At 68.8% G+C, this 56400-nt stretch carries 53 protein-coding genes and 1 pseudogene (2 of these 54 running past the window's edge); 21 read left to right on the top strand and 33 right to left on the bottom strand.

The window, feature by feature from the left end; all coding sequences use genetic code 11:
* Nucleotides 1-244 carry the 5' end (the start) of an ExeM/NucH family extracellular endonuclease gene (locus OSC27_RS12060; RefSeq protein ID WP_267181690.1) on the bottom strand. It extends 3752 nt beyond the left edge of the window, so only the first 244 of its 3996 coding nucleotides appear in the window; it begins with the start codon at nt 242-244; its stop codon lies off the left edge, out of view.
* A gap of 238 nt (nt 245-482) precedes the next feature.
* Here OSC27_RS12060 and OSC27_RS12055 point away from each other — a divergent pair, with 238 nt between their 5' ends.
* On the top strand, nt 483-1415 hold the full coding sequence (locus OSC27_RS12055) for a siderophore-interacting protein (protein WP_267181689.1): 933 nt from the start codon (nt 483-485) through the stop codon (nt 1413-1415).
* A gap of 73 nt (nt 1416-1488) precedes the next feature.
* A complete protein-coding gene (locus OSC27_RS12050) occupies nt 1489-1932 on the top strand; it encodes a MarR family winged helix-turn-helix transcriptional regulator (RefSeq protein ID WP_267181688.1) in 444 nt (147 codons plus the stop codon).
* Between the two features lie 43 nt (nt 1933-1975).
* Here the strand turns inward: OSC27_RS12050 and OSC27_RS12045 are convergent, their stop codons facing one another.
* From OSC27_RS12045 to OSC27_RS12010, 8 genes are all read right to left on the bottom strand, one after another.
* Nucleotides 1976-2305, bottom strand: coding sequence for a cupin domain-containing protein (locus tag OSC27_RS12045; RefSeq protein ID WP_267181687.1), 330 nt, complete (start codon nt 2303-2305; stop codon nt 1976-1978).
* Nucleotides 2302-2760: a carboxymuconolactone decarboxylase family protein gene (locus OSC27_RS12040; protein ID WP_267181686.1), complete on the bottom strand. Its 459-nt coding sequence runs from the start codon at nt 2758-2760 to the stop codon at nt 2302-2304. Before OSC27_RS12040 ends, OSC27_RS12045 begins: the two co-directional genes overlap by 4 nt.
* 146 nt (nt 2761-2906) lie before the next feature.
* On the bottom strand, nt 2907-3992 hold the full coding sequence (locus OSC27_RS12035; protein WP_267181685.1) for an ABC transporter ATP-binding protein: 1086 nt from the start codon (nt 3990-3992) through the stop codon (nt 2907-2909).
* Entirely contained in the window at nt 3989-5062 is a 1074-nt protein-coding gene (locus tag OSC27_RS12030) for an ABC transporter permease (RefSeq protein WP_267181684.1), read from the bottom strand. The genes OSC27_RS12035 and OSC27_RS12030 overlap by 4 nt, the downstream gene beginning before the upstream one ends.
* A gap of 3 nt (nt 5063-5065) precedes the next feature.
* A complete protein-coding gene (locus OSC27_RS12025; RefSeq protein WP_267181683.1) occupies nt 5066-6046 on the bottom strand; it encodes an ABC transporter permease in 981 nt (326 codons plus the stop codon).
* Complete coding sequence (locus tag OSC27_RS12020; RefSeq protein WP_267181682.1) at nt 6043-7095, bottom strand: ABC transporter ATP-binding protein; 1053 nt, start codon at nt 7093-7095, stop codon at nt 6043-6045. Before OSC27_RS12020 ends, OSC27_RS12025 begins: the two co-directional genes overlap by 4 nt.
* A gap of 88 nt (nt 7096-7183) precedes the next feature.
* Entirely contained in the window at nt 7184-8842 is a 1659-nt protein-coding gene (locus tag OSC27_RS12015) for an ABC transporter substrate-binding protein (protein WP_267181681.1), read from the bottom strand.
* 39 nt (nt 8843-8881) lie between these two features.
* Nucleotides 8882-11443 carry a beta-glucosidase family protein gene (locus OSC27_RS12010; RefSeq protein ID WP_267181680.1) on the bottom strand — a complete coding sequence of 854 codons (2562 nt, stop codon included), beginning with the start codon at nt 11441-11443 and terminating at the stop codon, nt 8882-8884.
* 178 nt (nt 11444-11621) lie between these two features.
* Here OSC27_RS12010 and OSC27_RS12005 point away from each other — a divergent pair, with 178 nt between their 5' ends.
* Nucleotides 11622-12329 carry a TetR/AcrR family transcriptional regulator gene (locus tag OSC27_RS12005; RefSeq protein WP_267181679.1) on the top strand — a complete coding sequence of 236 codons (708 nt, stop codon included), beginning with the start codon at nt 11622-11624 and terminating at the stop codon, nt 12327-12329.
* On the opposite strand, the gene OSC27_RS12000 is transcribed toward OSC27_RS12005, so the two are convergent.
* Both OSC27_RS12000 and OSC27_RS11995 read right to left on the bottom strand, forming a co-directional pair.
* The gene (locus OSC27_RS12000; protein ID WP_267181748.1) at nt 12326-12745 is read right to left on the bottom strand and encodes an arsenate reductase ArsC; all 420 of its coding nucleotides are present in this window, start codon (nt 12743-12745) and stop codon (nt 12326-12328) included. The genes OSC27_RS12005 and OSC27_RS12000 overlap by 4 nt on opposite strands.
* 17 nt (nt 12746-12762) lie before the next feature.
* The gene (locus OSC27_RS11995; RefSeq protein ID WP_267181678.1) at nt 12763-14070 is read right to left on the bottom strand and encodes an NAD(P)-binding domain-containing protein; all 1308 of its coding nucleotides are present in this window, start codon (nt 14068-14070) and stop codon (nt 12763-12765) included.
* Between the two features lie 86 nt (nt 14071-14156).
* Here OSC27_RS11995 and OSC27_RS11990 point away from each other — a divergent pair, with 86 nt between their 5' ends.
* Entirely contained in the window at nt 14157-14507 is a 351-nt protein-coding gene (locus OSC27_RS11990; RefSeq protein WP_267181677.1) for an ArsR/SmtB family transcription factor, read from the top strand.
* 144 nt (nt 14508-14651) lie between these two features.
* On the opposite strand, the gene OSC27_RS11985 is transcribed toward OSC27_RS11990, so the two are convergent.
* Both OSC27_RS11985 and OSC27_RS11980 read right to left on the bottom strand, forming a co-directional pair.
* Nucleotides 14652-16811 carry a DEAD/DEAH box helicase gene (locus OSC27_RS11985; protein ID WP_267181676.1) on the bottom strand — a complete coding sequence of 720 codons (2160 nt, stop codon included), beginning with the start codon at nt 16809-16811 and terminating at the stop codon, nt 14652-14654.
* A gap of 275 nt (nt 16812-17086) precedes the next feature.
* A complete protein-coding gene (locus tag OSC27_RS11980; protein WP_267181675.1) occupies nt 17087-17578 on the bottom strand; it encodes an NUDIX hydrolase in 492 nt (163 codons plus the stop codon).
* A 152-nt stretch (nt 17579-17730) separates the two neighbouring features.
* Between OSC27_RS11980 and OSC27_RS11975 the strand changes: the two genes are divergently transcribed.
* Nucleotides 17731-18813, top strand: a complete 1083-nt coding sequence (locus OSC27_RS11975) for an alpha/beta hydrolase (RefSeq protein ID WP_267181674.1) — start codon at nt 17731-17733, stop codon at nt 18811-18813.
* Nucleotides 18814-18822: 9 nt separating this feature from the next.
* On the opposite strand, the gene OSC27_RS11970 is transcribed toward OSC27_RS11975, so the two are convergent.
* Together OSC27_RS11970 and OSC27_RS11965 are read right to left on the bottom strand one after the other, a co-directional pair.
* A complete protein-coding gene (locus tag OSC27_RS11970; RefSeq protein WP_267181673.1) occupies nt 18823-21912 on the bottom strand; it encodes an efflux RND transporter permease subunit in 3090 nt (1029 codons plus the stop codon).
* Between the two features lie 50 nt (nt 21913-21962).
* A complete protein-coding gene (locus OSC27_RS11965; protein ID WP_267181672.1) occupies nt 21963-23402 on the bottom strand; it encodes a PLP-dependent aminotransferase family protein in 1440 nt (479 codons plus the stop codon).
* Nucleotides 23403-23464: 62 nt separating this feature from the next.
* On the opposite strand from OSC27_RS11965, the gene OSC27_RS11960 reads away from it, so the two are divergent.
* Entirely contained in the window at nt 23465-24133 is a 669-nt protein-coding gene (locus OSC27_RS11960; protein WP_267181671.1) for a YczE/YyaS/YitT family protein, read from the top strand.
* A gap of 49 nt (nt 24134-24182) precedes the next feature.
* Here the strand turns inward: OSC27_RS11960 and OSC27_RS11955 are convergent.
* Nucleotides 24183-24941 (bottom strand): annotated as a pseudogene (locus OSC27_RS11955) (helix-turn-helix domain-containing protein); the annotation flags it as partial.
* Between the two features lie 104 nt (nt 24942-25045).
* Here OSC27_RS11955 and OSC27_RS11950 point away from each other — a divergent pair.
* The 4 genes from OSC27_RS11950 (at nt 25046) to OSC27_RS11935 (ending at nt 29910) form a co-directional block, all read left to right on the top strand.
* Entirely contained in the window at nt 25046-25927 is an 882-nt protein-coding gene (locus OSC27_RS11950; RefSeq protein WP_267181670.1) for an aldo/keto reductase family oxidoreductase, read from the top strand.
* Nucleotides 25928-26209: 282 nt separating this feature from the next.
* Complete coding sequence (locus OSC27_RS11945) at nt 26210-27052, top strand: DUF4097 family beta strand repeat-containing protein (RefSeq protein ID WP_267181669.1); 843 nt, start codon at nt 26210-26212, stop codon at nt 27050-27052.
* Nucleotides 27049-27717: a PadR family transcriptional regulator gene (locus tag OSC27_RS11940; protein ID WP_267181668.1), complete on the top strand. Its 669-nt coding sequence runs from the start codon at nt 27049-27051 to the stop codon at nt 27715-27717. The genes OSC27_RS11945 and OSC27_RS11940 overlap by 4 nt, the downstream gene beginning before the upstream one ends.
* 96 nt (nt 27718-27813) lie before the next feature.
* On the top strand, nt 27814-29910 hold the full coding sequence (locus OSC27_RS11935) for an APC family permease (RefSeq protein ID WP_267181667.1): 2097 nt from the start codon (nt 27814-27816) through the stop codon (nt 29908-29910).
* 97 nt (nt 29911-30007) lie between these two features.
* Here OSC27_RS11935 and OSC27_RS11930 read toward each other — a convergent pair whose 3' ends face one another.
* Nucleotides 30008-30715: an MgtC/SapB family protein gene (locus tag OSC27_RS11930; protein ID WP_267181666.1), complete on the bottom strand. Its 708-nt coding sequence runs from the start codon at nt 30713-30715 to the stop codon at nt 30008-30010.
* 65 nt (nt 30716-30780) lie between these two features.
* Here OSC27_RS11930 and OSC27_RS11925 point away from each other — a divergent pair, with 65 nt between their 5' ends.
* Nucleotides 30781-31506 carry a GntR family transcriptional regulator gene (locus OSC27_RS11925; protein ID WP_267181665.1) on the top strand — a complete coding sequence of 242 codons (726 nt, stop codon included), beginning with the start codon at nt 30781-30783 and terminating at the stop codon, nt 31504-31506.
* 28 nt (nt 31507-31534) lie between these two features.
* On the opposite strand, the gene OSC27_RS11920 is transcribed toward OSC27_RS11925, so the two are convergent.
* Both OSC27_RS11920 and OSC27_RS11915 read right to left on the bottom strand, forming a co-directional pair.
* Nucleotides 31535-32548 carry an N-acetylglucosamine kinase gene (locus tag OSC27_RS11920; protein ID WP_267181664.1) on the bottom strand — a complete coding sequence of 338 codons (1014 nt, stop codon included), beginning with the start codon at nt 32546-32548 and terminating at the stop codon, nt 31535-31537.
* The gene (locus OSC27_RS11915) at nt 32541-33368 is read right to left on the bottom strand and encodes a 6-phosphogluconolactonase (protein ID WP_267181663.1); all 828 of its coding nucleotides are present in this window, start codon (nt 33366-33368) and stop codon (nt 32541-32543) included. Before OSC27_RS11915 ends, OSC27_RS11920 begins: the two co-directional genes overlap by 8 nt.
* Before the next feature lie 236 nt (nt 33369-33604).
* Here OSC27_RS11915 and OSC27_RS11910 point away from each other — a divergent pair, with 236 nt between their 5' ends.
* From OSC27_RS11910 to OSC27_RS11895, 4 genes are read left to right on the top strand one after another with little or no spacing between them, the layout of a single operon-like run.
* Nucleotides 33605-34972: an extracellular solute-binding protein gene (locus OSC27_RS11910; protein WP_267181662.1), complete on the top strand. Its 1368-nt coding sequence runs from the start codon at nt 33605-33607 to the stop codon at nt 34970-34972.
* 6 nt (nt 34973-34978) lie between these two features.
* Complete coding sequence (locus tag OSC27_RS11905; protein WP_267181661.1) at nt 34979-35935, top strand: carbohydrate ABC transporter permease; 957 nt, start codon at nt 34979-34981, stop codon at nt 35933-35935.
* Nucleotides 35932-36753: a carbohydrate ABC transporter permease gene (locus OSC27_RS11900; RefSeq protein ID WP_267181660.1), complete on the top strand. Its 822-nt coding sequence runs from the start codon at nt 35932-35934 to the stop codon at nt 36751-36753. The genes OSC27_RS11905 and OSC27_RS11900 overlap by 4 nt, the downstream gene beginning before the upstream one ends.
* Complete coding sequence (locus OSC27_RS11895; protein WP_267181659.1) at nt 36750-37745, top strand: glycerophosphodiester phosphodiesterase family protein; 996 nt, start codon at nt 36750-36752, stop codon at nt 37743-37745. Before OSC27_RS11900 ends, OSC27_RS11895 begins: the two co-directional genes overlap by 4 nt.
* 108 nt (nt 37746-37853) lie before the next feature.
* Here the strand turns inward: OSC27_RS11895 and OSC27_RS11890 are convergent, their stop codons facing one another.
* Nucleotides 37854-38927: an NAD(P)-binding domain-containing protein gene (locus OSC27_RS11890; protein ID WP_267181658.1), complete on the bottom strand. Its 1074-nt coding sequence runs from the start codon at nt 38925-38927 to the stop codon at nt 37854-37856.
* A 147-nt stretch (nt 38928-39074) separates the two neighbouring features.
* Between OSC27_RS11890 and OSC27_RS11885 the strand changes: the two genes are divergently transcribed.
* Nucleotides 39075-39269, top strand: coding sequence for a DUF3073 domain-containing protein (locus OSC27_RS11885; RefSeq protein WP_267181657.1), 195 nt, complete (start codon nt 39075-39077; stop codon nt 39267-39269).
* Here the strand turns inward: OSC27_RS11885 and OSC27_RS11880 are convergent, their stop codons facing one another.
* From OSC27_RS11880 to OSC27_RS11845, 8 genes are all read right to left on the bottom strand, one after another.
* Nucleotides 39270-39917 (bottom strand): response regulator transcription factor, encoded by a 648-nt coding sequence (locus tag OSC27_RS11880; protein ID WP_267181656.1) that lies wholly within the window; start codon nt 39915-39917, stop codon nt 39270-39272.
* A gap of 2 nt (nt 39918-39919) precedes the next feature.
* Complete coding sequence (locus tag OSC27_RS11875; protein ID WP_267181655.1) at nt 39920-41125, bottom strand: sensor histidine kinase; 1206 nt, start codon at nt 41123-41125, stop codon at nt 39920-39922.
* Nucleotides 41126-41156: 31 nt separating this feature from the next.
* Entirely contained in the window at nt 41157-41900 is a 744-nt protein-coding gene (locus tag OSC27_RS11870) for an ABC transporter permease (protein ID WP_267181654.1), read from the bottom strand.
* Nucleotides 41897-42871, bottom strand: coding sequence for an ABC transporter ATP-binding protein (locus OSC27_RS11865; protein ID WP_267181653.1), 975 nt, complete (start codon nt 42869-42871; stop codon nt 41897-41899). The genes OSC27_RS11870 and OSC27_RS11865 overlap by 4 nt, the downstream gene beginning before the upstream one ends.
* A 181-nt stretch (nt 42872-43052) precedes the next feature.
* Entirely contained in the window at nt 43053-44162 is a 1110-nt protein-coding gene (purM, locus tag OSC27_RS11860) for a phosphoribosylformylglycinamidine cyclo-ligase (RefSeq protein ID WP_267181652.1), read from the bottom strand.
* Nucleotides 44163-44192: 30 nt separating this feature from the next.
* On the bottom strand, nt 44193-45752 hold the full coding sequence (gene purF / locus OSC27_RS11855; RefSeq protein WP_267181651.1) for an amidophosphoribosyltransferase: 1560 nt from the start codon (nt 45750-45752) through the stop codon (nt 44193-44195).
* A gap of 12 nt (nt 45753-45764) precedes the next feature.
* Nucleotides 45765-46157, bottom strand: a complete 393-nt coding sequence (locus OSC27_RS11850) for a hypothetical protein (RefSeq protein WP_267181650.1) — start codon at nt 46155-46157, stop codon at nt 45765-45767.
* 419 nt (nt 46158-46576) lie between these two features.
* Nucleotides 46577-46948: a sterol carrier family protein gene (locus tag OSC27_RS11845; RefSeq protein WP_267181649.1), complete on the bottom strand. Its 372-nt coding sequence runs from the start codon at nt 46946-46948 to the stop codon at nt 46577-46579.
* Nucleotides 46949-47000: 52 nt separating this feature from the next.
* Here OSC27_RS11845 and purD point away from each other — a divergent pair, with 52 nt between their 5' ends.
* On the top strand, nt 47001-48251 hold the full coding sequence (gene purD / locus OSC27_RS11840; RefSeq protein WP_267181648.1) for a phosphoribosylamine--glycine ligase: 1251 nt from the start codon (nt 47001-47003) through the stop codon (nt 48249-48251).
* Nucleotides 48252-48442: 191 nt separating this feature from the next.
* Here the strand turns inward: purD and OSC27_RS11835 are convergent, their stop codons facing one another.
* Complete coding sequence (locus OSC27_RS11835; RefSeq protein ID WP_267181647.1) at nt 48443-49708, bottom strand: D-arabinono-1,4-lactone oxidase; 1266 nt, start codon at nt 49706-49708, stop codon at nt 48443-48445.
* 104 nt (nt 49709-49812) lie between these two features.
* Here OSC27_RS11835 and OSC27_RS11830 point away from each other — a divergent pair, with 104 nt between their 5' ends.
* Nucleotides 49813-50724, top strand: coding sequence for a phosphoribosylaminoimidazolesuccinocarboxamide synthase (locus tag OSC27_RS11830; RefSeq protein ID WP_267181646.1), 912 nt, complete (start codon nt 49813-49815; stop codon nt 50722-50724).
* 7 nt (nt 50725-50731) lie between these two features.
* Here the strand turns inward: OSC27_RS11830 and OSC27_RS11825 are convergent, their stop codons facing one another.
* The 3 genes from OSC27_RS11825 to OSC27_RS11815 all read right to left on the bottom strand — a co-directional run bounded on the left by OSC27_RS11825 (nt 50732) and on the right by OSC27_RS11815 (nt 53867).
* Nucleotides 50732-52267, bottom strand: coding sequence for a DHA2 family efflux MFS transporter permease subunit (locus tag OSC27_RS11825; RefSeq protein WP_267181645.1), 1536 nt, complete (start codon nt 52265-52267; stop codon nt 50732-50734).
* A 109-nt stretch (nt 52268-52376) separates the two neighbouring features.
* Nucleotides 52377-52940, bottom strand: a complete 564-nt coding sequence (locus OSC27_RS11820) for a PadR family transcriptional regulator (RefSeq protein ID WP_267181644.1) — start codon at nt 52938-52940, stop codon at nt 52377-52379.
* Between the two features lie 66 nt (nt 52941-53006).
* A complete protein-coding gene (locus OSC27_RS11815) occupies nt 53007-53867 on the bottom strand; it encodes an alpha/beta fold hydrolase (protein WP_267181643.1) in 861 nt (286 codons plus the stop codon).
* A gap of 85 nt (nt 53868-53952) precedes the next feature.
* On the opposite strand from OSC27_RS11815, the gene OSC27_RS11810 reads away from it, so the two are divergent.
* Nucleotides 53953-54207 (top strand): phosphoribosylformylglycinamidine synthase subunit PurS, encoded by a 255-nt coding sequence (locus OSC27_RS11810; RefSeq protein ID WP_267181642.1) that lies wholly within the window; start codon nt 53953-53955, stop codon nt 54205-54207.
* Entirely contained in the window at nt 54207-54902 is a 696-nt protein-coding gene (gene purQ, locus OSC27_RS11805; protein WP_267181641.1) for a phosphoribosylformylglycinamidine synthase subunit PurQ, read from the top strand. The genes OSC27_RS11810 and purQ overlap by 1 nt, the downstream gene beginning before the upstream one ends.
* Before the next feature lie 310 nt (nt 54903-55212).
* Here purQ and OSC27_RS11800 read toward each other — a convergent pair whose 3' ends face one another.
* On the bottom strand, nt 55213-55854 hold the full coding sequence (locus OSC27_RS11800; RefSeq protein ID WP_267181640.1) for a TetR/AcrR family transcriptional regulator: 642 nt from the start codon (nt 55852-55854) through the stop codon (nt 55213-55215).
* A gap of 187 nt (nt 55855-56041) precedes the next feature.
* On the opposite strand from OSC27_RS11800, the gene pdhA reads away from it, so the two are divergent.
* Nucleotides 56042-56400, top strand: partial view of a pyruvate dehydrogenase (acetyl-transferring) E1 component subunit alpha gene (pdhA, locus tag OSC27_RS11795; RefSeq protein ID WP_267181639.1) — the start only. The gene runs 781 nt beyond the window's last position; the window shows 359 of its 1140 coding nt (coding positions 1-359); its start codon is at nt 56042-56044; the stop codon falls past the right edge of the window.

Genomic DNA, 56400 nt, shown 5'->3' with positions numbered 1-56400 from the left:
CGCCGCCGGAGCCCTGCGTCTGAATGTAGATGCCGGCGTAGCCGCCGACGCGATGGTCGGCCGTGACCACGCCCTCGACGGTGACGGTGGTGCCGGCGAGCGGGCTGGCCTCGCCCGTGCCCTGCACCTCGGCGATGGTGTTGGTCGGCTCGGCCGCGTACGCGGGAGCGGCGACGAGAGAGGAAAGGCCCAGCGCCGCAGCCGCGATGGCCGAGAGGGCGCTGAGCCGGTACTTCTGATGCATAACGGAGATCTCCTTGTCAGGCAGACGCACTCGCGTGTATGTCGGCGCTGGGGGACGCTCCGTCGCGGCCCCCACCACGAGGCCCCCGTTTGGGGGTACCCGAGGCGAGCATATGGGGTTGCTGTGAGCTTTGCCAAGGGGTGGCGACAGAGTGACGCCCGCTCTTAAGTTGGTGTTTGCGCCGTCTACAACGCTCGAGGCTGGATAGGTAAGCCTTACCTCAGCTAGCATGGGAACGATGCCCCGATACCGCCGCGATCCGATCAAACCCGAGAATCCGCAGATTCTTCGGGTGCGCGTCGTCCGATCCATGCGCATCAGCCCGTCGTTCGTGCGGGTCACCCTCGGTGGCGACGACCTCGCGCGCTTCACCCCCATGGGTCACGACCAGTGGTTCCGGCTGTTCCTGCCGCAGGCACATCAGAGCGAGCCGCTGCTGCCCACCTCCGCGGGACCGGGCTGGTGGCCGCAACTGCTCATGACCTCGGCATCCCACCGACCGCACGTGCGCAACTACACGGTGCGTGCGTTCCGCGAAGCGCCGTTCGAGCTCGACGTCGACTTCGCCATACATTCGGATGCCGGCCCCGCCTCGTCGTGGGCCCTCACCGCCCGCCCTGGCGACCCGGCCGGCATTCTCGACGAGGGCGTCATGTGGAACCCGCGCCCCACGACCGAGCGGGTGCTCATCGTGGCCGACGACAGCGGGGTGGCCGCCGCCGCCGGCATCGCCGCCGGCCTCGACGCCGGCGCGACGGGCGACATCGTGCTCGAGGTCGAGCACGCCGACGACGCCCAGCTGCTGTCGGTGCCGAGCGGGGTGCGCGTGCACTGGGTCGTGCGCGACGAGCAGCAGGCGGCGGGCGAGGCGCGTTCCCGTCAGCGTGCCGAGCAGCTCGCCGCCGATGGCGCCCTCGCTGAGCCCGAGCACGCTCGTGGCGCAGCGGTCACGCTCGAGCGTCCGCACGTCGGGCAGGCAGCGCTGGAGCGCGCCGTGCAGGTCTTCGATGAGAGGTCGCGCGAGCTGGGCGACCTCGAGGTGGCGGCCTTCGCCGTCGGCGAGCAGCAGCTCGCGACCGGCCTGCGCCGCGCGCTCGTCTCGCGCGGCGTGCCGAAGACGCACATCACGTTCTGTGGCTACTGGCGCCGAGGGCGCGACAACTCGTTCTGACGTCCGCGTACCGCGCGGGCTGCTGTGTCAGACTCGATCGTGACCGTGACGTCATGAGCAGGAGCCGAGACACGTGGAATCCGAGAGCGAGAAAGCCGACCCGGTGCGCGTGGAGGTCGCGAGCCGGCTCGCGGTCGCCGTGGGGCGCCTGAACCGCCGCATCCGCCCGCGAGGCGACGGGCTCAGCCACGGCATGCTCTCGGCGCTCTCGAGCATCGTGCGCCTGGGGCCGCTACGCCCGGGCGACCTCGCGCGGCTCGAGGTCATCGCCGCGCCGACCGCCACGCGCGTCATCGCCGATCTCGAGGGCCGCGGGCTCATCGCCAGAAGCCCCGACCCGGATGACGGCCGCTCCTTCTTCATCCGCGCGACCGACGCCGGCATCGACGCGGTCGTGCGAGCGCGCAGCGAGCGTGCCGAGGGGATCTCCCGGCTGCTCGGTCACCTCGACGACGCGGCGGTCGGCACGATCGCGGAAGCCCTCGACGCGCTGGAGGCCGCCGCGACCGCGCCGTGAGGCGCGGCATCCGCTGTTCTGCGCCTTGGCGTTGGCGGAAGCGTTACCCGAGCAGCGTCAGCAGCACGTGGCTGGGTTCGAGCGCGCGCACGGCATGCCGCACGCCGGCGGCCACGTTGACGATGCCGCCCGCGGCCAGCTCGGTCTCGGCGCCGTCGACCTCGAATGCCACGCGCCCGGCAAGCGTCTGCACCAGGATCGGCACGGGGGCGGAGTGCTCACGCAGCTCCTGCCCAGCGGCGAAGGCGAGCAGCACCACGCGAGCGCCGAACCCGTCGAGCACGCGTTTGGGCTTCAGCCGCTCGTCGTCGATAGGCGCCTGAGCGAGCAGCTCGTCGAGCCCGCTCGAGAGGTAGATGGCGTTCTCGCTCACTCCCCCACCTCGGGCAGCGACTGGTGCGTGGCGACCGCGAGCCGGTTCCACACGTTGATCTGGGCGATCGCGAAGATCAGCTGGGCGGTCTCGTGCTCGTCGAATTGGGCGCGAACGCGCTGCCACACATCCTCGGGCACGCCATCCTCACCGATGAGCGTCACGCGCTCGGTGAGCTCCATCGCGGCCCGCTCGCGCTCGGTGAACAGGTCGGGCGCCTCGCGCCACGCCGACAGCACATAGATGCGGCGGGGCGTCTCGCCGCCGGCCACCGCATCACGGGAGTGCATGTCGAGGCAGAACGCGCATCCGTTCAGTTGCGACGCGCGAATCTTCACCAGCTCCCGCAGGCTCGGCTCGAGCGAACTCGACCGAACGAACTTCTCCATCCCGAGCACCGCCTGGTACCCCTCAGGCTCCAGGGCATTCATGTCCAACCGCTGTTGCTGCGTCATTACGCATCCTTCCGATGGGCCGATGGTGCCTCGGCGACGCCCTACGCGACGCCCGGCACGGCTTTCGCGGCCCCTCAATATAAATGATAGAGAGGATGCCGGGCGCGTGCGCGCCCGGGTTTCGAGACGCCGGCTGCGCCGGCTCCTCAACCAGCGGGGCGGGCGGCCAGCTCGTCGGGCAGGCGGCCGGGGCCGACAGCCGGGTCGTGCAGCAGACAGGCCACCGACCGGTGCGGTTCGGCGTCGCCGTACAGGGTCGGCCCGAGCGCCGGGTCGATCTTCGGGCACGCGTCGAACGCGAACGGGCACCGGGGGTGGAAGTTGCACCCGCTCGGCAGCGCCATGAGGTCGGGCGGCGACCCCGGGATGCCGCCGAGCTCGCGGCGCGGCCCGTGCAGCGGCGGGAACGAGTGCAGCAGCCCGGCCGTGTACGGGTGCCGCGGCTGGTGGTAGACCTCGCTGCTCGCGGCGTCCTCGACGATGTTGCCCGCGTACATGATGGCGATGCGGTCGGCCAGCTCGAGCAGCAGCGACACGTCGTGCGTGATGAAGATGACGGAGAACCCGAGGTCGCGCTTGAGGTCCATGATCTGCTCGACGATCTGCCGCTGCATGACCACGTCGAGCGCGGTCGTCGGCTCGTCCATGATCACGACCTCGGGCTCGAGCGCGAGGGCCATGGCGATCATCACCCGCTGGCGCATGCCGCCAGAGAGCTGGTGCGGGTAGCTGTCGAGCCGGTCCTTCGAGATGCCCACCATCGAGAGCAGGTCGGCCGCACGGGCCCGCATGGCGTGCGCCGGCATCTTCTCGTGCGCCCGGATGCCATCCATCAGCTGCTTGCCGATCTTGTACACCGGGTTCAGCGAGTTCATCGAGCCCTGGAACACGATGGCCGTGTCGCGCCACCGCTGCGCCCGCAGCTCGCGGTCGCTCATGCGCAGCAGATCGCCGCCGTGCCCGTCTCGCGAGCTCGTGAACAGCACCTCGCCGCCGGTGATCACCCCGGGGGGCGGCAGCAGACGGGTCGCGGCGTACGCGAGGGTCGACTTGCCGCATCCGCTCTCTCCGGCCAGGCCCAGGATCTCGCCCGCGCCCAGCGTGAGGTTCACGTTCTTCAGCGCGTGCACCGCGTCGTCGTCGTACCCGTAGTCCACCGACAGGTCGCGGATCTCGAGCACCGGCTTCTTCGTCGTCGCCGTCCGGGTGATGGTGGGCTCCGTGATGGTCATGCGCCGACCTCCTGGTCTGTGGGTGTGAGCGCGTCTGCCGTTGTCAGCGCGTCTCGTGTTTCGGCAGCGGATGGCGCCCCGCGGTACACGGGCGTGAACCCGATGCGCGCCCGGATCCTCTTCTTGCGCAGGATGCCCGCCGAGGCCGCCGTGTTGCGCAGGCGCGGGTTGACGAACTCATCGATGCCGAAGTTGATGAGCGTGAGCGCTGTGCCTACCGCGGCGATGCACAGCCCCGCGGGCACGAACCACCACCACGCACCGAGCACGAGCGCCTGGCTCGACTGCGCCCAGAACAGAACGGTGCCCCAGTTCCACGCCGAGATGCTTGTGACGCCGATGAACGCCAGCGTCACCTCGGAGAGGATGGCGAAGATGGCGGTTCCGATGAACCCCGAGGCGATGATTGCCGTGAGGTTGGGCATGATCTCGAAGAAGATGATGCGCCACATCGGCTCACCGTTGGCGCGCGCCGCCTCCACGAAGTCGCGCTTTCGCAGCGACAGGGTCTGCGCGCGCAGCACGCGCGATCCCCACGCCCAGCCGGTTGCCGCGATGATGAGCGCGATCGTGAGTCCGCCGGCCGAGGGCACGAGCGCCGCCACGATGATGATGAGCGGCAGCGCCGGGATGATGAGGAACACGTTCGACAGCAGCGAAAGCAGCTCGTCTCCGAGGCCCCCGACGAAGCCCGCCGTGACGCCGACGACCACCGAAATGAAGGTGGCAAGGATACCGGCGAGCAGCCCCACGACCATGACGCCGCGGGTGCCGACGAGCAGCTGCGACAGGATGTCCTGCCCCGTGTTCGTCGTGCCAAGCCAGTGCGCGGCCGACGGCGGCTCGAGCGACAGCCTGGTCACCGCGTTCGGGTCGTACGGCGCGATCCACGGCCCGATCACGGCGAGCACGAGGAAGACGGCGAGGATGATGAGGCCGATGAGGGCCTTGCGATTGCGCAGCAGGCCGAGGCTGCGCCGCTTGCGGCGCACCCCGGTCGAGCCGCCGCCGGGCTGAACGGTCGCGGATGCGGCATCCGTCAATGCAATGGGATCTGCCTGAACAGACATGGCTCAGCCCTCCACTCTCGTGCGGGGATCGAGGAACGCGTACACGAAGTCGGCGATCATGCTGGCCACGAGCACCGAGATGGTGACCACGAGGAACGCGCCCTGCATGAGCGGGTAGTCCTTCGAGCCGATGGCCTGGAACAGCATGTAGCCGATGCCGGGGTAGGAGAAGACCATCTCGGCGACCAGCGTGCCGCCCACGATGAAGCCGAGCGAGAGAGCGAAGCCCGAGATGCTGGGCAGCACGGCATTGCGCGCGGCATAGCCGAACATGACCTTGCGCTCGGGCAGGCCCTTAGCCTGGGCGACGGTCACGTAGTCCTCGCTCGAGACGGTGACCATCATGTTGCGCATGCCGAGGATCCAGCCCGAGATGGAGCTGATGATGATGGTGAGCGCAGGCAGGGTGCCGTGGTAGATGGCGCCGCTGATGAACTCCCACGACCAGCCCGGCACGGTGGCGGGGTCGTAGCCGCCGGATGCCGGGAACACCTGCACCGTCACGGCCAGCGCCGAGATGGCGATGAGCCCGAGCCAGAAGTATGGGATGGCCGAGAAGAAGTTGGCGATCGGCAGCAGGTTGTCGGCCCACGTGCCGCGCCGCCAGCCCAGCCCGATGCCGGCGAGCGTGCCGAGCACGAAGCCGATGATCGTCGAGAAGCCGACGAGGGCGAGGGTCCAGGGCAGAGCCTGCGCGAGAATCTCGGAGACCGGTGTCGGGAAATAGGTGAATGAGATGCCGAGGTCGCCGTGCAGCAGGTTCTGCCAATACGTGATGTAGTCCTGCCAGATGGTTGTGTGCTTGTCGAGGCCGAAGAGAACGTAGAGCGACTTGATGGCGTCGGTCGACAGGCGGCCCTGGAACTTGTTGATGAGCGAGTGCACGGGGTCGCCCGGCAGCATGCGCGGAATGAAGAAGTTGAGCGTGATCGCGGCCCAGGCCGTGAAGAGGTAGAACGCGACGCGGCGAAGGAAGTACTTCATGCGCTCACCCCGAATGCGGCGCGGCGCTCCTCGGTCGCGTCCTCGGCGTAGAGCCAGCACGCGGCCTCTTGCCCCTCGCCGACCTGGAAGATCGGCGGGGCCGTCGTGACGCAGCGCTCCATGGCGAACGGGCAGCGCGGGTGGAAGCGACATCCGCTCGGCGGGCTGATGAGGCTCGGCGGCTCGCCCCGGGCCTCGCCCTCGGCGCGCTCGCCCAGCAGGTCGGCGTCGGGTGCCGAGGCGATCAGGAGCTGCGTGTACGGATGCGCGGGGCGCTGCGTCACGTCCTCGCTCGGCCCGCGCTCCACCACCTGCCCCGCGTACATCACGACCGTGCGGTCGGCGAAGTAGCGGGCCGAGGCGATGTCGTGCGTGATGTAGAGGATCGCGAGGTTCAGGCGGTCCTTCAGGTCGCGCAGCAGGTTGAGCACGCCGATGCGAATGGAGACGTCGAGCATCGAGACGGGCTCGTCGGCGAGCAGCACCCTGGGGTTGGCGCCGAGCGCGCGGGCGATGGCGACGCGCTGCCGCTGGCCGCCGGAGAGCTCGTGCGGGAACTTCTCGAGGTACCGCTCGGGCGGCGTCAGGTCGACCCGGGTGAGCAGTTCGCCAAGCAGTTGCTCGCGCTCGTCGCGGCGAATTCCGGGGTGATGGATCTTGATGGAGCGCGTGAGCACGTAGCGCACCCGGTGAATGGGGTTGAGCGAGGCGAAGGGATCCTGCAGGATCATCTGCACGTTGCGGCAGTACCGGCGGAACTTGCGCCCGAAGTGCGCGTCGACTCTCGTGCCATCGAGCGTGATCTCGCCCTTCGTGAGGGTGAGCAGCTGCGCGAGCAACCGGGCGACGGTCGACTTGCCCGAGCCGGATTCCCCGACGAGCGCGACCACGCGGCCCTGCTGCAGCTCGAGGTCGACGCCCTCGACGGCGTGAACGACCCTGTTACCCGGCCCGCGAACGGGGAAGTGCTTGGTAAGCCCGACGGCCTTCAGAACGGCGGGCGAGGTGGTGCCACGAGAGACATCATCGGCCTCGTGAAGCGTGCTCATGGTGCTCCTGTGCATCGAGTGTGGACATGCTGTTCACGCTGAGCGGATGGGCCCGGCCAATTCGCCGCCGGGCCCATCCGCCGCCGTGCTACTTGACGGGCTTCAGATTCATCAGGATCATCGGCGCACTCGCCTGCGTGGGCTGGGAGGCCGCGTAGGGGTTGTCCTTCGTGGGCCAGCCCGTCCAGTACTTGGTGCTGAACTCAGCGCCAAGGGGGCCGGCCGCCATCGGAATGGCCGGCACCTGCTCCACGAAGATCTTCTCGATCTTGTTCAGGTCGTCCTGACGAGCTGACGCATCCGGGTTCACGGCGTAGTCGGCGAGCAGCGTGGTCGCCTGGGGGCTGTCGAACCGGCCGAAGTTCCACGATGCGGCCTCGCCGAGTGGCTTGAGCTGCGTGCCGTCCATGATGTTGGAGTAGATGTCCCACGGGGTGGCCCCGGTGTTGGTCCAGTGCAGCGTCGCCTGGAAGTCACCGGCGCCGACCGCGGTGGTCCACGAATCCACGGTCGGCGTCTCGACCGAGGATTCGACGCCGATCTTCGCCAGGTTGTCAGACATGATCTGCAGCGATGCCAGGTAGTCGGACCAGCCGGCCGGGTCGATGAACGTGACCTTCACGGGGTTGCCGCTCGGGTCGATCAGCTTGTCGCTCTTCCAGGTGTAGCCGGCCTCGGTCAGCACCTTCTTGGCGCCCGCGACATCAACCGTTGCCTTCTTTCCCTTGTACTCGGGCGCCGTGAAGGCGTCGCCCGCGGGGGAAGGCAGCCCGGTCACGGTGTCGACCAGGCCCTTGAAGCCGGAGTAGCCCTGCGTGTGCACGGCCTCGCGATCGATCACCATGTTGGCGGCCTGACGCATGGCAACGTTGTTGAACGGTGCCTTCTGCGTGTTCAGGAAGAGCGCGTCGATGCCGAGCCCGGTGGGCTGGTACGAGTTGTTGGTCTTGCTCTTACTGACGTACGTCTTCTCGATGTCGGGAATGAACACGTAGCTCCACTGCGACGCGCCGCTGAGCAGCGCGGTCAGCTGGGCGTTGTTGTCGGTGTACGACGTGTAGCGAAGCTCGGGCACCGGCGGCTTACCGCCCCAGTACGAATTGTTGCGCTCGAGTGTCACGACCTGCTGGCTCCACGTTTTCAGCGTGTACGGGCCGGTGCCGACGGGCTTCTGGTTCGTGTTCTTCGTCGGGTCTGAGATCTTCGACCAGATGTGCTCCGGCACGATCCACGTTCCCAGCACCTTGGTCTGGTTGAGCAGCTGCGACGAGTCGAAGGTCGCCGTCACGGTGTCGCCGCTGACCGAGATGTCCTTGTACGGAATCGCATTGCCGTTGAGAGCGGGCGTGTCCTTGATCAGCTTGAGCGTGTACGCAATGTCCTTGGCCGTGAACGGCTTGCCGTCTGACCACTTGACGCCGTCTCGTGCCGTGATGGCGACCGACGTGAAGTCGTCGTTCCACTTCCACGACTTGGCCAGCCACGGCTTGGGATCCTTGGCGGGCTGCGTGGGGTTCCACTGGGTCAGCGGTTCGTAGATCACCCAGGCGTACCCGAGTGAGGACGCCGCCGACGTCGCCATGAACGGGTTGCTGTTGTTGGTCTGGGGTCCGTTCGGCATGCCGATGGTGAGCGGATGCTCAGAACCACCTCCGCTCGATCCCGAGCTGGAGCAGCCTGTGAAGGTGGCCGCGAGCGCAACCGCCGCGACGCTGACGGCGATCTTCGCCATCACTCTGTTCTTCATGTGTGCCTCCTTGCACGTCAAGCCCACGCGGGCGCTTACCTATTTCAGTGATGCACCGGGACCTGCCGCTTCGGCCATGTCCACGATGGCCTCGAGCGGCAGGTCACGACTCGAACGCCCCGCATGCACCCGGTAGGTGCCCGAGACGAACTTCCAGGAGTGAGACGCGACGTCCCACGTTTCAAACGAGCGGCGAGGGATGCGCACGCGCACGCGCGTGGCCTGGCCGGGTGCAGCGTCGGCCTGCCCGAAACCGGCGAGCCAGCGCACGGGGCGGTGTGCGGCATCCGCTGGGTCTGCGAGGTAGACCTGCACGGTGGCGCGTCCGGTGCGCTCGCCCGTGTTGGCGATCTCGACCTCGACGACGAATTCGTCGCCTCGCCGCGCGTCGCGCTGCCAGCCGACGGGGGTCAGCTCGCGAAAATCCCAGGTGGTGTAGCCGAGGCCGAAGCCGAACTCGCGGGCGGGCGTGCGGCCCAGGCGGTCCCAGCCGCGGTGGCCGACATGCACGCCCTCGGCGTAGTCGACGATGCCGTTCACGGGCACGGCGTCGGGCACGGGGCAGTCGGCGAGGTGCGCGGGCAGGGTCCAGGGCAGACGGCCGCTCGGCTCGGTGCGGCCGAGCAGGGCATCGGCCAGGCCGTTGCCGGCCTCCTGGCCGGGCAGCCACCACCAGAGCACGGCCGCGACGTCGTCGAGCCACGGCAGCTCAACCGGGCCGCCGGCGTTGACGACGACGACCGTGCGGGGGTTGGCCTCGGCGACTCGGCGCACGAGCTCGTTCTGCCGCGCGGGCAGGTCGAGATCGGTGCGGTCCCAGCCCTCTGACTCGGTCTCCTCATTGGTGCCAACGATGACGATGGCCACGTCGGCGGCCCTCGCCGCCTCGACCGCCTCGGCGATCTCGCCATCCGTGTCGAGGGCGGTCGCCTCGTGCCGCAGGGCGAAACGCACGAAGGTGCCGTAGCCCTCGGCGTCGACGACCTGCACGTCGGCGTCGATCTCGACGACGACGGGTTCGCGCACCTCGTAGTCGCGGCCGGGCCCCTCGGGATGGTTGGCCGAGGAGTCGAGGATCACGTCGGATGAGGCGATGCGGCTGGATTCGGAGACGACCTCGCCGTCGAAGCGCACGGTGTGCGCGCCCGAGAGCCCGACCTCGAGGCGGTTGTGGCCGGTCTCGGTCAGGCGAACGCGGGCGCGGATGCGGGCGCGGCGGGCCTCGAGCGGCACGTGGCGGTTCCAGTCCTCACCGCCGTCGACCACGGCGGGGGCTCCGATCGGGGCGCCGTTCACGTCGAACAGCGCCAGCTCGTAGCCGGCGGCGCCGTCTGGCGTGGTGACCATGCCGGAGTCGATGCGCGGGACGTGGCGCCGGCCGGAGCCCCCGCGCACGAGGGTGAGCGCGGCATCCGGCAACGCGTCGCGCAACGCCTCGGCGGGCAGCGAGGCGTACGGCGCGTGCACGAACGCGCTGCCGCCGCCCTGGATGAAGGGCTCGACCGCATTCGGGCCGATGAGGGCGATGCTGTGCACGGCGGCCGGCTTCAGCGGCAGCGTGCCGTCGTTGCGCAGCACGACCGTGGAGCGGGCGACCGCCTCGCGCAGCAGGGCGCGGGTCTCGGCGCTCTCGTAGAGGCCGGCGGGCACGTCGCCGCGCGGGTCGCCCACACCCGGCACCGGCAGGCTCGGCCGGCCGATGGCGCCGACGCGACGGGCGAGGGTGAGGATGCGCTCCACCTTCTCATCGATCACGTCTTCGCTGACCTCGCCGGCCTCGACAGCGTCGAGCAGGTGCTGCTCCCAGGGGCCGCCGGGGCCGGGCATCACCAGGTCGAGGCCGCCGTTGGCCGACTCGACCGTGCTGCCCGTGGCGAGCCAGTCGCTGATCACGACGCCGTCGAAGCCCCATTCGCGCTTCAGCACGTCGACGACGAGGTGGCGGTGCTCGGTTGCGGGGGCGCTCTCGACGCCGTCGTCGACGCGGTTGTACGCCGCCATGACGCTCCACGCCCCGCCCTCGTGCACGACCGTCTCGAACGGAGCGAGGTACGCCTCGCGCAGTGTGCGCTCGTCGATGCGGGCCACGTAGTTCGTGCGGTCGGTCTCGGATTCGTTGCCCACGAAGTGCTTTACGCACATGCCGACGCCCTCGGCCTGAGCGGCGGCGACGTAGTCGGTCGCGATGCGCGCGGTCAGCAGCGGGTCCTCAGAGAAGCACTCGAAGTGGCGGCCGCCCACGGGCGTTCGCTGCAGGTTGACGACGGGCGCGAGCACCACGTCGATGTTCTTGCGGCGGGCCTCGCGGGCCACGAGGGTGCCGAGCCGGGCCGCGAGTGCCGGGTTCCAGGTGGCGGCGACGGCAGACGGGCTGGGCAGCTGTGCCGAGGGCGTGAGCTCCTCGTCAACGCCGCGCACCCCGATCGGTCCGTCTGAGACGACGACGGGCGCGAGGTCGAGAGAATCGAGGCCGTGCAGCGCCCACGGCGTGGCACCGGTCAGCAATCGCACGCGGTCAACGAGGGGCAACGAGCGGATGCCGGTGAGCCGCTGACTGCGGTCTGCGTCATCGATCGCGACCGGATCGGTGGCTGCGTGCATTCTGTTGCTCCAATGTGCGGCATCCTCGTTGAACCGCATGTCAGACTATAGACATACTTACAAACGAGTCAGTAAGTTTTGATGATCACGTTTTGGTAACAGCGTTGTAAGCATTTGATGATGCCGCTCAGCGGTACGATCAATCCGGCGGCGCCACCCAGCACCCAGGAGGCAGCACATGGCATCGAGGAATCGCAGCGTGCCCGCCGCTGATCGGGTAGCGAAACCGCAGGCACGCACGGCAGCCAAGCGCGTGAAGATCCTCGAGGCGGCCATGACCGTCTTCGGCACCCGCGGCTACAACAACGCCGCCCTCGCGGAGATCGCCGAGCAGGCGGGCATGACGCATGCCGGCGTGCTGCACCACTTCGGCAGCAAAGAGGGGCTCCTGGTCGCCGTACTCAAGTATCGCGACGGCGAGGCGATGGCCGGCGTGGCCGGGCGCGAGCAGGTGGAGGGACCGGCGTTCCTGCCGCACCTCACCGACACCGTGCGCGACAACATCAAGAGGCCCGGCGTCGTGCAGACCTATGCGGTGCTGTCTGCCGAGTCGGTGACCGACGGCCACCCGGCGCAGGAGTACTTCCGCGGCCGCATGGCGGGCCTGCGCATCAAGCTGCAGCGTGTCATCGGCATGACGACGGGCCGCGAGGTCGAAGACGACGACGTGCGTGACGCCGCGAGCGCCCTCATCGCCGTCATGGACGGCCTGCAGGTGCAGTGGCTGCTCGACCCGCAGGCGGTGGACATGCCGCGCACGCTCGCGCTCGTTCTCGACGAGCTCATCGAGCGGCTGGCGACGAACGAGCCTGCCCCGCCTGTCTCGGCTCGCGTCGACGGCGTGCTCAGCGTCGGCGCCGCGCAGGATGAGCCGCAAGCCTCCTAATCGGGTGTCGGAGACGCCATCAGGATTTCGGCGAGGAGCCTCTCCACCCGCTGCTTGATCTCGTCGCGGATCGGCCGCACCTCCTCGGCGGACAGGCCCGCCGGGTCATCGAGCTCCCAATCCTCGTAGCGCTTGCCCGGGAAGATCGGGCACGTGTCGCCGCAGCCCATCGTGATGACCACGTCAGACTCCTTGACGGCGCCCGTGGTCAGAACCTTCGGCACCTCTCGTCGGATGTCGACGCCCACTTCCGCCATCACCTGGATCGCGATCGGGTTGATCTGGTCCTTTGGCTCGGAACCGGCCGAGAGCACGTCGACCATTCCTCCGGAGAGCGCCTTCATGAACCCGGCGGCCATCTGTGAACGACCGGCGTTGTGCACGCACACGAAGAGCACGCTGGGCTTCTGCGTCAGCTGGTCCTCGCCTTCCTTCAGGAGCAGCACGAGCCAGCGCCCTCGCTCGAGCACACGCCGGCCTCGGGAAGCACGAGCGCCACGTTCGTCGCTGCGGCCATGTCGCCGGCCAGATACGCCGTGATCGATCGAACCTGCTCGTAGCCGGTGGCGAGCAGGAAGGTCGAGGCGCGCCCGTATGACTTCATCCCGGCCAGAAAGAAGTTCGGTTCGGGCTGCTGCAGCTCGCCGAATCCATGGGGCGCCACTGTGCCGCAGCTGTGCAGATTCGGGTCGATCAACGGGGCGAGACGCCTCGGCGCCTCGACGATCTCGTCGAGTTCGAGGCGGATCTCGCGCAGCATGTCGACGTTCGGGCGAAAGCCGGTGGCATTCACGACAACATCGGTGTCACGTTCCTCGAGCTCTCCGGCGCGGCGGCCGATCACGCGAACGCCCTCGGCGGTGCGCGCGAGTCGCTCGACTTCGAATCGATCGACCTGCTCGATCAGCCCCGCGGAGACCAGCCGCTCAACTCGAGAGCCGATAGCGGCCCTGGCCGGCAGCTCATCGTTCGACGATGACGACACCCGCACCGCACTGCTGTTGCGAATGAGCCACGTGATCGTCGTGTTGGGCGCCTCACGCTGCAAGGCTGCGAGGTTCAGCAGCGTATTGGCGGCGGAGTGCCCAGCACCGACGACAGTAGTGTGCCTGCCTGCGAAACGAGCGCGCTCACGGCCGAGGACGTCGGGGAGGGCGTGCGTGACGCGGTCGAGGACGTCGGGCAGGCCGAGCGGTTCGAGGCCGCTGGAGGCAAGGCTGTTCGGGTTGCGGTAGGTTCCAGATGCGTCGATCACCGCGCGCGCAACGACCTCGTTGACCTCGCCGGCGGCATCCGTCACGCGCAACAGGAACGGAGTGTCGGCGCGCTTCGCCGTACGAGTTCGATCCATCCCCTGCCGGCTCACGGCGTTGACGGTCGTGCCGGTGCGGATGCGCGAGGCGATCGCCGGAAGCTCCGAGAGAGGTCGCAGGTAGCTCTCGATCAGCTCAGCGCCGGTGGGCAGCACCTTGGGGTCCGGGGCGCGCCATTCCGTCTCCTCCAACAGCCGCCGCGATGCCGGATCGGTCGAGTGCCGCCACGGTGAGAAGAAGCGGATGTGCGCCCACTTCTCGACGCTGTCTGCGACGCCGCCCGCTTCGTAGATGACGAAGTCGATGCCTCGCTCCACCAGGTTGGCGGCGGCGGCCAGGCCGATTGGCCCCGCGCCGATGATCGCGACCGGCAGTCCGTCGAGACGGTTGCTTCGCACGACCGGGGCGGTCAGGTCGATGAGAGTCACGCTTCCTCCAAAACATCGAAGCTTGTCGATGCTCTGAGTGTGGCCGGTACATCGACGTTTGTCAATATAAGACTAGAGTGGCATCCATGAGGAACACCGAGTTGCTGCCCGCGACCGTTGCCGGCTCGTGCTGCGCACCGCCAATGCGGAAGACGCTGGGCGCGAAGGATGCCGAGTCGATGGCGGCTGCGCTCAAGGCGCTCTCTGATCCAACTCGCCTGCGACTGCTCTCGATCGTCGCGGCCGCCGCTGGCCAGGAAGCCTGCGTATGCGACCTCACCGGGCCTGTCGGGCTCAGCCAGCCCACTGTCTCGCACCACCTTAAGATCCTCATGGATGCCGGGTACCTCACTCGTACGAAGCGAGGCACCTGGGCGTACTACGCACTCGTGCCGGGGGCGCTCGATCGGGTCTCGCAGCTTCTCGCCACCGTATGAACTAGGCGTTTACGGCGCAGAATCGCTCACCCCGAGCGCGAAAACGGGCGCTCACCGTGAAGGTGAGCGCCCGCATCCGTGGTTTTCGTTCCTGCGGTGCAACCCGAGCGCGAATGCTCGGGCGCCTCCGCTTGAGCCAGCCTGTTACGCCTGCTCGGGCGCCTCGTCGGCGGCACCCAGGTCGCTGAGAATCTGGTCGCCCGGGTACGCGTTCGCGTAGACGGCCTCGATCTCGGCGCGACCGAGCATGTCGTCCATGCGGCGGCGGCGCTGCTTCGGGATCAGGGTGACGACGGTGCCCGGCTTGCCTGCGCGGCCCGTGCGGCCGGCGCGGTGCAGGTACGTCTTGTACTCGTCGGGGGCGTCGGCCTGGATCACGAGATCGATGTCATCGACATGGATGCCGCGCGCGGCGACATCCGTCGCGACCAGAACGCGCACCCGTCCGCTCGTCAGCAGCGCCAGGTTGCGCGTGCGGCGAGACTGGTTGAGGTCGCCGTGCAGGCTCGTTGAACGCACGCCGGCGTCTTCCAGCTGGTCGGCGAGCTGCTCGGCGTAGGCGCGTGTGCGGGAGAAGATCAGCGTCTTGCCCTCACGGTCGGCCAGCTGCTCGATGATCGCGGCCTTGTCGCGGTGCTCGACCACGAGAACGTGGTGGTCGATGGTCGAAGACGCCTGGTCTTCGCCCGCGACCTCGTGCACCGCCGGGCTCGGCAGGAACTCGTCGACCAGCTGCGCCACACCCTTGTCCAGGGTGGCCGAGAAGAGCAGCTTCTGCCCGCCGTCGGCCGTGTGGCGAAGGATGCGCTGCACCGGCTCGAGGAACCCGAGATCGCACATGTGGTCGGCCTCGTCGAGAACCGTGATGACGACCTCGCTGAGGTCGAGGCGGCCCTGTTCGATGAGGTCCTCGATGCGGCCGGGGGTGCCGATCACGATGTCGACGCCGCGCTGCAGGGCGCCCACCTGGCGGTGCTGCGGAACGCCGCCGTAGATCTGCGTCGTGAACAGGCCGACGCTACGCGCGATCGGCTGCACGGTGCGGTCGATCTGCAGAGCGAGCTCGCGCGTCGGGGCCAGGATGAGGGCGCGCGGTTTGCGGCCCAGCTGGCGCTTTCCGCCGGATTTGCCCTGTGCAGCCCACAGCGCCATGAGACGCTCGACCAGGGGGGCGCCGAACGCGATGGTCTTGCCGCTGCCGGTGCGGCCGCGGCCGAGCACGTCCTTGCCGGCGAGAACATCGGGGATCGTCGCCGCCTGAATCGGGAACGGGCTGGCGGCGCCGAGGTCGGCGAGCGCGCGCACGATGTTGCCACCGAGACCGAGGTCGCCGAAGCTCACACCCTCGACATCGGATGCCTCGATCGCCTCGGCCTCGAGGCGCTCGAGCACCACGTCGTCCTGCGCCGTGAAGCGCGGCTTGTCTTCGCGCGACGGGTAGAACGCGGAGTCGCTGCCGCCGGTGCGGGGGCGGTCGTCGTGGTTGCGACGCGGGCGATCGTTGTCGAAGTCGCGACGCGGGCGGTCGTTGCTGAAGTCGCGACGCGGCCGGTCGTTGTCGAAGTCGCGACGCGGGGCGCGGTCAAAGCTGCGCTGCGGGCGGTCGCCGCCGAAGTCGCGACGCGGAGCACGGTCGTCGAATGAACGACGGGGAGCGCGGTCGTTGTCGAAGTCACGGCGCGGGGCGCGGTCCCGGTCGAAGCTGCGCTGCGGACGGTCGTTACCGAAGTCGCGACGCGGAGCGCGGTCACCACGGTCGTCGTACGAACGCTGGGGGCGATCGTTGCTGTAGTCACGGCGCGGAGCGCGGTCGTCGCGATTCGGACGGTCACCATACGACGGGCGGTCGCCACGGTTCGGACGGTCACCATATGACGGGCGCTCGCCTCGATTCGGACGGTCGCCGTACGCGGGCCGGTCACCACGGTTCGGGCGGTCACCATACGCGGGACGCTCCCCACGATTCGGGCGGTCGCCATACGCGGGCCGGTCCCCACGGTTCGGGCGGTCGCCGTAGCTGCGCTCACCGCGGCCACCTCGATCTCCGTATGCGGGGCGATCGTTCGTGCCGCGCGGCTCCCAGTTGGGGCGGCGGTCGGTGCTGTGGCCGCCGGCGGCGCGAGCGGCGCGCTCCTCGGCGTTCCAGCGCTGCTTCTTGGGTGCACCGGTCTCGTCGGCGCGGAACCCGCGGTGTCCGGGGCTGCGGCTACCCGACTTGGGGCCGCCCTTCGCGCCGAAGCTCTTGTTGCCCGACGCGTTCGCGCCGTAGCTCTTCTTGCCTGTCGTCTTCTTGAAGTTGGGCATAGCGATATTTCTGGGTTGTGTTTAATTGCATGGCAGAACCCACGGCGGAAGTGCCGTGTCCTTGCAAGAACCCGCAGCAGTCATCGCTCGGGGCCGTTCACATACAGTGATCATTCGTGGTCACTGGCGCGGTACTCGCGCCTTCCACGAAACCGGCCCACCTGACTTACAAACCCATCCACGCACAGCGCGGTGTCAAGAGCCGACTTGGCTACATTACCCGATACCGCCTGAAAGCGCGCCTTGAAGCCGGATTCCGCAGGGAGCGGATGCACTCAGCGCTCGAAGCGGGTGGAGGCGGCGCCAGCCGCCGCATCCGCTATGGAGAGACGGATGCGCTCAGGGTGCGAGCTCGGCAGCTCGGGCAGAGCGTCGAGCGGGAACCAGCGCACATCGCTGTTCTCGTCGTCGCCGACCCGCGCCTCGCCCGAGACGTAGCGGCAGCGGAACACCAGGTCGAGGAACTGGCACCGGTCGCCGTTGCCGTACACGACGGGCTCCATCACGTGCACCCACACGAGGCTCTCGGCGACCGCGACGATGCCGGCCTCCTCGAGGACCTCGCGCTCGGCGGTCACCGCCGGCTCCTCGCCGGGCTCGCTGATGCCGGTGACGGGACTCCAGGCGTCGGTCTCGCGGCCACGCACGAGCAGCACCTCCGCCGACGCGCCCGAGCCTCGCAGCACGACGGCGGTGACGCCGGTCAGCCACAGCGGGTCGTGACCGATCTTCTCGCGCAGCGACACGATGTACTCGGGGGTCGGCATACGACGAGCCTAGGTGGGCGCGACTCGCCACCCCAACCGGGGGCACGGCGGCACTTGGCATCGCGCCCCATCGTGATCTAGCCTCATCTCACGTTCTCCACGAAGGCCGGCGGCCGCCGCGGCAGACGCCCCGCCCCGCCCGAAGGACCCCCGTGACACCCCGCCCGCTCGCCCCGCATCGTCGTGCCGACGACGCGGCTGCCGAGACGCCGCGCGGCCGAGGGATGCGCAGTCACGCCCGACGAGGCGCGGGCGGAGCAGTGCGCGGCGCATCCGTAGCGCTGGCGGCAGCCATGCTCGTTGCCACAGCGCTCAGCGGATGCCACGCCGCCGCCACCTCCGGTGCCGTCGCCGCGGGCGCGGAGGGCCGCCTCACTGCGGCTGGCGCCGAGCAGCCCAAGAACGCGATCCTCAGCGCGCCCGTCGCGCCCGGCGTGCACGTCACGGCGAACGTCGAATACGGCACGGCGGATGGGCAGCCGCTGCTGCTCGACGTATGCGCGCCGCCGCCACCGACGCCCGGAACCGAGTCGGCCGGCCCTGCCCCCGCCGTGATCTCGGTACACGGCGGCAGCTGGACCATGGGCGACAAGGCCGGCGCGAACTGGCGGGCGGTCTGCGAGTGGCTGGCGTCTGCGGGCTTCGTGACCTATTCGGTCGACTACCGGCTCGTGCCGCACGCGATCTTCCCGGCGGCCGTCGACGACGTGACGCAGGCGGTGCGCTGGGTGCGCGAGCCGGCGAACGCCGCCCGCTTCGGCATCGACCCCGCGCGCGTCGGCATTCTCGGCGGCTCGGCCGGTGCCAGCATCGCCTCACTAGTCGGCATGCGCGGCAGCGGGCCGACGACGAGCGGCGACCGCGTCAGCGCCGTCGTCGATCTCTCGGGCCCCATCGACCTGACCGCGGCAGGGCAGCGACTGGGGCATCCGGTGCCGTATGTGCCGCGAATCGAGCTCGCCTACCTCGGGTGCACGGCCTTCGACGCGTGCCCGCAGGCCCGAGCGGCGTCGGCCGTCTACGACGTCGACCCGAGCGACCCGCCCGTGTTCATCGCGCAGTCGTCGAACGAGCTGATTCCGCGGGAGCAGGGCGACGCGTTCGCTGCGGCGCTCGAGGCCGCGGGCGTGCGGCACAGCGTCACGACGGTGCCGGGGCACGGCCACTCGATCGAAATTCTGAGCGAGGCGATGCGCACCGACATCGCGGCGTTCCTGCACCGGGAACTGGGCTAGCGCGCGCTCCTAACCCGCGGTGCGGGCGGCGCGGCGCTCGCGGGCGCCCTCGACGAGGTTGTAGAGCGTCGGCAGCACGATGAGCGTCAGCAGCGTCGACGACACCAGGCCGCCGATCACGACGAGGGCGAGCGGCTGCGAGATGAACCCGCCGTGGCCCGTCACCCCGATGGCCATCGGCAGCAGCGCGAAGATGGTGGCGAGGGCCGTCATGAGGATGGGCCGGAGTCGCCTGGATGCCCCGTGTGCCACCGCATCCGGCACACTCATGCCCCGGCGCCGGTACTGGTTCACGAGGTCGACGAGCACGATCGCGTTCGTCACCACGATGCCGATGAGCATGAGCACGCCGATGAGCGAGGCCACGCCGAGCGGGATGCCCGAGAGAATCTGCAGCACAAGCGCGCCCGTCGCCGCGAACGGGATCGACACGAGCAGCAGCAGTGGCTGCCGCAACGACCGGAACGTCGCCACCATCACGATGTACACGATCAGGATGGCCGCGAGCAGCGCGACACCCAGCTGAGAGAAGGCGCTCGACTGGCTCGCCGACACTCCCCCGATCGTCGCGGTGGCGCCGGCAGGCAGGCTGGTCTCGTCAAGCGCCTTCTGCACGTCCGCGTTGGCGACCGTGAGGTTGTCGGTCGCGGGCGTCGCCGAGATGGCGGCGCTGCGCAGCCCCTTCTGGGTCGTGACGGTCGCCGGCCCCTTCGTGGTCTTCACGGTGGCGAGCGTGTCGAGCGCGACCGGCCCGCGTGCGGTCGGGATCGGCAGGGTTCGCAGGGCGTCGACGGTGGTCGGCGCATCCGGGTTCTCGATGTAGATCTTCAGCGTGCTCTCGTCGATCGCCACCGAGCCGACCGCGGTGGGCTGCATGGCCTGCGAGACGATGCGCCCCACCTGCACCTCGCTCAGCCCGCTCGCCGCGGCAGCCTCGCGGTCGACCGCCACCTGGATGAACGGCAGGGATGCGCTGAGGTTGCTCGAGGTCTGCTTGATCGAGTCGAGGCGGCTGACGGCATGATCAATCGCATCCGTCGCCGTGGTGAGAGCGGCTCGCGAGGTGGCCGTGACGTCGATCTCGATGTCGCTCGACGCGCCGAAGCCGCTCGATGACGACACCGTGACGTCCTTGCCACCGGGGGTGCTCTTCAGCTCCGTCTCGATGCGGTTCTGCAGGGCGAGCTGGTCGGCGCTCTTGTCGGTCGTCACCGAGTAGCTGATCGAGCCCTGGCCGCCGCCGGTGAACGCGTCACGCAACGCGCTTCCGCTCGAACCGATCGAGACCTGCACGGTCTTGACGCCCTTGGTCGACTGCAGCTTCTTCTCGATGGGTTTCGCTGCGGCATCCATGGCCTCAAGGCTCGTTCCCGGCGCCACCTTCTGGCTGAGGCTCAGCGTGTTCTGCCCCTCGCTGCCGAGGAAGTTCGTCTTCATGAGCGGCACGAGCGCGATGGTTCCGCCGAGCACGAGCACCGCGATGATCACGGTGACGGCCGAGTGCTTCAGGGTCCAGTGGATGATGGGCAGGTAGCCGCGCTGCAGGCGTGACGGATGCTCGAGCTCATCGTGCGCGGGAGTGGCCTCGACGTCGGTGACGAACTCTGCACCTGAGAGCTCCTCGTGCTTGCGCGCGCGAGGCGCGCGCAGGAACCAGTACGCGAGCACCGGCACGATCGTGAGCGCGACGAGCAGCGACGCCAGTAGGGCCATCGTCACGGTGAGCGCGAACGGCCGGAACAGCTCGCCCGTCACGTCGCCGACGAAGCTGATGGGCAGGAACACGGCCACGGTGGTGATGGTGGATGCCGTGATCGCCCCGGCAACCTCGCGCACCGCCCGCACCACGGTCGACGCCCGGTCGGCGCCGGCGACAAGGTGCCGCTTGATGTTCTCGATCACGACGATGGAGTCGTCCACCACGCGCCCGATCGCGATCGTCAGCGCGCCAAGCGTGATGATGTTGAGCGTGTAGCCGGTGGCCTGCATGCCGATGAACGTGATGAGCACGCTCGTCGGGATCGAGATGGCGGTGACGATGGTCGAGCGCACCGAGAGCAGGAAGATGAGGATCACGAGAACGGCGAAGCCAAGCCCGAGCAGGCCTTCCTCGGCGAGCGAGTCGATGGACTGCTCAATGAACGGCGCCTGATCGAAGACGACGTCGAAGGTAGCGCCGTGGCCCACCTTCTGCCTCAGGTCGCTCAGCTTCGCGGTCACCGCCTTCGACACGTCGACGGTGTTGGCGCTCGGCAGCTTGGTGACGGCGATCGTCAGGGCGGGCCTGCCGTCGACCCGGCTGAGCGAGGTCTTCGGGTCGTCGGTCAGGGAGACCTTCGCGACGTCGCCCATGGTGATTCCGGGGGCGAGCGGCAGCAGTGCGATGTCCTTCACCGAGTGCAGCTGCGCCCCCGATTGCACCGAGAGGGTCTTGCCGTCTTCCGTGATCTGGCCGCCGGGCACCAGCACGCCGTTCTGGGTGAGCGCGGTTCTGATCGCCGCCGTCGAAAGCCCGGATGCTGCCAGCTTCTGCGCATCCGGAACGATGGTGACGCGCTGCCCCGCGGCGCCGATGAGCTGCGCGTCGTTGACGCCGTCGACCTTCTTCAGCTCGGGCAGGGCGAGGCGGTTCAGCCGATCCGCGAGCTGCTTCGTCTGTTCGCCGCTCGTGACGGCCACCTGGATGACGGGCAGGTCGTCGATGCTGCCGCTGAGAACCTGCGGCTCGACCCCGTCTGGCAGGGTCGACTTGATGCGGTTGATGGCCTGGTCGAGCTTCTGCTCGGCGGTGGCGAGGTTGGTGCCGTACGTGAACTTGACCGTGATGAGCGACTGGTTGGTGCTGCTGACCGCCGACGTGCTGTCCAGGTCTGGCACGCCCTGGATGGCGGCCTCCACGGGCGTCGAGACGTCGTTGTTGACGACCTCCGGGGATGCGCCGGGGTAGCTCGTGACGATGGCGAGCTGCGGGAACTGGATGGAGGGCGCCAGCTCCTGCTTGAGGCTGGTGAGTGCGAGAGAGCCGAACACGGCCACGACGATGGTGACGAGCGCGATGAGAGCGCGGTTCTTCATGCTGAGGACGGCAAGAAAGTGCACACGCGATTATCGCATTGCAGTGTGTGCAGAAAGCTGAGCAGTCCCCAGCTTCAGACGACCGCGCCGAGTGCGGCCGCCTCGGGAACGCGGCGCCCGATGACGTTCGGCCAGGCGAGGGCCAGCGCGTCGACGGCACGCTCCACCTCGCCAGGCGTGCGCATGATCGGCACCCTCAGGTAACGCTCGAAGGCGCCGTCGATGCCGAAGCGGGGCCCCGCCGTGATGAGCAGCCCGTGCGCGCGCGCCGCCAGCACCAGCTGCGAGCTCACGGGCGCGCCGATGTTGACCCACGCGGCGAGCCCGCCCTCGATGCGAGGCACGTGCCAGTCGGGAAACCGGGCGGCGAGCTGGTTGCACACCGCGGCGCGGCCCGCGGCGAGCGCATCACGCCGCTCGGCGAGGATCTCGTCGAGCCGGGGCAGCAGGCGCGCGGTCAGCAGCTGTTCGAGGATCGGCGTGCCCAGGTCGATGCCCGCCCGAACAATGGCCAGCTGACGGATGACCGGGCGTTCCGCCCGGATCCACCCCACGCGCAGGCCGCCCCACATGGTCTTGCTCGCCGAGCCGATCAGCAGCACGGATGCCTGCTGGCCGCCCGCATAGGCGGTCAGCGGTTTCGGGCAGCTCGGCCGGTCGATGTCGAGTTCGGCCGGCGTTTCGTCCGCCACGACGAGGGTGCCCCGGCTCGCCGCCGCATCGATCAGCCGCTCGCGCTGCTCCGGTGACATCGTGCGACCCGTCGGGTTCTGGAAGTCCGGCATGACGTAGGCGAGCGCGGGGCTCGTGCGGCGAATCGCGGATTCGAGCGCGGGCATATCCCAGCCGTCGGGCGAGTCGGTCGTCACCGGCACCCCGACGAGCCGCGCGCCGGCAGCGTGCAGCGCTTCGTAGGCGTGCGGATACGTCGGCGCCTCGATGATCGCCCGGTCACCGCGGGTGAGGAACGTGCGGGCGACGAGCACGATCGCCTGCTGGGCGCCGACCGTGACCAGAATCTGCTCGGGATCGGTGGGCAGCCCTCTCTCCTCGTAGCGGCGCGCGATGGCCTCCCGCAGCACGGTGAGGCCTACAGGGTCGTAGCCGGTGTCGCCGAGGTACGCCGGCAGCTGCTCCGCGGCGGCCCGCGCCTCGGCGGCCAGCGCGCTCGGTGCCGGCAGCGCCGCCTTGGTGAAGTCGAGTGGTGCGCCCGCCGGCTCAGGCTGTTGCGCGCGCCCGGCCGCCGGCATCCGCGTCTGGGTGCCGGAGCCGCGCACGCTGTCGGCGAAGCCGAGCTCGCGAAGCCGCCGATACGCGGCGGCCACGGTGGTGCGGCTCACTTGCAGCTTCCCCGCCAGGTCGCGTTCGGCGGGCAGCCTCGTGCCGACGGCCACGCGGCCGTCGAGAACGAGAAGGCGGATGCGGTCGGCCAGCGCCTCGTAGACCGTGCCCGTCGAGCGCCACTCGCCGAGCAGTGAATCGAGCGCGCGGGCGGAAAGCGACGAGACCGACATAAGTCCACTCTACTGAGATTGGCCTCTTGATAGGAGTCCACTTCTGAAATTGGATTGTTCCCGTGAGATTTCGATTCGGCCGGCGCCTGCTGCAGTTGCTCCTCGGGCTCTTTCTCTACGGCATCGCGATCAGCGCCATGGTGCAGGCCGCCGTGGGCCTTGATCCGTGGGATGTGCTGACGCAGGGCCTTGCGCTGCACACCGGCATCGCGTTCGGGCTGATGACGAACATCATCGGACTCGCGGTGCTGCTGCTCTGGATCCCGTTGCGTCAGCGGCCCGGCCTCGGCACGATCCTCAACGCCCTTCTCATCGGGCCGAGCGCCCAGTTGGGCCTCGCGGTGATTCCGGCTCCCGACGCGCTGTGGCTGCGCATCCTGCTGTTCGCCGGCGGGCTTCTGCTGCTCGGCCTCGCAACGGGCCTCTACATTGGCCCCCAGCTCGGGCCAGGCCCCCGCGACGGCCTGATGACGGGGCTGCACCAGCGCACCGGCCGACCCATCTGGATGGTGCGCACCGCGATCGAGCTGACGGTGCTCGCCATCGGCTGGGCGCTTGGCGGGAACGTCGGCTTCGGCACACTCGCGTTCGCGTTGCTCATCGGCCCGCTGTGCCACTGGAGCCTGCCGCTGTTCGCTCTGCGCCTCCCGGCTCAGGAGGCGGGCACTCCCGGCGCCCCGTTGCCCGAGGCTCGCGAGGGCCGGAGGCGTCGAGCGAACCCAGCAGCGTGAGCAGCCCGGCCGTCTCCGATCCCGGTTCGGCGTGATAGATGACGAGCAGCAGGCCGTCGGTGCCACCGATCCCGAGCTTCTCGCGTCGCAGCGTCAGATCGCCGACTTCGGGATGCCGCAGCCGCGTCGCTCCCCCCGCGCGAAGCTGAACGTCATGCCGCGCCCACAGCCGCCGGAAGGGCTCGCTGGCCAGAGAGAGCTCGCCGACGAGCTGCACGAATCGCGGGTCGCTCGTGTCGGCGCCGACGAGCGCGCGAAAGCCGGCAACGATCCCCGCGGCGGCGTGATCCCAGTCCACGTAGAGAGCCTTCTCGCGCTCGTCGAGGAAGAAGTCGCGCAGCCGGTTGCCGCCCACCGCGAAGTTCGGCGAGAGCGCCAGCGCGAGCGAGTTCGACGCAAGCACGTCGAGGTAGCGCCCCTCGACGAACGCAGGCTGCTGCAGCACGTCAAGCAGTTGACGGATGCCGGTGGGCACGACTTCGCGCGAGCGCCTCGGCGCCGTCCTCGGCTGCTCCTGCGCGAGGCTGATGAGATAGCGGGTGGCGAGGGCGTCGAGCTGCAGCACCTGGGCGAGGGCGTCGAGCACCTGAACCGACGGATGCCGGTCCCGCCCCTGCTCAAGACGCAGGTAGTAGTCGGAACTGATGCCGGCAAGCATCGCCACCTCTTCTCGACGCAGGCCGGCGACGCGACGGATCCCGTTCACGCGGATCCCGACATCCTGAGGCTGAACGAGGGCGCGTCGTGCCGTGAGGTACTCGCCGAGCGCACTCGTGCCCGCCCCGCCTCTTCCGATCGCTGCCGCCATGTCACCAACGCTAGCCCCACTCGCGGCGGCGGTCACTGGCCCTGCCGCCCCCAGGAACGCGGGGGCTCTCGCTGAGGGCGGCGGGTGCGGGCAGAGTCGGTGGCATGACATCGACCACGACATCCCACACTCTCGCCGGCGGCACCCTCACGCTCGCCGACGACCTCACCGTCACACGCATCGGCTACGGTGCAATGCAGCTCGCCGGGCCGGGCGTGTTCGGCCCGCCCGCCGACCGTGACGCGGCCATCGCCGTGCTGCGACGCGTCGTCGAGCTCGGCATCACGCACATCGACACGTCGGACTTCTACGGCCCGTACGTCACGAACGAGATCATCCGCGAAGCGCTGCATCCGTACCGCGCATCGCTGCACATCGTCACCAAGGTCGGCTCGCTTCGCGATTCAGAGGGCGGATGGCCGCATGCCCGTTCGCCGCAGCAACTTCGTGCGGCCGTACACGACAACCTCACCCGCCTCGGTCTCGACGCGCTCGACCTCGTCAACCTGCGCGTCGGCGGCATCGACCGGGCAGAGCCCGGCTCGATCGAGGAGCCGTTCACGGCGCTGGTCGAACTGCAGCAGGAGGGCCTGATCAGGCACCTCGGCGTGAGCAACGTCACCGCCGAGCAGGTCGCCGAGGCGCAGTCCATCGCGCCGATCGTGTCGGTGCAGAACTCCTACAACATCGCCAATCGCGAGGACGATGACCTCATCGACGCGCTCGCAGAGCAGGGCATCGCGTACGTGCCGTACTTCCCGCTCGGCGGCTTCACGCCGCTGCAGTCCCAGACGCTGAACCAGGTGGCGGCGCGGCTCGGGGCGACGCCGATCTCCGTCGCGTTGGCGTGGCTGCTGCAGAGGTCGCCGAACATCCTGCTCATTCCGGGCACGTCATCGGTGGCGCACCTGGAGCAGAACGTCGCCGGCGCCGGGCTCGAGCTGCCCGCTGACGCCCTCGCCGAGCTGAACGGGATCGCCGCCTGATCAACCCGCATCTGCCGAACGCGCAACACCATCTCGAAACCAGCGGGTTGAGGAAGTGCGCAGCACTGTCTCGAAACCCAACAGCGGGCTTCGAGACGCCACTTCGCGGCTCCTCAACCCGCATCTGCCGAACGCGCAACACCATCTCGAAGCCCGCTTGCGTTTCACCGGAACGCGATATATCGTGTCTTTCGGCAGGTCGAGATATATCGCGACCTGCCGCCACAGACAACACCGCCAAACGGGCAGCCGAGCAACCGCCCCCAACCGAAGGAACAGAGCATGCCGCAGGAGAAATGGCTGGTTCAGCCCGGCGAGACGAAGGTGATCGACATCGATCTCGTTCGCCGGCTCAAGGTGGGCCTCATTGGCGGCCAGGTCGACATCATCGGCCACGACGAGCCCGGCGCCCGCATCGAGGTGCACTCCGTGACCGGCAAAGACCTCAAGATCTCGCTCGAGGGCGACAGCCTCGAGATCGACCATCCGCAGCTGCGCTGGGACAACTTCGTCGACGTGTTCCGCAGCTGGCGAGGCTACGCCCGCGCCGACGTCAGCGTGCTGGTGCCGCGCGACGTGGCCCTCAAGTTCGGCGTCGTCACGGCCAACGCGCTCATCTCCGGCCTCGCCAGCGACGCCCGCCTCAGCACCGTCTCGGGCGAACTCGTGGTCGACGGGCTCGCCGGCGACCTCGAACTCAACGGGGTCAGCGGCGAGATCTCGGTGCAGGGCCACACCGGCCGCGTCAGCGCGCACACGGTGTCTGGCGACGTGACGGCCAGCGGCGCGATCACCCGCGCGAACGTCGACAGCATCTCGGGCAACGTGTTCCTCGACATCACCGGCACCCCTGGCGAGGTCGCCACCAACACCGTCTCAGGCGACCTGACTCTGCGCCTCACGGGCGGCGCCGGCTGCCGATACACGCTCAACACGGTGTCGGGTCGGCTACAGCTCGACGGCGTGCTCCTCGGCTCGATGCGCGGCAAGGGCTACACCGGCACCACCGGCTCCCTCAACGGGTCATGGGTCGACATTCGCGCCAACTCGGTCTCCGGCAGTGTCTCGGTCATCAACGTTCCGCAGCCCGCACCCGCCGGCGCCGGCTCCGAGGCGCGAGCGTGACCCCCGTCTTCGCGCACGGAAACCTCCGCCTCTACCTGCTCAGCCTGCTCGCCGAATCCCCCCGCCACGGCTATGAGCTCATCCAAGCGCTGAGCGAGCGCTTCGGCGGCACGTACAGCCCGAGCGCCGGCACCATCTATCCGCGCCTCGCGAAGCTCGAAGAGGAGGGCCTGGTCACCAAGGCCAAAGCGGGTCGCAAGTCGGTATACGAGATAACGGATGCCGGCAGAGCCGAACTCGCAGACCGCGAAGACGAGCTCGACGCCATCGAAGACGAGGTCACCGATTCGGTGCGTCGCCTCGCCGACGAGGTGCGGGCCGGCGTCAACGAGGCCATGAAGAGCCTGCGGGCGGAGCTCGCCTCCGCAGCACGTGACGCCAAGCGCGACGCGAAGCGAGGAGACCGGCCAGGCTCTGCGGGCTTTGAGTCCGGCTCCGGCCCCACGACAGGCCCACGTGCAGGCGGCGACCCCCGCACCGCGTCCCGCCTGGCGCTGCACGAGGCCGACCTGCTGCTGAACGAGTTCCGTCAGCAGGTGCGAAGCGACCTGCGCGAGCAGGCCGCGCGGGCCGAGCTGCCCGCCTCGGTCGTCTCCCAGCTGCGGCACCAGCTCGCGCAGGTGCGCGCCGACGTGCTCGGCACGATCGCCGGCCTCGGCCACTGACGCCGATGGCGGCGCCGGAGCGCCGCGCATCCGCTGTCTGAATGCCTCCTTCGAGGGGATTTGACGGCGACCGGTTGCGGTGTAGTGTCGTCCCTCGTGACAAATGAGGGGAAGGACCCCGCAACAGAGGTACGGTCGCCGAAACGGTGGCTGATCGGAGAACCGCTCGCGAGCGAGAAGCTCGAGGGGCAGCTTCTGCCGAAGCACCTTGCTCTGCCGATCTTCGCGAGCGACGCGCTCTCGTCTGTGGCGTACGCGCCGCAGGAGCTCATGATGATCCTGCTGGTCGGCGGCGTCTCGTTCCTCACCCTCTCGCCGTGGGTCGCTGTCGCGGTCATCGTGCTGCTGCTCACCGTGGTCGCCTCGTACCGGCAGCTCGTGAAGGCATACCCCTCCGGTGGCGGCGACTACGAGGTCGCGCACAAGAACCTCGGCGAGAAGGCCGGGCTCATCGTGGCCTCCGCGCTGCTCGTCGACTACGTCATGACCGTGGCCGTGTCGGTGGCGAGCGGCGTCGACAACATCATCTCGGCGCTGCCCGTGCTCAGCGGCGTCCGCGTCGAGCTCGCCGTCGGCTTCGTGGTGCTGATCGCCGGGGCCAACCTGCGCGGGGTGCGCGAGGCGAGCAAGGCATTCGCCATCCCGACCTATGTCTTCATCGGCAGCATCGTGTTCATGATCGGTACGGCGCTCGTGCGCACCGCTTTCGGGGACGCGCCGGTGGCCGAATCGGCGCAGTACCTCGTGCACTCGGAAGGGCTCACGCAGGCAGCCATGGTGCTGCTGCTGCTTCGCGCCTTTTCCAGCGGATGCTCCGCCCTCACGGGCGTCGAAGCCGTCGCCAATGGCGTGCCGGCCTTCCGCACCCCCAAGGTGAAGAACGCCCGACGCACGCTGCTTCTCATGGGTGGCATCGCCGTCACGCTCTTCGCCGGGCTGATGGCGACGGCGCTGATCGCGCAGGTGCACTACGCGGAGCACCCGTGCGACCTGGTCGGCTGGACCCAATGCGCGACCCAGCCGCAGCGCAGCCTCATCGCCCAGCTGGCGTCGGCGACGTTCGGCGACAACACGGTTCTGTTCTTCATCGTGCAGGCGGCGACCGCGATCGTGCTGCTACTCGCGGCCAATACCGCCTTCAACGGGTTCCCCCTGCTCGGCTCGGTTCTCGCGAAGGACTCGTACGCGCCCAAGGCGCTGTCGACGCGCGGCGACCGGCTGGTGTTCTCGAACGGGGTGATCGCGCTGGCGCTGGCCGCGATCATCCTTCTCGTCATCTACCGGGCGAACCTGACGAACCTCATTCAGCTCTACATCATCGGCGTGTTCGTCTCGTTCACTCTCGGGCAGTCCGGCATGGTGCGGCACTGGGTGCGACTGCTGAAGGGTGGAGCGAGCGACCGGGTGGGCATCATCCGCAGCCTATGTATCAACGCCTTCGGCGCGATGCTCACCTTCAGCGTGCTCGTCGTCGTGACGATCACCAAGTTCACGCACGGCGCGTGGCTCGTGTTCATCATGATGCCGATCCTGTTCACGCTCATGCTGGGGGTCAACCGCTACTACCGCGACGTCGAGAAGGAGGTCGAGGTCGATCCCACGACGAAGTTCGGCAGCCGCGGCGACCACGCGATCGTGCTTGTCGGCAAGATGCAGAAGCCTGCCCTGAAGGCGCTCGACTACGCGATCGCCGCCCGGCACGACAGCATCGAGGCCGTCAACATCGAGATCGACGAAGAGAGCAGCAGCCGGCTTCAGGAGCAGTGGAAGGAGATGAACATCCATGTGCCGCTGACGCTCATCGAGTCTCCGTACCGCGACCTGGGCGTGCCGCTGGCCAAGTACATCAAGCAGCGCCGAGAGAAGCACGGCGCCGAGGTCGTCACCGTCTACCTGCCGCAGTACATCGTGGGGCACTGGTGGGAGTCTCTGCTGCACAACCACCGCGCCAGGCGGGTGGCGAGGCAGGTCATGCTCGTGCACGGCGTGACCGTGGCGCTTGTGCCGTGGCTGCTCGACTCGTCAGAGCTCATCTACGGGCGCCGCTCACGCCCCCTGCCCGGGCAGGATCGCCGCGGCGAGCCGGTGCGCCCGAAGCGACCGGTCGCGCGCAAGCCGCTGCAGCCGGCGTCGGCCGCGCCCCCGGCCCCTGCCCCTGCGACGGCCCCGGCCCCGCGCAAGCGCCGCAAGTAGGTCGCGGCGCCGTCGAGATCGGGTGTTCACGACGAGATGGTGCGGTGGAACACCGCGCCTCGTCGCGAACAGCCGATCTCGACGTCGCCGACAACGGTCAGTCGTCGTCCGAGTGAGCGAGCCGCACGCTCGTGACACCCTTGAGGGCAGAGAGCTGCTCGACGAGGTCGCGGAGCGGCGCACGGCCGGTGAACTTCAGCCTCGCTTCAATACGGTCGCTCTTGCCGGCTCCCTCGAGCATGCGCGTCTGCGTCAACGCCACCTCGAAGCCGAGTTCGCTTGCCTTCATGAGCACCGCGCGCAGCACTCCCCTGCCATCCTTGTAGCGCAGAACGCACACCTCGTCACGACCGCGAGCGTTGACCATTCGCCCGATCGGCGTCAGCGCACTCACAGTGACCACGTAGAGTGCCGTGCCTCCGACCGCGAGAACGGGAAGGCCGGCGCCGCAGGCCATGCCGATACCCGCCGTGACCCAGATCGACGCCGCTGTCGTAAGCCCGTTCACCACGTTCTGCCGCACGAAGATGACGCCAGCGCCGAGAAAGCCGATGCCGGAAACCACCTGCGCCGCGATGCGCGAGGGATCGAGAACGACCTCGGAGCCGAGAACGGGCGCGAATCCGTACGTCGAGACGAGCGTGAAGATCGCCGCGCCGATGCCAACCAGGGTGTGAGTACGCAGCCCCGCGCTCTTCAGGCGCCTCTGCCGCTCCAGGCCGATGATGGCGGAGAGCACGAACGACACAACGAGCAGCAACAGCTGCGTCGGGGTCGATGGCGGGAACAGGTCGATCGTCGGCATCAGCTCGTGCCTCCACCCGCCGTTACTGAGGCCAGCAGCGACCGGCCTGACGGTAATCTGACTCCATGAGCTCCGGTGGATCGCCTGCGGCCGCGAATGCGTACCGTGAGCTGCTTGCCCGGCTCGGCGCCGGAGAGTTCAAGCCGGGGTCTCGGCTGCCGGGCGAACGCGCCCTCGCGGCGTCCCTCGGCATCAGCAGGGTCACCCTGCGGCAGAGCCTGAACGATCTGGCCGCCGAGGGATGGGTGGTGCCCTCGTACAAGCGTGGCTGGTACGTGCGCCAGAACGTCGTGGGTGAGCCGCCCAACACTCTCCTGAGCTTCAGCGAGATGGCCGCCGCGCGAGGGCTCGCGGTGACGTCGCACATGCTCAGCTTCGGCACGCGCCCGGTGCAGTTCGATGAGGCGAACTCCCTTCAGCTGCCGACGAATGCGAACGTCGTGGAGTTCACGCGCGTGCGCTTTCTCGACGGTGTGCCCGTGTGTCACGACCGCACGGTCATCGCAGTGACCCGTGCGCCGGGCATCGAGCACGCCGATCTCGAGAACCGCTCGCTGTACGAGTACCTGCGGCAGGAGTGCGGTGTAGAAATCCTGCGCAGCTCGTACAGCGTGCACGCCGCCCTCATGGGGGTGCAGCTGGCCGCACTCCTGCAGTCGGAGCCGAGCGATCCGACGCTGATCGCCGAAGAATTGACCTTCGACACCTCCGGCGCCCCGATCCTGAGGGCAACGCTGAGCTACCGGGCCGACGCCTACCGGTTCCAGGCCAACCTGGTTCGGCAGCCCTGAACGCACGGCAAGCGCCCACCGGCATCCGTCAGACACGGAACACGTCTCGGTCCACGGGCGCCGCCGGCAGCGTTGCCCGCATCGCGACGGCAGCGCTCGCCGGGTCAGCTCCGGCTTCGGCGAGGGCATCCAGGGCGGCTCCGCAGACCTCGGGAAGATCGCTCGTCACGATGGGAGACGCGCAGAAATCGTTCGCGAGCAATTCCCGCAACCGCCCTGCCACCGGGGATCCCGGTGCACGCAGAACCGAGCCGCCGAGCACGATGGGCATGCGGTCGCCCGCCTCGACGCCGACACGGGCCGCCGTGGCGCGCGCGTATCGGGCGAGCAACTCGGCCTGTTCACCGACGATTCGCATCGCCACCTCGTCGCCCGCCGTCGCGGCGTCGGTGACGAGCCTGGCGCATCGTGCGAGCGTGGCATTGACCGGCGGATGTTCGCGGCCGGTCAGCATGTGCACGATCTCCTCGATCGTGGCCACCCCGAAGAAACCGGTGTATGCCGAGACCAGCACGGTCGGCTCTGCCACGCCCATCTCTGCGAGGGCAGCGGCCTGGTAGCCGGCGATTCCGAGCCCCTTGGCCGCGAGCTGGTGAGGGCCTCGCATGCCGAGGCAGAACTCGCGGCCGTCGGCCGACCGCACCGCGAAGGCTCCGCCCGTGCCCGCGGTGATGGCGAGCCCGACGCCCTCGGGATAGCCGAGACGGATGCCGGCGAAACCGTCGTTGAGCAACGAGAAGCTGGCCAGGCCCGGCCAGTCGTGTTCGATCACGCGCCGCCAGTGCCGTTCGTCTTCTGGCCAGTCGATACCGGCGAGGCGGAACGCGACGTGCGAGACCGAGCCCTCGAGATCCGCGCCGCCGATGGCCGCCTCGACAGCCAGCCTCACCTGTCGTTCGGACTCGCCTGGTGCCGCCTCTGCGTAGATGTCGCCGGAGCCGGCACTGCCCCAGGCCACGACGCTGCCGTCGCGCTCGACGAGCAGGGCGTGGGTCTTGGTGTTGCCCGCATCCACGCCGAGCACCAGGCCGCCTTCAGCCATTGATCACGCTCCCCGCACCCGCCCGAGCAGCGCCGGGGTACGCCGCCTCATCGACGAAGATGTCGTAATCCTTGCACTCGAAGACGATGGTGGCGGGCCACGTCGGGTCATAGCCATCGGCCTCGAGCAGTCGCGCGACCGCCGGGCGCTTGCCCTCGCCCACCGCGAGCATGACGGCGCGACGGCTGAACCGGGATATCGTGTCGATCCCCACCGTGATGCCGAACCTCGGCACATCCTCAAGGCGAGCAAAGTGGGGATGGAAGGTCTGCATGTTGTCTCGTCGTGTCTCGCGGGAGAGCGTGACGACGCGCGTTCTGCTGTCTCGCGATGAGCCGGGAGGATTGAAGGCGACATGACCGTCGCTTGCTCCGGTCGCCAGAATGAAGAAGTCGATCCCACCGCTCTGCTCGATCGCCTCGTCGTAGGCCGCTGGGTCTTCGGGATCGGGGAACCACAGGTTGCTCTCGGGGATGGATGACCGCTCCGCTGCTGCATTCAGGGCCGCGAGGATCTCGTCTCGAGCGAATCGCTCGCACGAATAGGGCAGCCGAGCGGAAACCCGGCGCGGCGACCCCTCATCATCCGTGACGACGTAATCGTCCATCATGACGAGCTTCAACCTGCCCAGGTCGAGATCCGGATGAGCTGCGATCCGCGCCGCGAGGGCCGTGTACGTGCTGCGCGGAGTCCTCCCGCTCGGTGCGCCGAGAAGGTAGTCGCGACCGTCGCGGACGGCGGCGGCGAGTCCGCTGACGATCTCATCGGCCACCGCGCCTCCCAGCGCATCGGCGTCGGCGAACACGTGTGGAGCATCCATGGCCCATCCGTTCCTGCAAGGCGGCGAGCGCTCAGACTCACTGCATCTGGTCTATATGGTCGCGTCGAGGTAGCGGCCTTGAGGATTATGGTGCCCAAAATCCTGCGTTGCGAAGAATCTATACCAGATAGACCAGATTATGAAGTATGCTCTGCGCTAGGTTCACTTGAATCACTCCTGCTCTCACACGACGAGGTGTGGCCAAGGCCTCACCCTTCTTGAAAGGTCTTAGGGATATGAAGAGACGACACACGCGGTGGATGCCCGTCGTGGCGGTCGCGGCGGCAGCTGCGCTCGCGCTCGCGGGCTGCGCGCCGGGCTCCGGCGGGAACCAGGCGGACAAGGGGTCGACCGGAAAGGTGCAGACCGATGTCTCCTCGCTCGGCAAGGTGACCCTGACGGTCTGGGACCAGGAGACGACCCCCGGAATCAGCGACTCGCTCGACGAGCTCAACAAGGAGTTCCACCAGAAGTACTCGAACGTCAAGATCGATCGCGTCGTGCGCTCCGGCAGCGACCTTCGCACCACCCTGAAGCTCGCCCTGAGCTCCAAGAACCCGCCCGACGTGATTCAGGCGAATCAGGGATACGCCGACATGGCCGCGTACGTCAAGGCAGGCCTGCTCACTGACCTCGGCCCTTACGAGGATGCGTACGGCTGGGCCAAGCGTTTCCCCTCCAGCCAGCTCGCGCTCGACTCGGTGAGCAAGGACGGCTCGTCCATCGGCGGCGGCAACCTGTACGGCGTCTCCATCACGGGTGAGATGGTCGGCGTGTTCTACAACAAGAGCGTGCTCGACAAGCTCGGCCTCTCGGTTCCGAAGAGCATGGACGAGTTCGAGGCGCAGCTGCCGAAGATCAAGAACGCCGGCATGCTTCCGATTTCCTTCGGCGATCAGGACAAGTCGCCGGCGATTCACCTGCTGAGCATCCCCCTCATCCCGGCGCTCGGTCAGCAGAAGGCCGCCGATCTCGTCTTCCACCGCTCCGGCTCCTTCACCTCGCAGCCCGCAACGCAGGCCGCGCAGACGCTGGCGGACTGGGCCAGCAAGGGTTATGTGACGCCCGGGTTCAACGGCATCAACTCCAACTCCGCCGCGACCACGTTCGGCCAGGGTGGCAGCGCATACTTCCTCGGCGGCGTCTGGAACCAGAACGCCATTCAGGAGGCCGGCGCGGGCGAGACCGGAGCCGGATTCACGGTTCTGCCGCAGAAGAACGGCGACCCGCTGGTAGCCATGGGCGGCATCGGCATGGGCTGGGCGATCCCCAGCGGCTCCAAGCAGAAGGATGCGGCTGCCGCCTACATCGACTTCATCTCGAGCAGCAAGGGCATGGACGTGCTGCAGAAGAACAGCCAGCTGCCGGCGGTGCCCTCGGGCAATGTCACGCCCAAGGAGGGAACCCTCACGGCCGACGTGGTGAAGACGTGGTCGGATCTGACGAAGGCGAACGGGCTCGTGCCATACATCGACTGGTCGACGCCCACCTTCTATGACACGATCGTGCAGTACGTGCAGTCTCTCATGGGTGGTCAGGAAGATGTCAGCACCTTCACTTCAGCACTGCAGAAGGACTACGCCGGCTTCTCCGGAGGCAAATGATTGTCGATGACGACGCATAAACCCGCCAACGCCTCCCCGACGGTGGCGCGTGAGAGTCACGAGGGCGGTGCCGCGAGCGCGCGGCACCGCCCTCGGCGCACCCAGGCACGCGCCTACCTGTACATCGCACCGGCGTTCGCCGTGGTCGCCGCGTTCGTGCTGTACCCGCTCGGTCAGTCCGTGTGGATTTCTCTCTTCCAGTGGGACGGCCTGAGCGTCGCGACCTGGACGGGCCTCGGCAACTACGCCAAAGCCCTCACTGACCCGACCCTGCTGCAATCGTTCTGGCACTCAGCGATCCTCGTTTTCTTCTTCGCCGTGCTGCCGAGCGTGCTCGCCCTGTTCCTGGCGGCGGTGCTGCAACGAGGGGCGAGGATGCGCGGCATCGGCATCTTCCAGACCCTCATCTTTCTTCCCCAGGTGATCGCGGCAGTCGTCATCGGCGTGATCTGGGTCTCCATCTATGCGCCGGGCGGCCTCGTCAACACCATCCTTCGCGGCCTCGGGCTCGGCGCGCTCACCCACACGTGGCTCGGCGAGTTCGCCACCGCACTGCCGGCAGTCGGGCTCATCGGCACCTGGATGGAGATCGGGCTGTGCCTGGTCCTGTTCCTCACGGGAATCTCGCAGATCCCCGGCGAGCTGTACGACGCGGCGCGCACCGACGGTGCCGGCGCCATCCGCGAATTCTTCGCTGTCACCCTGCCGGGACTGCGCGGGCCGATCTCCATCGCCCTCACCCTCACCGTGATCGCGGCGCTCAAGACCTTCGACATCGTGTTCGTCACCACGGGCGGTGGCCCGGGAACCAGTACGACTGTGCCCGCCTTCCAGGTGTACAACCTGGCGTTCAATCAGGGACAGGTCGGGATGGCGACGACGATCGGCATCATCCTGACCATCCTCGTGCTGATCCTCACCGTCCTCATCCGCCGCATCGCCCCGAAGGACGACGAGCAATGATCACGCGCCGCGAGGCAATCCTCAACTACGTCATCCTGGGCTTCTTCGCGCTGCTCTCCCTGACGCCGATCGTCGGCGTGGTGCTCACGGCGCTGACCCCGACCGATCAGGCTTCGGCGACGTTCACGATTCCGTCGCGCCTCGACTTCGGGAACTTCGTCACCGCGTGGAACCAGGGGCACTTCTCGCAGTACATGCTCTCGAGCATCATCGTGACGCTGACCACGGTTGCGATCGCATCGGTGCTGTCGATCCTCGCCGGGTTCGCCTTCGCCCGCATGCGTTTCGCGGGCAGTCAGGTGCTCTTCTACCTTCTGATCATCGGCCTCTTCGTGCCGCTCGAGACCTACATCATCCCGCTCTACTACGAGATGCGCGGCATCGAACTGACGGATACGTACGCGGCGCTCATTCTGCCGCAGATCGCCCAGAGCGTCGCCTTCGGCGTGTTCTGGATGCGAACGTTCTTCGCCGCCGTACCGAATGGGCTGATCGAGGCGGCACGCCTCGACGGCGCCCGCGAATCAACGCTCCTGTGGCGCATCCTGGTGCCGACCGCGCGCCCCGCGATCATCACGATGGTCATGCTGACGTTCATGTGGACCTGGAACGACTTCCTTCTCTCCCTCGTCATGATCACCAGCGAGCAGTTCCGCACAGCGCCTCTCGCCCTCAGCTTCTTCCAGAGCCAGTTCGTCACGCAGTATGCGCTGCTGTCGGCCGCCGCGACCATCGTCGCGTTGCCGCTCATCATCCTGTACGCGTTCCTGCAGCGGTACTTCATTCGTGGCATGCTCGCGGGGGCCATCAAGGAATGAGGATCATCGGCCATCGCGGCGCGAGCGGCTATCGGCCGGAGCACACCGCTCAGGCGTATCGTCTCGCGTTCTCGCTCGGAGCGGATGCGGTGGAACCCGACCTCGTCGCCTCCCGTGACGGCGTGCTCGTGATCCGGCACGAGAACGAGCTTTCCGGCACGACGGATGTTGCGCAGCATCCCGAGTTCGAAACGCGCCGCACGACGAAGACCATTGACGGGGCACGCGTGAGCGGCTGGTTCACCGAGGACTTCACGTGGGACGAGTTGTGCACCCTGCGAGCGCGGGAGCGGCGGCCGGAAATTCGGCCAGAGAACGCCGTCTTCGACGATCGGTTCCCTCTGCTGTGCCTTCCGCAGCTCTTCACTCTCGTCGACGAGCTGAATGCGGAACACGGCGGTCACGACGGGATCGTGGCCGAGTTGAAGCACCCGGCATACTTCGAGTCGATCGGCCTTCCGCTCGCCGAACTGTATGCCAGAGACGTCGCGAACGCCGGCTGGTCGGCACGAGGTGATCAGCTGGCGACGGAGACCGTCGATGTCGATGTGCTGCGCGAGGTTCGTGAGCGCGGTGTGCCCGGGCCGCTCGTGCTGTTGTTCGAGGAGGACGAGAGCGGCGACGGTGCGGGCCCGGACGCGGCCGCGCGGCCGACGGAATTGAACGCGCTCCGCGGGCAGGTGGATGCGATCAGCGTGCACAAGTCGGTGCTGCTCGCGAGCGGCGATGGCACAACCGTTTCAGACCGCTCCGGCGGCACGGCCGGCACCGCTTGCGCGGCCCCGCTGGTCGTGGAGGCCCGCGACGCGGGCCTCCAGGTCTACTGCTGGACTCTTCGTCCCGAGAACCGCTACCTGAGCGAACGCTACCGGCGCGGCACCGACCCCGCACGCTTCGGGGCGTGGCGCGAGGAGTGGCGGCAGATCGCTGGGCTCGGCGTCGACGCGGTGTTCGCCGACCATCCGGACCTCGCCCGTTCCGTGCTGAGATAGCGTGTTCGCGACGAGACATGCCGGTGGAACACGCGAGTTCGTCGCGAACAGTCGATCTCGGCGCGTAAACGCGACTCGCGCCTGACTGCGCCGACCACCCGCAGGCCGTCAGAGCTGCGCCATGATCTGGCGAGCGATCATGCGCCCGGCCCGGTTCGCCCCGATCGTGCTCGCCTGCGGCCCGTAGCCCGCGAGGAAGATGCGCGGGTCGTGCCAGGCCGCGCCCGACTGCACCGTGAGCCCGCCCTCCTTCTCGCGCAGCTTCAGCGGCGCGAGGTGCCGGAGCTCTGGCCGGAAGCCGGTGGCCCAGATGATCGCGTCGGCGGCGAAGAACGTGCCGTCATCGAAGCGGACGCCATCCGCTTCGATGCTCGTGAACATGGGGCGCTCGACGAGGATGCCGCGCTCGATGCCAGCCACGTTGCGGCGGGTGCGGGGAACACCCGTGCCGCTCACGATGCTGGGCAGGGCGAGGCCCGCCCTCGCCGCCGCGTCCTGCATTGCCACCGCCGCGACGCCGCCCTCCAGCGTCAGCTCGGGCTCGTCACGGAAGTCGACCGGCCGCCGCGTTGCCCACACGATCTCGGCAGCGCTCTGCTCCAGCTCGAGCAGGAACCCGATGGCCGACGTGCCACCACCGACCACCACGACGCGCTGCCCCGCGAATTCCTCTGCCGAGACGTAGCCGCTCGTGTGCACATGGCGGCCGCGGAACTCGCGCATCCCGGGGTAATAGGGGATGAACGGCGACCCCCAGGTTCCGGTGGCATTGACGAGGATGCGCGTGGCCGTCTCGCCTTCGCTGTGCGCCACGACGAGGTCGGCCCCGCGATTGAACACCGAGGCCACCTCGACGGGCCGGTGCACCTCGAGACCGTAGTGCTGCTCATAGCGCCGGTAGTACTCGGCCACGACCTCCTTCGCCGGGCGGGCGTGGTCGGCGGTCTCGAAGCTGATGCCGAGCTCGGCCATGCCGGGCAGATCGTGGACCCTGTGGGCACTGCCGAGCTTCAGTGCGTTCCAGCGAAACTGCCACGCCCCGCCCGTGCTCGGGCCGCGGTCGTAAACGATGAAATCGGCGCCGGGCGTGAGCTCGAACCGCCTCAGATAATAGGCGACCGCGAGGCCAGCCTGACCGGCGCCGACGACGACCACCTGGGTGCTCATCGCGTTCGAAGCCACACCTGATTCCATCCTGCTCGGCTGCATGGACGCACAGGGGCCGCCCGGGCCCCACATGCTAAACTAGCGGTTAGTCTTCTTTAGTTCCTGTTCGGAATGCCGGGCCGCTCATCGCCAGCCCGGCCTGGCATCGTGAGGGGGTCACGCATGGGGCGCGGCCGTCAGAAAGCAAAGCACACCAAGATCGCGCGTGAGCTGAAGTCTTACAGCCCTGACGTCAACTACGACGCTCTTGAGCGCGAACTGACGGGGCACGCCCACAGCGACGACCAGTATGCACAGTGGGCGGAGTACGAAGCCGAGGCCGGCGACGAGTACACGCCCCACGACAAGCGGGCGTAGCTACAGCCAGCCCTGCTGCGCGGCGATCGCCGCGGCATCCGATCTGTTGCGTGCTCCGGTCTTGCCGATCGCGCTCGACAGGTGGTTGCGCACCGTTCCCTCCGAGAGGTGCAGCCGCGCCGCGATCTGCGTGACGGTACCGCCCTCCTGCGCCGCGATCTGCGTGACGGTACCGCCCTCCTGCGCCACCCTCAACACCTCGGTCTCGCGCTGCGTGAGCGGTGACGTGCCCGACGCGAGCGACTCCGCGGCAAGCGCCGGGTCGACCACGCGCAGCCCCGACGCGACCCGCCGCACGGCGTCGGCGAGCTGGCCGGCCGGCGTGTCCTTCACGACGAACCCGCTCGCCCCCGCCTCCATGGCACGGCGCAGGTAGCCCGGGCGCCCGAAGGTGGTCACAATCAGAGACCTGCACGACGGATGCCGCAGGCTCAACTCACGCGCCACGCTGAGCCCGTCCAGCCCCGGCATCTCCACGTCGAGCAGCGCCACGTCGGCATGCGTCGCCTCGACCGCGGCCAGCACCTCGTCGCCGCGCCCCACCTGCGCCACGACCTCGAGATCGCTCTCGAGATCGAGCAGTGCGGCGAGCGCCCCGCGCACGAGCGCCTGGTCGTCGGCGAGCAACAGCCGGATCGTCTCCCCCACGTCTATGCCCCTCTCGCGGTGACGAGCACGCCGCCGTCTTCACTCGGTGTCACGGTCAATATGGCGCCGGCCTTCTTCGCGCGCACCGCGAGACCGCGAAGACCGCTGCCGACGACGCCATCGCCCGGCGCGCCACGGCCGGCACGCTCATCGTCGCCCGCCTCGCCGGCCGCCTCCTCGCAGGCAACACCGCCGGCGAAGCGCTCGCCCCCTCGCCCGTCGTCGCCGATCACGATGGCCCGCGGCTCGAGAGCGATCCAGCAGTTCTTCGCACCCGAGTGCCGGATGACGTTCGTGACGCTCTCCCGCAGCACCCACGCGAACAGCTCGCGCAGCTCTGCCGAGACGGCATCCGTGTGCGTGGGCAGGTGGGGCACGATGTCCGCTGCCGTCAGGGCCGCCTGCGCCGCCGCGAGCTCGGTGGGCAGGCTCATCTCGCGGTAACCCGCGACGGCGGATCTCAGGTCGGCGAGAGCGGCCCGCGTCATCCGCTCGATGTCTTCGAGTTCGCCCTCGGCCCGCGCCGGGTCAAGCGAGACCAGCCGCCTCGCGAGCTCCGACTTGACCGTGACGACCGTGAGCGAGTGCCCAAGCACATCGTGCATGTCGCGCGAGAACCGGGCCCGCTCATCGACCACCGCGAGGCGCGCGATCTCGCTCTGCGCGGCTTTGAGCTTGTAGATGGCCTGGATCTGCTGCGAGAACGCGTACATCATGACGCCGATCGAGGCGGTGACGGCCGCCGAATACCAGTTCTCGGCCAGGTCGCCCTGCACCCAGACCACGAGCATCTGCAGACCGACCACGAACACGAGGGAGCCGACCGTGAGGCCCCGCGGCTGCCAGCTCATGCTGGCCATGATCGGCACGTACACCCACAGCCAGACCGCGTCATCGCCCATGAGCGGGAACGCGAGGCACGTGAACGCCATGAACGCGGCGAGCGCGACGAGCGCGAACCGCCAGCCCTGCCCCCAGAGCAACGGCGGCAGGAAGAAGTAGACGACGCCGATGGCCGCGAGCAGGGCCGTTGTAAGCACCGCGACGCCGACTGACGTCGAGTTCGCCCACACGATTCCGATGGGGATGGCCAGGTAGACGAGCCCCCAGACGGAGCCGAGGTACCACTTGCGCGCGCCCTCGTTACGCATGCGCTGCGGGATGCGGCGCATCCGCTTGCCGAGTGTTCGCGAGGCCGGTGCTGTCACGTAGTCAAGGTTATGGGCACCGGGCCCACGCTCAGCTGCGCGCGGCATCCCGGCGATACCGCCAGATGATGAACGCGCCGAAGGCGACCGCCCAGGCCACGAGCACGATGGCTGGCGTCAGCCAGTCGCCGTCGAGCCGCGCGCCCATCTGCCCAAGCCGGTTGAGCCAGTACGACGGCACGACCTGCGCGACGTTCGAGACCCACTGCGGGAAGATCTGCAACGGCACCCACAGGCCGCCGAGCAGCGACAGGCCCATGAAGCAGACCATGAAGAGCGGCTGCGCGTATTCGGGCTTCGCGAACTGGCCGATGAGAATGCCGATGAGGGCGAACGGAATCACCCCAAGCCAGATGCCGACGATGGCCGCCGCCCACGCCCCGACGGTGAGGTGCGGGTGGAACGAGAGCACCGAGACGGCCACGACCACGAGGATCGAGAAGATCGCCAGCGCCATGGCCGTCACCACCTTGGAAATGAGGTAGCCGGTGCCCGAGAGCGGCGTGATGCGCAGCTGGCGGTTCCAGCCGATCGAGCGTTCCGTGACGATGTTGAACGACTGCGACAGCGCCGCGATCATGGCGCCGTACGCGGCCATCTGCAGCGTCGTGACGACGATCCAGGGAAGGTGAGTGGTCTGGTCGATCTGACCCGAGCCTCCGAACGAGCCGCCGAACGCGAAGAGCATGACGAGCGGTACCGCGAGCGAGAAGATCAGCAGGCGCGCGTTCTTCAGCTGCCGGAATGATTCGAGGCGAATATAGGCGATGCTCATGCGCGGACTCCGTTCGCGGGGGTGGTGGCGGGGGTGGCGTTGCTGGTTCTGCTGCTCGTGGTGCTGCTCGTGCTCTTCGAGGTGAGCGCGAGGAACGCGTCGTCCATGGTGTGGGCGGTGACCTCGATGTCGTGCGCGTCGTCGTACGCGACGAGCAGGCTGCGCAGCGTGGCATCCGAGTCGTCGGTGACGATCGTGGCCTGGCTGCCGCGGGCCTCGACGGAGCGCACTCCGGGCATGTTCTCGAGCGCGGCGGCGAGGGCCGCATCCCACGTTCGATCGAATGTGACACGGATGCGGCGGCCGGAGACGACCGCCTTCACCTCGGCCGGGGTGCCGTCTGCGACGACGCGGCCGGCGGCGAGCATCACGATGCGGTCGGCGTAGGTGTCGGCCTCGTCGAGGTAGTGCGTGGCGAAGACGACGGTGCGGCCGGCGGCGGTGAACTCCTGCATGGACTGCCAGAAGAGGCGGCGCGCCTCCACATCCATGGCGGCGGTGGGCTCGTCGAGAATGAGCAGGTCTGGGTTCGAGACGACGGCCACGGCGAAGCGCGCCCGCTGCATCTGGCCGCCCGACAGCTTCGACACCTTCTGCTTGGCGATCTCGGTGCAGCGAGCGCGTTCCAGCGCCTCGGCAACGCTGAGCGGATGCCGGTGCACGCTCGCGACGAGGGCGACCGACTGGGCCACCGTCATCGTGGGCATCAGCGCGCCGCCCTGCAGCATGGCGCCGACGCGGCCCTCAACGATGGCTGTTCGCGGGTCGTCGCCGAAGAGGCTTGCGGTTCCGGTCGTGGGGTTGGCGAGCCCGAGCGCCAGGTCGATGGTGGTTGACTTGCCGGCGCCGTTGGGGCCGAGCAGGGCGACGACCTCTCCGGGGGCGATTGTCAGGTCGACACCGTCGACGGCCGTTAGCGAGCCGAACCTTTTGCTCAGGTTCTTCAGTTGGATGGCAGGGTTCTCATTCACGCTCCCAGTCTCGCGGCGCGGCCGAACCCGTTCTCAGGGCGAGTGTCCTGACTTGGCCGTGACATTCGTCACGTGCCTGACGCGGCGCCGCGCGTGCACGCCCGTTTCAATGTGCCGGAGTTATGCGCAACGCGGCCGGCAGCTGCCGCTGGGGACAGCAGCGAGCGAGGGAAAGCGCGCGTCAGTCGCGGTAGGAGCCCACGAGGCGCACCGCGCCGCCATCCACTCCCTTGGCGCCCTGTTCGAAGCCGTCGAGGTCGCGCGCTGCCGTCGAGACGGTGCCGGCCTGCCAGGCGGGAACCCCGGATGAGGCCAGCTGGGCGGTGACATCGGCTGCGGCATCCGCTGAGATGACGGCGAAGAACCCCACGCCCAGATTCCAGGTGCCCTCGGCGCTCTCGAGGCTCGTGCCGGCAAGCTCGCCGAGCGTGCGGAACACCGGCGACGGCGACCACGTGGAGCGGTCGACCTCGACCCAGGAGCCGCGGGGCAGCACGCGCGCGAGGTTGGCCGCGATGCCGCCGCCCGTCACGTGACTGAGCGCGTGAACGGATGCGCCCAGCCGGGCGTCGCCCAGAAGGTCAAGCAGCGGCCGCGTATACAGCCGGGTCGGCTCGAGCAGCGCATCGCCGACGACGCCGCCGAACTCGGCGATCGTGTCGGTGAACGCGATGCCACGCGCCGCGAGAATGTGCCGCACGAGCGAGAAGCCGTTGGAGTGCAACCCGGAGGATTCGAGGGCGAGCACCACGTCGCCGTCGCGCACACGGTCGGCGCCGAGCACCGCGTCGGCCTCGACCACGCCGACGGCGGCGCCGGCGACGTCGTAGTCGTCGACGCCGAGAAGCCCAGGATGCTCGGCGGTCTCGCCCCCGACGAGCGCCGTTCCCGTGGCCGCGCACGCCCGGGCGATGCCCTCGACGATGGCGGCGATGCGCTCGGGCACGACCTTGCCGCACGCGATGTAGTCGGTCATGAAGAGGGGGCGCGCGCCGAGAACGACGATGTCGTCGACGACCATGCCGACGAGGTCCTGCCCGATGGTGTCGTGACGGTCGAGCGCCTGGGCGATGGCCACCTTGGTGCCGACGCCATCCGTCGACGTGGCGAGAAGCGGGGCGTCGAACTCCTTCAGCGCACGCGCGTCGAAGAGGCCGGCGAAACCGCCGACGCCGCCGAGAACCTCGGGGCCGTGCGTGCGCGACACGGCGGCCTTCATGAGCTCGACGGCGAGGTCACCCGCCGCCGTGTCGACGCCTGCTTCGCGGTAGGAGGAGGTGGATTCGCTCACGGCTCAAGCGTAGCGGGCGGCGAACGCCCGCTACTCCTGGCGGGCGGGGTCGCCGAGCAGCAGCGGCTCGAGCTCGGCGTCTGGCCCGGGTTCGCAGCCATCGGCGCGGGCGACGCCACGCGCATCCGCTGAAGGGTTCTCGAGAAGGTTCTTGCCGATGAGGTGGGCGTCTGGCAGCGGGATCGGGTACTTGCCGGTGAAGCACGCCGTGCACAGTTCGGAGCGCGGCTGCTCGGTGGCGGCAATCATGCCGTCTTCCGAGAGGTAGCCGAGCGAGTCTGCGCCGATGGACTGGCGCACCTCATCGACGCCGAGCCCGGTCGCGATGAGCTCGGCGCGGGAGGCAAAGTCGATGCCGTAGAAGCACGGCCAGGTGATGGGCGGGCTCGAGATGCGCACGTGCACCTCGGCGGCGCCGGCCTCGCGCAGCATCGCGACGAGGGCGCGCTGTGTGTTGCCGCGCACGATGGAGTCGTCGACCACGATGAGCCGCTTGCCCTTGATGACCTCGCGCAGGGGGTTGAGCTTGAGCTTGATGCCGCGCTGGCGGATGGTCTGCGAGGGCTGAATGAAGGTGCGGCCGACGTACGAGTTCTTCACGAGCCCCTGGCCGAAGGGGATGCCGCTCTCCTGCGCGTAGCCGATGGCGGCGGGCGTTCCGGATTCAGGGGTGGGGATCACGAGATCGGCCTCGACCGCGTGTTCGCGGGCCAGGCGGCGCCCCATCTCGACGCGCGCCTCGTGCACGCCGCGACCGTTGATGGTCGTGTCGGGCCGCGCCAGATACACGTACTCGAACACGCAGCCGGCTCGCTTGGTCTCGGCGAAGCGGGTCGAGCGCAGCCCGTTCTCGTCAATGGTGATGAGCTCACCCGGCTCGACCTCGCGAACGAAGGATGCGCCCACGATGTCGAGTGCCGCCGTCTCGCTTGCGACAACCCAGCCGCGCTCCAGCCGGCCGAGCACGAGCGGGCGCACTCCCTGCGGGTCACGTGCCGCGTACAGCGTGGTCTCGTCCATGAACACGAGGCAGTACGCGCCGCGCAGCCGCGGCAGCACCTCGAGTGCGGTCGCCTCGAGCGTGTGGTCGAGGTCGCCGCGGAACAGCGCCGTGACAACCGCCGTGTCTGTCGTGTTGCCGCGACCCAGCTCGCCGTCGATCTCGGGGTAGCGCTCTCGCACGAGGTTCAGCAGTTCGAGGGTGTTCGTCAGGTTGCCGTTGTGGCCGAGTGCCACCGTACCGGCCGAGGTGCGGCCGAGGGTGGGCTGCGCATTCTGCCAGCTCGACGCCCCGGTGGTGGAGTAGCGCGTGTGACCGACCGCGATGTGGCCGGTCAGCGTGTTCAGCGCACTCTCGTTGAATACCTGGGAGACGAGCCCCATGTCTTTGTAGATGAGGATCTTCGAGCCGTCGCTCGTTGCGATACCCGCCGATTCCTGCCCGCGGTGCTGCAGCGCGTACAGCCCGAAGTAGCTGAGCTTGGCCACCTCTTCACCGGGAGCCCACACGCCGAAGACGCCGCAGGCATCCTGCGGGCCCTTCTCCCCTGGCAGAAGCTCGTGACTGAGAAGACCGTCGCCACCGGCCAAACCGGTTCCCCTTTAACTCTCGGAACTGCCTGTATTCGTGTCGGGCTTCTCTATGACGCCCGCATCGCTCGTGTGAGCGAGAGAATCGGATGCCGCGTCGGGCGCCGTCTCATCGTGGGTGCTGCGCGCGTCAAGTCTATCCGCGGCGACCGTGCGCGCCGACCGGGCGGCGGATCGGTCGAGGGCGAGCGCGACGAGACCGCCGAGAGTCACGCCGAGCACGATGCCGACCAGCAGCAGGTAGCCGAACACCTGCGACGGGTTGTAGTTGCCCTGCCTCGGCAGCCCATAGGCGAGCACGAAGGCCACGATGGCGAAGATCACGACGCCGACGATCATGAAGCGCCCGTACCGGGGCGAGCGCCGCACGGTCACCTCGGCGCGCGAGGTCGTCTCGTTCTGCATGGCACCATTGTCTCGCATCAAGCTGGGCGCTCACGGTGCCAAGCTGGACGCCCACGCCGCCGCCCTGGCCGCCCACGCCGCCACCCTGGCCGCCCGCGCCGCCATCCTGGGTACCGGCGGCGGCGCCCTGGGCGCTCACGGCGCCACTGCACTGGGGGAATCCGGGTCGCGCCTGCAGTATTTCAGGAGGAATCTAGCGGCGCGCCGTTCGCTGACGTGCGTCGCACGGCGTGTCGGCCCATTACTCCTGATGAACGACATGTGGGTGGAGAACGACATGTGGGTGCAGAAAGACATGTGGGTGCAGAAAGACATGTGGGTGCAGAAAGACATGTGGGTGCAGAAAGACATGTGGGTGCAGAAACACGGGCAGCGGGAGCCCAGCCGGACACACGCTTCGCGCTATCCGACCTACGAACCTACGAATGGATGCGCAGCACCGGCAGGTGCGCGCTCAGGTCGGCGCGCTGGCCGGAGGCGTGCACGGCACCGCTCGCCACCGCCTCGGCCCACGTGAGGCCTCCCGTGGCGAGGGCGAGCCAGGTGGCGGCATCCGTCTCGATCACGTTCGGCGGCGTTCCCCTCGTGTGCCGGGGACCGGCAATGCACTGGGTGGCCCCGAACGGCGGCACCCGCACCTCGACGGTGTTGCCCTGCGCCTGCTCGGCGAGCAGCTGCAGCAGGTAGCGCACCGCCATCGCGAGGGTGTCGCGGGGCGGCGGTTCGGTGGCGGCGACGGCAGAGTGCACGGCGTGCTCGCCCGCGGCATCCGCTATTCGTGCTCGTGCCATGCCTCGATTCTGCCAGCGCGCCCGCCACGGCGCGCCCTCTAGGCTTGTGGGCGTGAAGATTCTGGTCCTCGGTTCCGGTGCCCGCGAACACGCCATCATCACGTCCCTGCTCAGTGAGCGGGCCGGTCACGAGATCACGGCCGCGCCGGGCAACGCGGGCATCGCGGCTGACGTGCCGACCGTCGCGCTCGACGCGAACGACCCCGAGGTGGTGGCCGGCTACGCCCTCGATCACGACATCGAACTCGTGGTCATCGGGCCAGAGGCGCCGCTCGTCGCGGGGGTGGCCGACGCGGTGCGCACGCGCGGCATTCCCACTTTCGGGCCGGGGCAGCAGGCGGCGCAGCTCGAGGGGTCCAAGGCGTTCGCGAAACGAATCATGGATGCCGCAGGCGTGCCAACCGGTCGCGCCGTGCAGGCCACCTCGCTGCTTGAGGCGGAGCAGGCGCTCGACGCGTTCGGCGCGCCGTACGTGGTCAAGGCCGACGGGCTGGCCGCGGGCAAGGGCGTGCTGGTGACGCACGACCGCGAGGCCGCCGTCGCCCACGCGTCTCGCTGGCTGACGCAGGGCGGCGTGCTCGTCGAGGAGTTCCTTGAAGGCAAGGAGGTCTCGCTGTTCTTCCTCAGCGACGGCCACACGGTGCTGCCGCTCACCCCGGCGCAGGACTACAAGCGGCTCGGCGACGGCGACACCGGCCCGAACACGGGAGGCATGGGGGCGTACTCGCCGCTGCCGTGGCTGGCCGAGGACGCCGTCGACGAGATCACCGCGACGGTGGCAGAGCCGACCGTGCGCCAGCTCGCCGAGGAGCAGACGCCGTTCATCGGCCTGCTCTACTGCGGCCTCATCGTGACGCCGAAGGGCATTCGCGTCATCGAGTTCAACGCGCGCTTCGGCGACCCGGAGACGCAGGTCGTGCTGCCCAGGCTCGCGACGCCGCTGTCTGCTCTGCTGTTCGCGGCGGCGACGGGGGCGCTTGCCGGGGTGCCGCGCCCCGAATTCCGAGCGGATGCCGCGGTGACGCTCGTGCTCGCCAGCGAGGGCTACCCCGAGGCCCCCGTCACCGGCCGCCCACTCACCGGGCTCGACGCCGCCGCGGCGGTGGAGGGAGCGCACGTGCTGCACGCCGCGACGGGGGCGGATGCGGCATCCGGTGCGCTTATCGCTACCGGCGGCCGGGTGCTGAGCGTCGTGGCGCTGGGCGACTCGTTCGGCGAGGCGCGCTCACGGGCGTACGAGGCGATGGGTCGCATCGGCCTGGAGGGCGGCCAGTACCGAACCGACATCGCCGCCCGCGTCTAACGCGAGTCGACGAGCCCGTACTGCAGCGGGTTGACGAGCCCGTGCTGCAGCGGGTTGACGAGCCCGTGCTGCAGCGGGTTGAGGAGCGCCGCAGGCGCGTCTCGAAACCCTGCGCCTATCGGGTTTCGAGACGCCCGCTACGCGGGCTCCTCAACCCCCGTGGCCGTCGCCGTGCCAGCTCCTCAACCCGCTCAGCCGCCGACGACGTGGCGCTCGAGGAAGGCGTTGCGGAACACGCCGCGCGGGTCGTACCGCTCGGCCAGCGCCCTGAATTCGCCGATGCGCGGGTACCGTCCGGCCACCCGCCCGTCACGGTCGAGGAACACCTTGCCCCAGTGCGGCCGCGCGCCGAACGGCTCGAGCGCCGCCTCCACGTGCACGAGCGCCGCCTCGACCGCCGCCTGGTCGCGCACCCAGGTGAAGTGCAGCCCAACGGTGTCGCGCCCGTACGCCTCGCTCAGCCACAGGTCGTCGCCCGCCATCGTGCGGATCTCCGTCACCTGCAGCACCGGCCGCACCTGCTCCGCGACGCCCCGCAGCGCCTCGATCGCCTCGACGGCGCGCTCGCGAGGCACCAGGTACTCCGACTGGATCTCCTCGCCGTTGCTCGGCGTGAACTCCAGCCTGAAGTGCGGCAGCCTCTCGTGCCACGGGCCCGCAACGCCGAGCTGCGCGGTGCAGTTCACGGGTGACATGGTGGGTAGCATATGCACGCTCTCGCTCGCGGCCTTCGCTTCGAAGAGAGCGGATGCGGGCGCCGCGCTCCCCGCGACGCCCGTGCGCGACTTGACCCACACCTGGCTGACGGCATCCGCACCCCAGTCGGTGAACAGGCTGACGCTGTAGCCGAGGGAGGTGACCTCGTCGAAGTGCTCGAGCGCGCTCTGCCACGGCAGGTCGAGGTAGACGGTCTGGGCGATCTCGAAGGCGGGCTGGATCTCGAGGGTCACGGCCGTGACGACGCCGAGCGCGCCGAGGGAGACGACGGCGCCGGCGAAGTCGTCGTCGCCGCGACGCAGCATGACGAGTTCGCCGTCGGCGCGCACGAGCTCGAGCGCTGTGACGGCCGTTGCCAGGTTGCCGTTGCCGTCACCGGAGCCGTGGGTGCCGGTGGCGACGGCCCCCGCGACCGAGATGTGCGGAAGCGAGGCGAGGTTGTGCAGGGCCCAGCCGCGGGCCGCGAGGGCGATCGCGACGTCACCGTAGCGCTGGCCCCCGCCCACCGTGACCGTGCGGGCCGCCTCGTCGATCTCGATGCGCGGCGGCATTGCGTTCAGGGCGATGAGGGTGCCATCGTCGCTGCTGTCGGCGAGCGCGTTGAAGCTGTGCCGGGTGCCGAGGGCGCGGGCGTGCGTGGCGCCGGAGACGACCTCCTGCAGGCGTTCACGCGTGTCGGGGCGCTCGATCGTCGCCGCCCGGTACGTGTAATTGCCAGCCCAGTTGAGTTCGCCCGCCATCGCCATCTCTCATTCGTTGTTCGCCCGTACAAACCTACGGTGTCGGGTGCGGCGCCGACGAACGCCGGCCGGCCCGCGGCATCCGTCGCCCTATCATTGTGGGCGTGACCTCGACCCCTGAACTACCTGGTTTCACGCACGCGTATTCGGGCAAGGTGCGCGACCTGTACGTGCCCGAGAGCGCGTCGGGGCTCGACGATGCGCCCGTCGTGCTCATCGTCGCCAGCGACCGCGTGAGCGCGTTCGACCACGTGCTCGAGCCGCCGATTCCGGGCAAGGGCGAGCTGCTCACGACGCTGTCGCTGTGGTGGTTCGACCGGCTCGACGGCATCGCGAACCACCTGGTGCCCGACCACGTTCTCACGGGCGACACGGCGGTTGAGCGGATTCCGGATGCGGTGGCCGGCCGCGCGATGCTCGTGCAGCCTCTCGACATGTACCCGGTCGAGTGTGTGGTGCGCGGCTACCTCACGGGCAGCGGATGGGCCGAGTACCAGGCGTCGCAGAGCGTGTGCGGCGTGCCGCTGCCCGCCGGACTCGCCAACGGCGACCGGCTGCCCGAGCCCATCTTCACTCCCGCGTGGAAGGCGCCGCTGGGGCAACACGACGAGAACATCTCGTTCGAGCGCACGGTCGAGCTCGTGGGCGAGGCGGTGGCCACGCAGCTGCGCGTCCGTTCGCTCGAGATCTACCGGAGGGCGTCCGCTCTGGCGTTCTCGCGTGGGCTCATTCTGGCCGACACGAAGTTCGAGTTCGGCGCCGACCGGGTGACGGGCGAGACGCGGCTCGGCGACGAGGTGCTCACGAGCGATTCGAGCCGGTATTGGGATGCGTCGGCCTGGGCAAATGGTGCGACGGCGGCCGAGCGCATGGCCAGTTTCGACAAGCAGCCGGTGCGCGACTGGCTGGCCGCGAACTGGGACGGCTCGGGCGCGCCGCCGGCGCTGCCCGCCGAGGTGGTCGACGGCACAGCAGCCCGCTACCGCGAGCTGCTGGACCGCCTCACCCGCGACTGAGCCTGCCTCATTGCGCCGGTCGTGCCGCCTCGTGCGCGCCCTCGCCCGCCGTGCGCCGGGTGATCGGCGTGCTCGCCGTCGACTCCCACGCCTGCCCGCGCTTCGGGTTCGCGAAGAACACCACGATGAGGGCGCCGAGCACCGCAACGGCCGCGGGCAGCAGCAGCGTCTGAGCCATGGCATCGGTGAACCCCTGATGCAGGGCGGGCGGCAGCGTGCCTCCGCCGGCGAACGAGCCGACGTTCGCTCCCCCGGGCATCTTGGGCAGCTCGGCCGCGAGCCGCGCCTGAATCAGAGCCGCGATGGACGCGCTGCCGAGCACGGCACCCACCTGTCGGGTCGCGTTGTAGACACCCGATCCGGCGCCCGCGTCTCGCGGCGGCAGGTTGTGGGTTGCCGTGGTCGACAGCGGCGACCAGATTCCGGCGTTCGCGAGGCCGAGCAGCGCGCTGGGGGCGAGTAGCATCCAGATCGAGGCGCCCGGACTCAGCAGCGCGGAGTACCAGACCAACGAAGCGGCGAGCAGAAGCATGCCCGCCACGGCGATGTAGCGCGGCGGGAAGCGGTCGACGAGTTTGCCCGCTACCGGCGCCAGGCCGCCGGAGAGCAGCGCCATCGGAACCAGCATGAGGGCGGACTGCGTCGGAGTCAGGCCGAGCACGATCTGGAAGTAGAAGATGAGCGGCAGCGACAGGCTCGTGATCGTGAAGCCAACGGTCGTGATTCCCGCGTTGGCAAGGGAGAAGTTGCGGTCGCGGAAGAGCCGGAGCGGCAGCAGCGGCTCGGCGCGGTTGAAGTGCTGCCACACCACGAACCCCGCGAGCACAATGATGCCCGCGATGATCAGGCTCCACACTGAAATCGGCCCGATGATGGTGCCCCAGTCGTAGTTCTCGCCCTCCTGAATGCCGAACACAAGCAGGAACATGCCCACCGCGCTGAGCACGACGCCGAGAATGTCGAAGCGGTGCGAGTGCGTCGTGAGCTTCGGCACGAGCCGCCAGGCCAGCACGAACGCCACGATGCCCACCGGCACGTTGACGAAGAAGATCCACTCCCAGCCGAAGCCGTCGACCAGCACGCCGCCGAGAATCGGGCCGACGAGCGTCGCCACGCCGGCCACCGAGCCCCACAACCCCATGGCCGCGCCGCGCCGATCGGGCGGGAAGGTGCGGGTGATGACCGACATCGTCTGCGGTGTCATGAGCGAAGCCCCGAGCCCCTGGAACACACGGGCGGTGATCAGCATGTTGATGTCGCCCGAGAACCCGCACCAGGCGGATGCCGCGGTGAACAGCACGAGGCCGATCAGATACAGGTTCTTGGGGCCGAAGCGGTCGCCGAGGCGGCCGGTGATGAGCAGAGGCACGGCGTATGCCAGCAGGTACGCGCTGGTGACCCAGATGACCGAGTTGATGTCGGTCTTCAGGCCCTCCATGATCTTGGGGTTCGCCACCGACACGATGGTCGAGTCGACGAGGATCATGAAGAAGCCGACGACAAGCGCCCAGAGTGCCGGCCACGGCCGAGCGGTGTTTTCCATGCGGGGTTCCTAAACGTTCTGAATGGATTCTTCTCAGAGTGTGAAAAAGATGAGGTGAGCGGATGCCGGTGCGCCGATCTCGTCGACGAAGACGACTACGAGTGTGCCGCTACCATCCGACATCGCCCGAGCGGATCTCGCCCACGAGGGTCGTGATCCAGTCGATCTCTGCGCGGTTCATGGCCTGCAGATAACGGATGTCGAGCCAGTACTTCTTCTCGACCGTCTTGCTTTTGACCTCAACCGCCCCACCTGAGAGATATTCCGCTTCGGCGCGAAGTCGCACAAGGCGTCGCTCGAGCAGTTCGAGCACGGTCTCCTTCGGCAGGTTGTGCGCCTCGGCGATGGCCAGGGGGAACCCGGGGAACTCGTTGACGGGGGTGGCGAGCATGTCGGCAACGCGCTCGGTCAGGCTCAGCTGCCCCGCCTCCGTGATCTCGTAGGTTGTGCGCTCGGGCCGGTTGCCCTCGCGTTCGGTCCCGGTGGAGCGCACCAGCCCATCCCGTTCGAGCCGCCCAACCGTGTGGTAGAGCGATCCCGGCCGCACCTTGACGATGCGATCCTCGGACCGTTGGATCAACAGCTGGTACATCTCGTACGGGTGCATCGGCCGCTCGGCGAGCAGCGCGAGAGCGGCTATGCCGAGCGGAGTCACCTCTGCGCGAGCCGTCATCCGATTACCCCTCCTCAACTATTCCAGATGGAATATACCACACCGGCTACATGAACTGGCGAGGCATCAGCGCCGACCCACCTCCGCAAGCCAGTCGAGTGCGACCGGCAGCGCCCTCAGCACTGAGACGTGACCGTCACGGGGTCGCACCCACAGCTCGGCGTTCGGCAACGCGGCAAGCATCGCGCTGGCGTGCCACGGCGGCACCACCCGATCCAGCCCGCCCTGCACGAGGAGCACCGGCGCGACGACCTGCGCGACGTCGATGCCCCACGCCGTTGTGAACGCCACGTCGTCATCGACCTCGCCGTCGGTACCCGCACGTCCCGCCCGCATGGCGTCCTCGCCGAGAGGCGCCCACTCGCCGGCGAGCGCCTGCCAGTCCGGCTCGATAAAGCTCGACTCGTCGAACTCGGCCGTCTCGGCGTATCGCGCCCGAGCGTCGCGGCCGTGCAGGGCAGCCTGCAAGCCGCCCGGCGACGCCATTCCGGCAAACCAGCCCGGCTCGCTCGAATACGGCGCGACCCCCGCGAACACCACCGCCCCGAACACCCGGTTCGGAGCGAGCGCAGCGCACGCGATCGCATGCGGGCCGCCACCCGACGCCCCCATGACCGCGAACGCATCGACCCCGAGCGCGTCGGCCACGGCGATCACGTCGGCGGCAGCATCCGCTACGTGTCGGCCGGGCAGCGCCGATGTTCCCTCGTATGCGGGGCGCGCGCACGAGACCACGCGGATTCCCCGCGCGAGCGCCTGCCGCAGCACGGGCTCGATCACGCGGCCGGTTTGCGGCGTGCCGTGATGCCAGAAGAGCGTAGGGCCGGCGCCGCCCGTGTCGTAGTAGCGCACACTTCGGCCGCCGGGCAGCCGCAGCTCACGGCCGCTGCTCTCGGTGCCTTCGCTGGTGTTCTCGCGCTCGTTCATTCGGCCTCCTCGATGCCGCGGCCGGCGATTCTGTCGCATCGAGACTAGGCGCCGCACCGTTCATGCGCGACGGTACAATTGCCGCGTGCCCACCATCGTTGTAGAAGTCATGCCCAAGGCCGAACTGCTCGACCCGCAGGGCAAGGCGGTCGCCGCCGCGCTCGAGCGAACCGGCCACGGCACGTTCGGTGTGCGCGTCGGCAAGCGTTTCGAGATCACGAGCGACGGCCCAGCGGATGCCGCGACCCTCGCGGCCGTCGAGGCCATCGCGCGCGACGTGCTCTCGAACGGCGTGATCGAGGACGTCGTCGGCGTGCACGTCGTCGAGGAGGCGCGCTGATGCGCATCGGCGTCGTCACGTTCCCAGGCTCGCTCGACGATCGCGACGCGCTGCGCGCGGTGCGGCTCGCCGGCGCGGAGCCGGTGGCCCTCTGGCACGGATCGCACAGTCTCGAGGGTGTCGACGCGCTCGTGCTCCCCGGCGGCTTCAGCTACGGCGACTACCTGCGCTGCGGCGCGATCGCGAGCCTCTCGCCGATCATGAGCGAGGTGATCGCGGCGGCGAAGGGCGGCATGCCCGTACTCGGCATCTGCAACGGCTTCCAGATGCTGACCGAGTCGCGCCTGCTGCCCGGCGGCCTGATTCGCAACGACCACGGCACCTTTATTCGCCGCGACCAGCAGTTGCGCGTCGAGAACGCGTCGACGGCCTGGACCAACGCGTTCGAGACCGGCGACGAGATCACGATCCCGCTGAAGAACGGCGAGGGCTCGTTCGTCGCCTCCAGCGAGGAGCTCGCCAGACTCGAGGGCGAGGGGCGCGTGGTGTTCCGTTACCTCGGCGTCAACCCCAACGGGTCGCTGAACGACATCGCCGGCGTCACCAACGAGCGTGGCAACGTCGTCGGCTTGATGCCGCACCCCGAGCACGCGACCGAGCCCGGCTTCGGTCCGGACACGACCGCCGCGATGCGCAGCGGCGTCGACGGCCTGCGCTTCTTCGCTTCGGTGATCGAGGCGACGATCGCCGCCTAGCAATCCGCCTCACCGCACCTCGCGCACCTCGCGCACCCCGCGCACCTCGCGCAACCCGCGCACCCCGCACCGCGCACCTCGCGCACCCCGCCGCCCCGCGCACCCCACACCTCGCCGAAGCGGCCGACCTTCTCTGCCCCATCCCGCCCGCGACTTCCCGTCCTCCTGCAGCGAGAGGCCAAAAATGGCCCTCATTCCAGGGTTTTAAGGGCGACTTTTGGCCTCTCGCGGTCTGTGCGGGGAGATGGGGCAGCTCAGGCCGCGTGCAGCCGCCAGCCACTGCCCGGCCAGGCCGCGCGGCGGGTGGCGCTCAGTCGAGCGGCATCGCGGCGAGCGGGGAGCGCTCGAGTCCCAGCGTCGCGAGCGCGGCCTGTGCGTGGGTGTGCGCGCTCTCCTCACTGATCGCAGGCACGAGGCCGAGGAGGCGCTTACGGTGTTCCTCGCCGAGCAGCAGGATGAAGAGCGACGGGGCGAGCCCCGCGGCATCCGCTGGTCTTTCGTCTGCCAGGTGCTCGGCGAGGCGGGCGATGTGCCGCGCGTCACCGTTGTCGTGCAGCGTCTGTGCGAGCTCGGGGAAGCGCATCGACTCGGCGATGACCAGACGATGCAGCCCGACCAGCTCGGCCGAGTGCAGCCGGTAGACGATGCGCGTGGCGAGCGACTCGAGCGTGTCGCCGTCTGGCGCGAGGCTGCTGACGGTGGTGGCGAGACTGCGCACCATCTCGCTGAATACGCCCGCCTTGTCGCCGAAGTAGGCGTAGATGGTGCGCTTGGTGACACCGCCGGCGCGGGCGAGCTGCTCAACCGTCGCGTTCGCGTAGCCGTGCTCGAGGAACACGCCGAGAGCCTCGTCGAGAACGTGCTGCCGCCGGCTGGCACGCTCGTCTGCGGTGGGCCGCCCCCTCTTGCGGGCAGGATGCGCGGCGGTATCCTGCACGGTACGAGCCGCCATGCCGACCTCCTCCCGGCGCCGCCTCACGCACCCGGATGAGGGGTCCCGCAACGGCGTCCTTGATATACAATGATACGGGACAGTGTCATTATTTACGCTGTGTCATCACCATGACAATCAGAACCACACCGGCCACCACGCCGGACCGGTCGGCCTCAGAAGGGCCGACGAAGGGAGTCCCTTTCGAATGAGCGCTCAAGCGAGTGCCGCGCGGAAGACGACGCAGGGCAAGGGCGCCGCGTCGCGAAGCAAGGCAGCGAAGGCAACCACGGCACCTGCCGAGAAGGCATCCGTCGATACGCAGCAGCTGATCGACTTCTACCGGGGCATGATGCACATTCGCCGGTTTGAGGAACGCGCCGCTCGTGCATACACGCAGGCGCTCATCGGCGGCTACTGCCACCTGAACCTGGGCGAAGAGGCCGCGGTCGTCGGCCTGCTCGGCGCGCTGCGCGACGATGACTACCTCTTCACCAACTACCGCGAGCACGGCTACGCACTGGCGCGCGGCATCGACCCGAATCGGGTGATGTCCGAACTGTACGG

The organism is Microbacterium sp. STN6, assembly GCF_026410545.1.
In the GTDB taxonomy this organism is placed as follows: domain Bacteria; phylum Actinomycetota; class Actinomycetes; order Actinomycetales; family Microbacteriaceae; genus Root112D2.
This window is presented reverse-complemented; position numbering and strand designations above follow the sequence as displayed.

Coding starts and splice junctions, on each gene's coding strand:
- OSC27_RS11825 (WP_267181645.1), bottom strand. CDS start 52,267: ATGGAAAACACCGCTCGGCCGTGGCCGGCACTCTGGGCGCTTGTCGTC.
- OSC27_RS11845 (WP_267181649.1), bottom strand. CDS start 46,948: ATGGCACGAGCACGAATAGCGGATGCCGCGGGCGAGCACGCCGTGCAC.
- OSC27_RS11885 (WP_267181657.1), top strand. CDS start 39,075: ATGGGGCGCGGCCGTCAGAAAGCAAAGCACACCAAGATCGCGCGTGAG.
- OSC27_RS12010 (WP_267181680.1), bottom strand. CDS start 11,443: ATGCACGCAGCCACCGATCCGGTCGCGATCGATGACGCAGACCGCAGT.
- OSC27_RS12005 (WP_267181679.1), top strand. CDS start 11,622: ATGGCATCGAGGAATCGCAGCGTGCCCGCCGCTGATCGGGTAGCGAAA.
- OSC27_RS11895 (WP_267181659.1), top strand. CDS start 36,750: ATGAGGATCATCGGCCATCGCGGCGCGAGCGGCTATCGGCCGGAGCAC.
- OSC27_RS11800 (WP_267181640.1), bottom strand. CDS start 55,854: ATGGCGGCTCGTACCGTGCAGGATACCGCCGCGCATCCTGCCCGCAAG.
- OSC27_RS11920 (WP_267181664.1), bottom strand. CDS start 32,548: ATGGCTGAAGGCGGCCTGGTGCTCGGCGTGGATGCGGGCAACACCAAG.
- OSC27_RS12030 (WP_267181684.1), bottom strand. CDS start 5,062: ATGTCTGTTCAGGCAGATCCCATTGCATTGACGGATGCCGCATCCGCG.
- OSC27_RS11950 (WP_267181670.1), top strand. CDS start 25,046: ATGACATCGACCACGACATCCCACACTCTCGCCGGCGGCACCCTCACG.
- OSC27_RS11945 (WP_267181669.1), top strand. CDS start 26,210: ATGCCGCAGGAGAAATGGCTGGTTCAGCCCGGCGAGACGAAGGTGATC.
- OSC27_RS12015 (WP_267181681.1), bottom strand. CDS start 8,842: ATGAAGAACAGAGTGATGGCGAAGATCGCCGTCAGCGTCGCGGCGGTT.
- OSC27_RS11965 (WP_267181672.1), bottom strand. CDS start 23,402: ATGTCGGTCTCGTCGCTTTCCGCCCGCGCGCTCGATTCACTGCTCGGC.
- OSC27_RS11835 (WP_267181647.1), bottom strand. CDS start 49,708: ATGGCGGGCGAACTCAACTGGGCTGGCAATTACACGTACCGGGCGGCG.
- OSC27_RS12040 (WP_267181686.1), bottom strand. CDS start 2,760: ATGACGCAGCAACAGCGGTTGGACATGAATGCCCTGGAGCCTGAGGGG.
- OSC27_RS11850 (WP_267181650.1), bottom strand. CDS start 46,157: ATGCAGAACGAGACGACCTCGCGCGCCGAGGTGACCGTGCGGCGCTCG.
- OSC27_RS11930 (WP_267181666.1), bottom strand. CDS start 30,715: ATGCCGACGATCGACCTGTTCCCGCCATCGACCCCGACGCAGCTGTTG.
- OSC27_RS11910 (WP_267181662.1), top strand. CDS start 33,605: ATGAAGAGACGACACACGCGGTGGATGCCCGTCGTGGCGGTCGCGGCG.
- OSC27_RS12055 (WP_267181689.1), top strand. CDS start 483: ATGCCCCGATACCGCCGCGATCCGATCAAACCCGAGAATCCGCAGATT.
- OSC27_RS11815 (WP_267181643.1), bottom strand. CDS start 53,867: ATGAACGAGCGCGAGAACACCAGCGAAGGCACCGAGAGCAGCGGCCGT.
- OSC27_RS12020 (WP_267181682.1), bottom strand. CDS start 7,095: ATGAGCACGCTTCACGAGGCCGATGATGTCTCTCGTGGCACCACCTCG.
- OSC27_RS11925 (WP_267181665.1), top strand. CDS start 30,781: ATGAGCTCCGGTGGATCGCCTGCGGCCGCGAATGCGTACCGTGAGCTG.
- OSC27_RS12035 (WP_267181685.1), bottom strand. CDS start 3,992: ATGACCATCACGGAGCCCACCATCACCCGGACGGCGACGACGAAGAAG.
- OSC27_RS11905 (WP_267181661.1), top strand. CDS start 34,979: ATGACGACGCATAAACCCGCCAACGCCTCCCCGACGGTGGCGCGTGAG.
- OSC27_RS11915 (WP_267181663.1), bottom strand. CDS start 33,368: ATGGATGCTCCACACGTGTTCGCCGACGCCGATGCGCTGGGAGGCGCG.
- OSC27_RS11985 (WP_267181676.1), bottom strand. CDS start 16,811: ATGCCCAACTTCAAGAAGACGACAGGCAAGAAGAGCTACGGCGCGAAC.
- OSC27_RS11980 (WP_267181675.1), bottom strand. CDS start 17,578: ATGCCGACCCCCGAGTACATCGTGTCGCTGCGCGAGAAGATCGGTCAC.
- OSC27_RS11990 (WP_267181677.1), top strand. CDS start 14,157: ATGAGGAACACCGAGTTGCTGCCCGCGACCGTTGCCGGCTCGTGCTGC.
- purQ (WP_267181641.1), top strand. CDS start 54,207: ATGCGCATCGGCGTCGTCACGTTCCCAGGCTCGCTCGACGATCGCGAC.
- OSC27_RS12025 (WP_267181683.1), bottom strand. CDS start 6,046: ATGAAGTACTTCCTTCGCCGCGTCGCGTTCTACCTCTTCACGGCCTGG.
- OSC27_RS11900 (WP_267181660.1), top strand. CDS start 35,932: ATGATCACGCGCCGCGAGGCAATCCTCAACTACGTCATCCTGGGCTTC.
- OSC27_RS11820 (WP_267181644.1), bottom strand. CDS start 52,940: ATGACGGCTCGCGCAGAGGTGACTCCGCTCGGCATAGCCGCTCTCGCG.
- OSC27_RS11870 (WP_267181654.1), bottom strand. CDS start 41,900: ATGAGCATCGCCTATATTCGCCTCGAATCATTCCGGCAGCTGAAGAAC.